Origin of the sequence: Kineococcus sp. NPDC059986, from assembly GCF_040702905.1 — a bacterium.
GTDB lineage: Bacteria > Actinomycetota > Actinomycetes > Actinomycetales > Kineococcaceae > Kineococcus.
In genome coordinates this window covers 1-41077 of the sequence record NZ_JBFBND010000040.1, presented here as the reverse complement: position 1 = coordinate 41077, position 41077 = coordinate 1, and the positions used below count along the sequence as shown (strand labels likewise).

43 protein-coding genes are annotated in these 41077 nt (G+C 74.7%); 31 read left to right on the top strand and 12 right to left on the bottom strand.

What is annotated here, in order from left to right:
• Nucleotides 1-135: 135 nt before the first annotated feature.
• On the bottom strand, nt 136-609 hold the full coding sequence (locus AB0637_RS21540) for an SRPBCC family protein (protein WP_366174740.1): 474 nt from the start codon (nt 607-609) through the stop codon (nt 136-138).
• 30 nt (nt 610-639) lie between these two features.
• On the opposite strand from AB0637_RS21540, the gene AB0637_RS21535 reads away from it, so the two are divergent.
• On the top strand, nt 640-2733 hold the full coding sequence (locus tag AB0637_RS21535) for a hypothetical protein (protein ID WP_366174739.1): 2094 nt from the start codon (nt 640-642) through the stop codon (nt 2731-2733).
• Between the two features lie 113 nt (nt 2734-2846).
• Here the strand turns inward: AB0637_RS21535 and AB0637_RS21530 are convergent, their stop codons facing one another.
• The gene (locus AB0637_RS21530) at nt 2847-3314 is read right to left on the bottom strand and encodes a GNAT family N-acetyltransferase (protein WP_366174738.1); all 468 of its coding nucleotides are present in this window, start codon (nt 3312-3314) and stop codon (nt 2847-2849) included.
• 78 nt (nt 3315-3392) lie between these two features.
• Nucleotides 3393-4181, bottom strand: coding sequence for a class I SAM-dependent methyltransferase (locus AB0637_RS21525; protein ID WP_366174737.1), 789 nt, complete (start codon nt 4179-4181; stop codon nt 3393-3395).
• Between the two features lie 68 nt (nt 4182-4249).
• Between AB0637_RS21525 and AB0637_RS21520 the strand changes: the two genes are divergently transcribed.
• The 8 genes from AB0637_RS21520 to AB0637_RS21485 all read left to right on the top strand — a co-directional run bounded on the left by AB0637_RS21520 (nt 4250) and on the right by AB0637_RS21485 (nt 13699).
• The gene (locus AB0637_RS21520; RefSeq protein ID WP_366174736.1) at nt 4250-5176 is read left to right on the top strand and encodes a glycosyltransferase family 2 protein; all 927 of its coding nucleotides are present in this window, start codon (nt 4250-4252) and stop codon (nt 5174-5176) included.
• On the top strand, nt 5173-7176 hold the full coding sequence (locus AB0637_RS21515; RefSeq protein WP_366174735.1) for a glycosyltransferase: 2004 nt from the start codon (nt 5173-5175) through the stop codon (nt 7174-7176). Before AB0637_RS21520 ends, AB0637_RS21515 begins: the two co-directional genes overlap by 4 nt.
• A gap of 3 nt (nt 7177-7179) precedes the next feature.
• Entirely contained in the window at nt 7180-8148 is a 969-nt protein-coding gene (locus AB0637_RS21510; RefSeq protein WP_366174734.1) for a lysylphosphatidylglycerol synthase domain-containing protein, read from the top strand.
• A gap of 134 nt (nt 8149-8282) precedes the next feature.
• Entirely contained in the window at nt 8283-9833 is a 1551-nt protein-coding gene (locus tag AB0637_RS21505; protein ID WP_366174733.1) for an ABC transporter substrate-binding protein, read from the top strand.
• Nucleotides 9830-10771, top strand: coding sequence for an ABC transporter permease (locus AB0637_RS21500; protein WP_366174732.1), 942 nt, complete (start codon nt 9830-9832; stop codon nt 10769-10771). Before AB0637_RS21505 ends, AB0637_RS21500 begins: the two co-directional genes overlap by 4 nt.
• Nucleotides 10772-10836: 65 nt before the next feature.
• Nucleotides 10837-11709, top strand: a complete 873-nt coding sequence (locus tag AB0637_RS21495; RefSeq protein ID WP_366174743.1) for an ABC transporter permease — start codon at nt 10837-10839, stop codon at nt 11707-11709.
• On the top strand, nt 11706-12683 hold the full coding sequence (locus AB0637_RS21490) for an ABC transporter ATP-binding protein (protein ID WP_366174731.1): 978 nt from the start codon (nt 11706-11708) through the stop codon (nt 12681-12683). Before AB0637_RS21495 ends, AB0637_RS21490 begins: the two co-directional genes overlap by 4 nt.
• A complete protein-coding gene (locus tag AB0637_RS21485) occupies nt 12680-13699 on the top strand; it encodes an ABC transporter ATP-binding protein (protein WP_366174730.1) in 1020 nt (339 codons plus the stop codon). The genes AB0637_RS21490 and AB0637_RS21485 overlap by 4 nt, the downstream gene beginning before the upstream one ends.
• 123 nt (nt 13700-13822) lie before the next feature.
• Here AB0637_RS21485 and AB0637_RS21480 read toward each other — a convergent pair whose 3' ends face one another.
• Nucleotides 13823-14335, bottom strand: a complete 513-nt coding sequence (locus tag AB0637_RS21480) for a hypothetical protein (RefSeq protein ID WP_366174729.1) — start codon at nt 14333-14335, stop codon at nt 13823-13825.
• 81 nt (nt 14336-14416) lie between these two features.
• Between AB0637_RS21480 and AB0637_RS21475 the strand changes: the two genes are divergently transcribed.
• Both AB0637_RS21475 and AB0637_RS21470 read left to right on the top strand, forming a co-directional pair.
• Nucleotides 14417-14989 (top strand): GNAT family protein, encoded by a 573-nt coding sequence (locus AB0637_RS21475; RefSeq protein WP_366174728.1) that lies wholly within the window; start codon nt 14417-14419, stop codon nt 14987-14989.
• Complete coding sequence (locus AB0637_RS21470) at nt 14989-15885, top strand: aminoglycoside phosphotransferase family protein (RefSeq protein ID WP_366174727.1); 897 nt, start codon at nt 14989-14991, stop codon at nt 15883-15885. Before AB0637_RS21475 ends, AB0637_RS21470 begins: the two co-directional genes overlap by 1 nt.
• Nucleotides 15886-15940: 55 nt before the next feature.
• Here AB0637_RS21470 and AB0637_RS21465 read toward each other — a convergent pair whose 3' ends face one another.
• Entirely contained in the window at nt 15941-16489 is a 549-nt protein-coding gene (locus tag AB0637_RS21465) for a TetR/AcrR family transcriptional regulator (protein WP_366174726.1), read from the bottom strand.
• A gap of 99 nt (nt 16490-16588) precedes the next feature.
• Between AB0637_RS21465 and AB0637_RS21460 the strand changes: the two genes are divergently transcribed.
• Entirely contained in the window at nt 16589-17014 is a 426-nt protein-coding gene (locus AB0637_RS21460; protein WP_366174725.1) for a nuclear transport factor 2 family protein, read from the top strand.
• Nucleotides 17015-17026: 12 nt separating this feature from the next.
• On the opposite strand, the gene AB0637_RS21455 is transcribed toward AB0637_RS21460, so the two are convergent.
• Nucleotides 17027-17968, bottom strand: a complete 942-nt coding sequence (locus AB0637_RS21455; RefSeq protein ID WP_366174724.1) for a LysR family transcriptional regulator — start codon at nt 17966-17968, stop codon at nt 17027-17029.
• Nucleotides 17969-18018: 50 nt separating this feature from the next.
• On the opposite strand from AB0637_RS21455, the gene AB0637_RS21450 reads away from it, so the two are divergent.
• Nucleotides 18019-18933, top strand: coding sequence for a DMT family transporter (locus AB0637_RS21450; RefSeq protein WP_366174723.1), 915 nt, complete (start codon nt 18019-18021; stop codon nt 18931-18933).
• Nucleotides 18930-19868, top strand: a complete 939-nt coding sequence (locus AB0637_RS21445) for a DNA-3-methyladenine glycosylase 2 family protein (RefSeq protein WP_366174722.1) — start codon at nt 18930-18932, stop codon at nt 19866-19868. Before AB0637_RS21450 ends, AB0637_RS21445 begins: the two co-directional genes overlap by 4 nt.
• Before the next feature lies 1 nt (nt 19869).
• Here AB0637_RS21445 and AB0637_RS21440 read toward each other — a convergent pair whose 3' ends face one another.
• From AB0637_RS21440 to cofD, 3 genes are read right to left on the bottom strand one after another with little or no spacing between them, the layout of a single operon-like run.
• The gene (locus AB0637_RS21440; RefSeq protein WP_366174721.1) at nt 19870-20499 is read right to left on the bottom strand and encodes a cyclase family protein; all 630 of its coding nucleotides are present in this window, start codon (nt 20497-20499) and stop codon (nt 19870-19872) included.
• A gap of 7 nt (nt 20500-20506) precedes the next feature.
• Entirely contained in the window at nt 20507-21547 is a 1041-nt protein-coding gene (cofE, locus tag AB0637_RS21435) for a coenzyme F420-0:L-glutamate ligase (protein WP_366174720.1), read from the bottom strand.
• Nucleotides 21544-22530 (bottom strand): 2-phospho-L-lactate transferase, encoded by a 987-nt coding sequence (gene cofD, locus AB0637_RS21430; RefSeq protein WP_366174742.1) that lies wholly within the window; start codon nt 22528-22530, stop codon nt 21544-21546. Before cofD ends, cofE begins: the two co-directional genes overlap by 4 nt.
• Before the next feature lie 395 nt (nt 22531-22925).
• Here cofD and AB0637_RS21425 point away from each other — a divergent pair, with 395 nt between their 5' ends.
• The 6 genes from AB0637_RS21425 to AB0637_RS21400 all read left to right on the top strand — a co-directional run bounded on the left by AB0637_RS21425 (nt 22926) and on the right by AB0637_RS21400 (nt 27503).
• Entirely contained in the window at nt 22926-23186 is a 261-nt protein-coding gene (locus AB0637_RS21425) for a WhiB family transcriptional regulator (RefSeq protein WP_328296267.1), read from the top strand.
• 122 nt (nt 23187-23308) lie between these two features.
• The gene (locus AB0637_RS21420) at nt 23309-23665 is read left to right on the top strand and encodes a hypothetical protein (RefSeq protein ID WP_366174719.1); all 357 of its coding nucleotides are present in this window, start codon (nt 23309-23311) and stop codon (nt 23663-23665) included.
• 167 nt (nt 23666-23832) lie between these two features.
• Nucleotides 23833-25992, top strand: coding sequence for an ATP-binding protein (locus AB0637_RS21415; protein ID WP_366174718.1), 2160 nt, complete (start codon nt 23833-23835; stop codon nt 25990-25992).
• Nucleotides 25993-25994: 2 nt separating this feature from the next.
• Nucleotides 25995-26423, top strand: a complete 429-nt coding sequence (locus AB0637_RS21410) for a roadblock/LC7 domain-containing protein (RefSeq protein WP_366174717.1) — start codon at nt 25995-25997, stop codon at nt 26421-26423.
• Nucleotides 26420-26911: a DUF742 domain-containing protein gene (locus tag AB0637_RS21405; RefSeq protein ID WP_366174716.1), complete on the top strand. Its 492-nt coding sequence runs from the start codon at nt 26420-26422 to the stop codon at nt 26909-26911. The genes AB0637_RS21410 and AB0637_RS21405 overlap by 4 nt, the downstream gene beginning before the upstream one ends.
• Nucleotides 26901-27503, top strand: a complete 603-nt coding sequence (locus tag AB0637_RS21400) for an ATP/GTP-binding protein (RefSeq protein WP_366174741.1) — start codon at nt 26901-26903, stop codon at nt 27501-27503. Before AB0637_RS21405 ends, AB0637_RS21400 begins: the two co-directional genes overlap by 11 nt.
• 20 nt (nt 27504-27523) lie before the next feature.
• Here the strand turns inward: AB0637_RS21400 and AB0637_RS21395 are convergent, their stop codons facing one another.
• On the bottom strand, nt 27524-27958 hold the full coding sequence (locus tag AB0637_RS21395; protein ID WP_366174715.1) for a metallopeptidase family protein: 435 nt from the start codon (nt 27956-27958) through the stop codon (nt 27524-27526).
• A gap of 88 nt (nt 27959-28046) precedes the next feature.
• Between AB0637_RS21395 and AB0637_RS21390 the strand changes: the two genes are divergently transcribed.
• From AB0637_RS21390 to AB0637_RS21345, 10 genes are all read left to right on the top strand, one after another.
• The gene (locus AB0637_RS21390) at nt 28047-28463 is read left to right on the top strand and encodes a DUF3499 domain-containing protein (protein ID WP_366174714.1); all 417 of its coding nucleotides are present in this window, start codon (nt 28047-28049) and stop codon (nt 28461-28463) included.
• 87 nt (nt 28464-28550) lie between these two features.
• Entirely contained in the window at nt 28551-28820 is a 270-nt protein-coding gene (locus tag AB0637_RS21385; protein ID WP_366174713.1) for a hypothetical protein, read from the top strand.
• A gap of 72 nt (nt 28821-28892) precedes the next feature.
• Complete coding sequence (locus tag AB0637_RS21380; protein WP_366174712.1) at nt 28893-30362, top strand: phosphomannomutase/phosphoglucomutase; 1470 nt, start codon at nt 28893-28895, stop codon at nt 30360-30362.
• Nucleotides 30359-30574 carry a hypothetical protein gene (locus tag AB0637_RS21375; protein WP_366174711.1) on the top strand — a complete coding sequence of 72 codons (216 nt, stop codon included), beginning with the start codon at nt 30359-30361 and terminating at the stop codon, nt 30572-30574. Before AB0637_RS21380 ends, AB0637_RS21375 begins: the two co-directional genes overlap by 4 nt.
• Nucleotides 30571-31728: an SIS domain-containing protein gene (locus AB0637_RS21370; RefSeq protein WP_366174710.1), complete on the top strand. Its 1158-nt coding sequence runs from the start codon at nt 30571-30573 to the stop codon at nt 31726-31728. Before AB0637_RS21375 ends, AB0637_RS21370 begins: the two co-directional genes overlap by 4 nt.
• 170 nt (nt 31729-31898) lie before the next feature.
• On the top strand, nt 31899-33374 hold the full coding sequence (ahcY, locus tag AB0637_RS21365) for an adenosylhomocysteinase (RefSeq protein ID WP_366174709.1): 1476 nt from the start codon (nt 31899-31901) through the stop codon (nt 33372-33374).
• Nucleotides 33375-33452: 78 nt separating this feature from the next.
• Nucleotides 33453-34064, top strand: a complete 612-nt coding sequence (locus tag AB0637_RS21360) for an SGNH/GDSL hydrolase family protein (protein ID WP_366174708.1) — start codon at nt 33453-33455, stop codon at nt 34062-34064.
• A 25-nt stretch (nt 34065-34089) separates the two neighbouring features.
• A complete protein-coding gene (locus tag AB0637_RS21355) occupies nt 34090-34332 on the top strand; it encodes a hypothetical protein (protein WP_366174707.1) in 243 nt (80 codons plus the stop codon).
• A gap of 43 nt (nt 34333-34375) precedes the next feature.
• Complete coding sequence (gene glgX / locus AB0637_RS21350) at nt 34376-36385, top strand: glycogen debranching protein GlgX (protein ID WP_366174706.1); 2010 nt, start codon at nt 34376-34378, stop codon at nt 36383-36385.
• Nucleotides 36386-36416: 31 nt separating this feature from the next.
• Nucleotides 36417-36905, top strand: coding sequence for a hypothetical protein (locus AB0637_RS21345; RefSeq protein WP_366174705.1), 489 nt, complete (start codon nt 36417-36419; stop codon nt 36903-36905).
• A gap of 27 nt (nt 36906-36932) precedes the next feature.
• Here the strand turns inward: AB0637_RS21345 and AB0637_RS21340 are convergent, their stop codons facing one another.
• Nucleotides 36933-37817, bottom strand: coding sequence for an RDD family protein (locus AB0637_RS21340; RefSeq protein WP_366174704.1), 885 nt, complete (start codon nt 37815-37817; stop codon nt 36933-36935).
• An 89-nt stretch (nt 37818-37906) separates the two neighbouring features.
• On the opposite strand from AB0637_RS21340, the gene AB0637_RS21335 reads away from it, so the two are divergent.
• The gene (locus AB0637_RS21335; protein WP_366174703.1) at nt 37907-39868 is read left to right on the top strand and encodes a prolyl oligopeptidase family serine peptidase; all 1962 of its coding nucleotides are present in this window, start codon (nt 37907-37909) and stop codon (nt 39866-39868) included.
• Here the strand turns inward: AB0637_RS21335 and gap are convergent.
• On the bottom strand, nt 39855-40865 hold the full coding sequence (gene gap / locus AB0637_RS21330) for a type I glyceraldehyde-3-phosphate dehydrogenase (RefSeq protein ID WP_366174702.1): 1011 nt from the start codon (nt 40863-40865) through the stop codon (nt 39855-39857). The genes AB0637_RS21335 and gap overlap by 14 nt on opposite strands.
• Nucleotides 40866-41077: the final 212 nt, after the last annotated feature.

The window sequence follows — 41077 nt, the reverse complement described above, 5'->3', positions numbered from 1 at the left end:
ACCTGGAACGGCCCGAGTACGGGACGGGATCGACCGGCCCGCTGGTCCTCGACTGGCTGGACCACGGGGTGCTCCTGCGTCGGGCTCCTGGGACGAGCCCGACGTGACGACGATCCCTCCCGCCGAAGGCCGGGGTCAGGGACGCGGCGGGGTGACCCGTTCGGCCACCGCGCGCAGGTGCGCGGCCCGCCGCCGCAGCAGCCGGCGCAGGTACGGCTCGGCCACCAGCCGCACGGCGAGGGCGCCCAGCGGCCCGCCCGGCAGCTCCACCTGCATCCGATCCGTCATCCGCGTCCCGCCCGGTCGGGCCGTGAACAGGTGCTCGTGGTGCAGGCGGCGGAACGGGCCGCGGACCTGCTCGTCGACGACGCGGTGCGGACGCTCGACCGCCGTGACGCGGCTCGTCATCGTCCACCGCACCCCGAGGTGCCACGCACGGAACGTCACCTCCTCGCCCTCGGCCAGCGTGCGGCGACCGGTGCTCGTCGTCGCCCGTTCCCGGCTGCCGCGCACGGAGTCCGCGTGCACGTCGACGTCGAGGACGAGGTCGTGCAGCACCTGCGGCGGGGCCGCCACGTCCGTCACGACGACGATCGGGGGGACGATCACGGGGTGAGTCTGCCGGTAGGTTCTCGCGGCGTGAGCAGCACCGGGTCGACCGCCGCAGGAACCCTTCTGACGCGGGTCCCCGTCGTCCTGGCGGCCGCTGTCGGGGCGCTCACGGTCGTCGCGGTCCCGCTGGTGCTGCTCGACCTGTGGACGCCGGCCGTCGCGGTCCCGGTCGGGCTCGTCGTGGCCGTCCTGGCCGGCCGGCTGGCGTGGGGCGTCCCCGCGGTCGCGGCCGGGTGGTGGTCCGCCGGCGGCAGCGCCGCGATCGCGCTCGCCGCGGGGGTGTGGGCCGCCCTCACCCACGCCGAGCACGTCGTGCTGCGCCGCGACGCGGGGTCGATGGCGCTGTACGCCCACCAGCTCGCGACCCACCACGGTCTCCCCGTCGACGCGTCCGTGGCCGCCCTCGGCGGGGCCGCGGCGCTCGCCGACCCGAACGTCTCGCTGGCCTCGCCGGCGTTCTACCAGGTGGGCGACCACGTGGTGCCGCAGTTCCTGCTGGGCGCCCCGGCGCTGTACTCGCTGGGGGAGTGGGCCGGGGGGTGGACGGGGATGTTCGTCGTCCCGGCCGTCCTCGGCGCGTTCGGGATCCTCGCGGTCGCCGGGTTCACGGCCCGCGTCGTCGGCCCGCGCTGGGCGCCGCTGGCCGCGGCGACCCTGGCGATCGCCCAGCCCGTCCTGCACGCCGACCGCTCCACGTACTCCGAACCGCCCGCCCTCCTCGTCCTCTTCGGCGCCGCGACGCTGCTCGTCGCGCTGCTGCCCGCGACGGGCCGCACGGCCGCACGTCTCGGCGGCGGGGCCGGGCTGCTGCTCGGCGCCTGCGGGTTCGTGCGCATCGACTTCCTGCGCGAGGTGGCGGTCCTGGTGCCCGTCCTCGCCGTCCTCGTCGTCGTGCGGCACCCCGGCGCCCGAGCGCTGCTGGCCGGGACGACGGTCGCGTCCCTGCTCGCCGTGGCCGCCGCGCTGCTGACGTCGCGGCCCTACCTGGGGACGATCTCGGGGTCGCTGCTGCCGCTGGTCGCGGGCCTCGTGCTGCTCACCGCCGTCAGCGTCGTCGTCGTCCGGCTGGCCCGGCGCGGGACCCTCGCCCGGCAGGCGTGGCTCACGAGCGAGCGGCTGCCGACGCTCCTGGCCGCCGCCCTCGGCGTCGTGCTGGTCGTCCTGGCGAGCCGACCGCTGTGGCTCGTCGTGCGCCAGGACCCGCAGGACTCCGGCAGCAAGCTCGTCGCGGCCCTGCAGCTGGCGCAGGGACTCCCGGTCGACGGCGGCCGGACGTACGCGGAGCACTCGATCAACTGGATCGCCTGGTACCTCGGCTGGCCCGCGGTCGCCCTCGCGGGGGCCGCGGCCGTCGTCGCGCTGCCGCGGGTCGTGCGCGCCGTCCAGGGGGCGGGCCGGGAGGGGGCCGGACTGCCGGCGTGGACCGCGCCGTACGTCGTGGCCCTCGGCTCGACGCTGCTGACGCTCTACCGCCCCGGCATCACCCCCGACCACCCGTGGGCCGACCGCCGGTTCGTCGTCGTCGTGCTGCCCGCCGTCGTCGTGCTCGCGGTGGCCGCCTGCCGGTGGGTCGTCGTGCGGTACGCGGGCCAGCGGTCGACGGGGGTGCGGGTCGCGATCGCCGTCGTCCTGCTCGTGGGCCCCGCCGTCTGGGGCACCCTGCCCGTCGCGACCCAGCGGACCGAGGTGGGCGAGCCCGCCGCCGTCGCCCGCGCCTGCGCGAGCTTCGCGCCCGGTGACGTGGCCCTGGCCGTCGACCCCCGCGCGCGCAACGAGTGGCCGCAGGTGCTGCGCGGGACGTGCGACGTCCCGACGGCCTCCCTCGTCGTGCCCACCAGCCAGGGGCGGGCCGGGACGACGGAGTACTGGGCGACGCTCAGCGCGGCCGTCCAGCGCGAGGCCGCGCGGATCCGCCAGGCCGGGGGCACCCCCGTCCTCGTCGCCGCCGGCGGGGACACCGACCCCGTCGAGGTGCTCCAGCGCCTCGGGGTGCAGGATCCCCGCGTCGTCGTGAGCCGCCGGACGACCGAGGACGAACGGGTCCTGACGCACCGCCCCGAGGGCGTGCAGCGGGTCGACATCCGCCTGGTCACGGGCACCGCCCCCGAACCCACCCCCTGACCCTCACCCTCCGTCACCGCCGGCGGTCGCCGTGGGGGGATCGTTGACGCATCGCGCCGAACCTATGAGCCTGTCGCGTCAACGAGTCCCCCCGGCGGCCGCCCCGCGGTGACTCAGGGTGAGGGCGGGGACGGCGGGTGGCGGTAGGTCGCGTCGGGCTCGCGCTCCTCGTTCCCGCTGCCGTCGCCGGTGGTGACGAGCTCGAAGCCGTGCCGCTCGTAGAACCGGCGGGCGCCGGTGTTGCGCTGGAACACGTGCAGGCGCAGCTCGCTCTCGCGTCCGGCCAGGACGTGCCCGAGCAGTGCGGTCCCGACGCCCCGGCTCCACGCGGTGGGCGCGACGTAGAGGTGCTCCAGCCAGTCCCCGTCGACGGCCGCGAACCCCAGCAGGGTGCCGTCGTCGGCGCGGGCCAGGTGCACGTCCTGGTGGGCGAGGACGACGTGGGCCACGAACGCGCGGGTCTCGGCGTCGGTGTGCAGGTCGGGCAGGTAGGTCATCGTCGCGCGGGCGGCGAGGAAGACGTCCGCGACGGCGGGGGCGTCGGCCGGGGTGGCGGGGACGATGCGGGACACGGGGCCCATCGTGGACGCGCGGCTCCCGGCGACCCACGGGTTTTCGCCGTGGGTGTCCCCCCGCGGTGTGCCCGATCGGGGTGCGGGTCAGGCGGGCAGCGTGGCCCGCGAGCAGCGGGTGACGTACTCCAGCTCCAGCCGGCCCACGCGCCGCAACCGCTCCTGCGCCTGCGCGCGCACGTCGGCGAGCACCTCCTCGCGGCGCTCGTCCTCCAGCGCGATGACCCAGCTGCGCGAGCGCGTCAGGTCCAGCAGCGACTCCACGCTCACGGGGTCGGACCAGCGGACGTCGTACCGCTCGACGGGCCCGAACGGCGGGCCGACGCGGGGGGCGAGGCTGCCGAGCTGCTCCTCGCCGGGGCCGGGCAGCAGCCGGTCCAGGCGCGCGATCCACTCCACGCCGGCGTCGCGCACGTTCCACAGCAGGCCCAGGCGGCCGCCGGGGCGCAGCACGCGGGCGACCTCGGGGGCGGCGGTGTCGGGGTCGACCCAGTGCCACGCCTGCGCCATGAGCACGGCGTCGACGCTGCCGTCGGGCAGCGGGATCGACTCGCCGGTGCCGTCGAGCACCTCCACGTCCGGCAGGACGCGGCGGAACGTCTCGCGCATGCCCGGGGTGGGTTCGACGGCGACGACGTCGAGGCCGCGCGCCCGCAGCGACCGCGTCAGCTTCCCCGTGCCGGCCCCGAGGTCGACCACCCGCAACGGTCGGTCCGCGGCACCGTCGAGGGGCGCGGCCGGCAGCAGCCAGTCGAGCGCCTCGTCGGGGTAGCTGGGGCGGGCGCGGTCGTAGACGTCGGCGACGGCGCCGAAGGACCGCGCGCGCTCGGCGGCGCGGTCCCGCGCGGGTTCTGCGGAGGACCCGTGGTGGCTCACGGGCACATCGTGCCGCCCCGCGTCGGCGTCCCGGGAACCGCCCCGTTCGTAGGTAAGCTCACCCCGCCATGCCTGTCGAAGATGAGGTCCAGCCCCTGAGCGGACCGGCGCCCGTCGCCACGATCGTGCTGCCCTGCTACAACGAGGAGGCACACGTCCTGCTGGAGGTCCAGCGCATCACCAAGGCGATGGACGACGACGGCATGCCGTACGAGTTGCTCGCGGTCGACGACTGCTCGACCGACGACACGCTGAAGGTCCTGCGCTCCGTCGAGCACGAGTACCCGCACCTGCGCGTCGTCGCCTTCCGCCGCAACGGCGGTTCGGGGACGGTCCGCCGCATCGGGACCCAGATGGCCCGCGGCGAGATCGTCGTGTGGACCGACGCCGACATGTCCTACGAGAACGAGCGCATCCCCGAGCTCATCAGGGTGCTGCTCGAGGACGACTCCTACGACCAGGTCGTCGGTGCGCGCACGACGGAGGAGGGCTCGCACAAGGCGCTGCGCGTGCCCGCCAAGTTCGTCATCCGCAAGGTCGCCGAAGTCCTCGCCCGCGAACGGATCCCGGACCTGAACTCGGGTCTGCGCGCGTTCCGCCGCGAGGTGTCCCTGCCCTACCTGCGGCTGCTGCCGGCCGGGTTCTCCTGCGTCACGACGATCACGCTGTCGTTCCTGTGCAACCAGCACGACATCAAGTTCGTGCCGACGAGCTACGCCAAGCGCGCGGGGAAGTCGAAGTTCCACTTCACCAAGGACGCCTACCGGTACATCCTCCAGGTGCTGCGGATGATCATGTACTTCGAGCCGCTGCGCGTGCTCATGCCGGTGGCGCTCTTCCTCTTCGGCCTCGGGTTCGTCAAGGGGATCACCGACATGTTCCGGCACGCCTTCTACTTCCCGGCCAACACCGTCCTGCTGCTCGTCTCCGGGCTCCTCATCGGCGCGGTCGCGCTGCTCGCCGACCTCGTCGTGCGCTCGCGGGACAGCGCGTGAGCCCCGACGCGACCGCCGCCGGTCCGCACCGGGTCGTCGTCCTCGGTCCCGCGCACCCGAGCAAGGGCGGCATCGCCGTCCACACGACCGAGCTGGCCCGGCACCTCGCCCGTGACGGGGACGACGTCAAGCTCGTCTCCTGGGCCCGGCTCTACCCCGAGCTGCTGTACCCGGGACAGGTCCGCCTGCCCGACGGTGCCCCCGAGGTCCCGGAGTTCAGCCCGACCCTGCGGCCGTTGTCCTGGTCCTCGCCGGCGTCGTGGTGGCGCACGGGACGGCGCATCGCGCAGGCCGACCTCGTCGTCATCGCCCACGTCGTGCCGCTGCAGGTCCCCGCGCTGCTGACGGTCCTCGCCGCGATGCGCGCGGCGCACTCCAGCGCCCGCACCGTCGTCGTCGCCCACAACGTCCTGCCGCACGAAACGAACCCGGGCGACGAGCTGCTCGTGTCCCGGTTGTTCGCCGCCGTCGACGGCGTGGTCGTGCACTCCGACGACCAGGCGGCGCTGGCCCACGCGCACGGCGCCCGCCGCGTCGTCACGGCCGACCTGCCCCCGCACCTGCCCGGCGGCGCGAAGCTGTCCGGCGAGGCCGGGTCCCGGGTGCCCCGCGACGGCGGTGTCCGGTTGCTGAGCCTCGGCGTGGTCCGCGAGTACAAGGGTCTGGACCTGCTGCTGGAGGCGCTGCGCGAGGTGCACCAGCGCGGCTTCGACGCGCGGCTCACGATCGCCGGTGAGCTGTGGGGCGCCGCGGGCCGGCGGGTCCGGGAGCTGGCGACGGGGCCCGGGATGCGCGGGCACGTCGAGCTGCGCGAGGGGTACGTCCCCGCGGCCGCCATCCCCGAGCTCATGGCCACCCACGACGCCGTCGTCCTGCCGTACCGCTCGGGGACGGCGTCGCAGAACGCGCTGCTGGCCTTCGCCCACGGCCTGCCCGTCCTCGCGACCCGCGTCGGGTCCTTCCCGGCCCAGGTGCGCGACGGCGTCGACGGGGTCCTCGTCGAGCCGGGCAGCGCCGCGGCCCTGGCCGAGGGCATGCTGCGCTTCGCCGACGGTGGGCTGAAGACGTTGCGGGACAACGTGCAGGACCCCGACCTCGAGGTCCCGTGGGACGCCTACCTCGGCGCCGTCGACGAAGCCGCCCAGGGGGGCGCGGCCGCGGCCCCGCCCGGCGGCAAGGCCCTGGCCGTCGCCAAGCGCGGCGCCGAGCACGCCCTGTGGACCCGGGTCGGCGTCCAGCGCCGCGTCGGCGAGCAGCTGGCCGCGCGCCGGCTCACCGCCGCCCCCGCCGCGCGTCCGGTGCCCTCGGGCGTCCCGCGCACGGGGGTCCTGCACGACGCCGCGGAGGTCGCCGACGCCGTCGCGCAGACCAAGCGGCTGCACCTGCCCGCGCACCCGGACTCCCCGAAGAACTGGGACGCCCTCGGCGCCGTCGCGGCCGTCCTGACGCTCGCCGACGACGGCTCCCGCACGGCCCGCGTCCTGGACGCCGGGTCGGCCCGGTACTCACCGGTCCTGCCGTGGCTGCGCCTGTACGGCCTGGGCAGCCGGCGCGGCGACCTCGCCGGCATCAACCTCGAGTTCGGCGCGACCGTCCACCGCGACGGGGTCGAGTTCCGCCGCGGCGACGTCACCGACACCGGCCTGCCCGACGGCTCGCTCGACGCCGTGACCTGCATGTCCGTCATCGAGCACGGCGTCCCCATCGCCGGGTTCCTCACCGAGACGGCCCGCATCCTGCGTCCCGGTGGCGTCCTGGCGCTGTCGACCGACTACGACCAGGACCCGCCGGACACCACGGGGGTCACGGCCTACGGCGCGCCCGTGAAGATCTTCTCCCCGGCGGACCTGCGCGACCTCGTCGCGCTCGCCGCGCGGGTCGGGCTCGACCTCGTCGGCGAGCTGACGGACGACGTGCTGGCCCACCCCGAGCGTCCCGTGCACTGGAAGCGGACCGGACTGGACTACACGTTCGTGCTGCTCACCTTCGTGCGGCGCTGAGGCGTGCTGACCAGACTCCTGGGCGTCCTGCGCTCACCCGTCCTGCGGGTCGGGTTCCTCGTCGTCGCGCTCGGCCTCGCCGTCGTCTACGTCGTGCGCGACCGGGCCGCGATCGCCGACGCGTGGTCGCGGCTCGACGCGTGGGCGGTGCTGCTCGCCTTCGTGCTGTCGCTGGCCAACGTCACCCTGTCGGGGGCGTCGTGGCGGGCCGTCCTGGCCGACCTCGGCTCGCCGCTGCCCGCGGGTGCGGCGGCACGGGTGTTCTTCGTCGGCCAGCTCGGCCGGTACATCCCGGGCACGGTCTTCCAGTTCGTGGCCCAGGCCGAGCTGGCCCGGGACCACGGGGTTCCCCGGCGCCGCACCGGGTCCGCCCTCGCCGTCGCGCTGCTGGTGTCGATGACGACGGCGTCCCTGCTGGTCACGGGCGTGCTGCCCCTCGCCCTGCGGGGCCGCGACATCGCCGGCTGGGAGTGGACCGGCTGGCTGCGGTGGGCGACGCCGCTGCTGCTCGTCCTCCTCGTCCCGCAGGTCATCAACCCGCTGCTGCGCGTCCTGCTGCGGGTGGCCCGCCAGGAACCGCTGGAGCACCGCATCACGCTGCGCGGGCTGCTCGCCTCCGCCGGCTGGGCGCTGGCCTCCTGGGTCGCGGTGGGGCTGCAGGTGTTCGTGCTGGCCCGCGCCGTCGGCGCCGACTGGTCGACGGGCTCGACGCTGGCGCTCGCCGTCGGGGGGTACGCGCTGGCCTGGATGGTGGGGTTCCTCGTCGTGCTCGCCCCCGCCGGCGCCGGGGCGCGCGAACTCGTGCTGGGCGCCGTCGTGGCCCTGGTGACGGGTTCGGGGGGTGCCGCCGTCGTCGTCCTGGGGTCCCGCGTGCTGCTCACCGCCTCCGACCTCGTGCTCGCGTTCGCGGCGCTCGCGGGGCACCGCGCGGAGCTGGTGGCCCGTGCGAAGGCCGCGCGCGAGGAGCGCTGACGGCACCCCGTCAGGTTCCGATCTGATCACGAAGACCCGCCGTGGGCGGTTCTGGATTGGTGTTCGGGGCCACTTCTCGGCAGGGTGTGGCGCCGGCACGCGTCCTGACCCCGAGCCCCCCTAGGTGATCGAACATGCGCCGCAGAGCCCTCCTGGCCGCCCTGGCCGCGTCCCCGCTCATCGCCACGACCGCCGGGTGCAGCGTCGGTGAACGCGTCGACACCGGGGACGGGAACGCCGCGGGACCGGCCGGTGGCGGGGCGTTCGTCGCCGCGATCAGCGCCGAGCCCGACCAGCTCGACCCGCACAAGACGACGGCCTACGCCAGCTTCCAGGTCCTCGAGAACGTCTACGACACCCTCGTCGTCCCGAACGGGAAGACGCTGGAGATGGAACCCTCGCTGGCCACGCAGTGGGAGACGAGCGCCGACGGGCTGACCTGGACCTTCCGCCTGGTGGACGGTGTGACGTTCCACGACGGGACGCCGTTCACCGCCGCCGACGTCGTCTTCTCCTACAAGCGCATCATCGACCAGAAGTTGGCGAACGCGGCGCGGTTCGCGACCGTCGCCGACGTCACGGCCCCCGACGACCGGACCGTCGTCATCACGCTGAAGCGCCCGACACCGAACCTGCTGTCGCGCATCGGCGGTTTCAAGGGCATGGCGATCCTGTCCAAGGACGTCGACGAGAAGACCCTGGCGACGAAGGCCAACGGCACCGGACCCTTCTCGCTGCAGGGGTCCTCGGCGAGCGAGATCTCGCTCAAGCGGTTCGACGACTACTGGTCGCGGGCGCCGAAGCTCGGCGGGGTGACGTTCCAGTTCCTGCCCGAACCGGCCGCGGCGCTGACGGCGCTCACGACGGACCAGGTGCAGTGGACGGACAACGTGCCGCCGCAACGGGTCGCCTCGTTCAAGGACGACGAGTCGGTCGACCTCGGCGAGGTCGCCAGCGTCGACTACTGGTACCTGGCGATGAACTGCGCCAAGGCGCCCTTCGACCGGGTGGAGGTCCGGCGGGCCATCGCGTTCGCGGTCGACCGCGAGGCCGTCACCGAGGCCGCGAAGTTCGGCACCGCGCGGGCCAACCAGACGGCCATCCCGCAGGGCAGCGAGTGGTACTACGACTACGCGCCCTTCCGCCGGGACCTCGACGAGGCCAAGCGGTTGCTGCAGCAGGCCGGGGTGAGCACCCCGGTGACGATGGGGCTGATGGTCACCTCCGACTACCCCGAGACCGTCACCGCGGCGCAGGTCATCGCGAGTCAGCTCGAACCCCTCGGCGTGAAGGTCGACATCCAGACCGAGGACTTCGCCACCTGGCTGGACCGGGAGGGCCGCGGGGACTTCGACGCGTTCATGCTCGGGTGGCTCGGGAACATCGACCCGGCCGACTTCTACGAGGATCAGCACCGCACGGGCGGGGCGAACAACTACCAGAAGTACTCCAACCCCGTGACGGACGGGTTGCTGGACCGTGCCGCCGTCGAACCCGACAAGGCCGCGCGCAAGACGCTCTACGAGCAGGCCGCGAAGCAGATCGTGGACGACGTGTCGTACCTGTTCCTCTACAACCCCGACGCCGTGCAGGTCTGGAAGAAGGGCATCACGGGGTACGAGGTGCGGGTCGACAAGGCGGTGGACTTCGGCACCCTGGCGTTGCCGACGCGGGGCGACTCGTGACGGGTCTGGCCGTCCGGCGCACGCTGCAGGCGCTCGTCGTCCTCGTCGGGGTCAGCATCGCGACGTTCGCGCTGGTCCACCTCGTCCCCGGCGACCCCGTCCGCCTCGCGCTGGGGACCCGGTTCGACCAGGGCACGTACGACGCGCTGCGCGCACGCGCCGGGCTCGACCAGCCGCTCGTGGCGCAGTACTTCTCGTGGTTCGGGCACGCCCTCACCGGCGACCTCGGGGTGAGCTTCCGCTCCGGTGACCCGGTGACGCTGCTCATCCTGGAACGCCTGCCCGCCACCGCGTCCCTGGCGGCGGCCTCGATCCTCGTCGCACTGCTCATCGCCGTCCCGCTGGGCACCGCCTCGGCCCTGCGCCCCCGGTCGGTGCTCGACGGGGCGGGGACGGTGCTGTCCCAGATCGGCATCTCGGTGCCGGAGTTCTGGATGGGCATCATGCTCATCCTCGTGTTCGCCGGAACCCTCGGCTGGTTCCCCGCCGGGGGGTACGTCCCGCTGACCGAGGACCCCGTCGGCTGGTTGCGGTCCCTCGTCCTGCCGGCCGTGACGACGGGCCTGGTCTCGGGCAGCGTCCTGACGCGGTTCACCCGGTCCAGCGTCCTGGAGGCCCTGTCGGCCGAGCACGTCCGCACGGCCCGGGCCAAGGGGCTCGGCGCCCGCGCCGTCCTCAACTGGCACGTGCTGCGCAACGCGTTGCTGCCGCTCGTGACCGTCACCGGGGTCCAGTTGGCGTACCTGCTGTCGGGAGTCGTCGTGGTGGAGATCGTGTTCGCGTGGCCGGGCCTCGGGCAGCTCGCGCTGCAGTCGGTGCAGGCCCGTGACTACCCCGTCCTGCAGGGGGCCGTGCTGCTCTTCGCCCTCGTGTTCCTCGTGCTGAACCTGGTGGTGGACCTGCTGTACTCCGTGCTCGACCCGAGGATCAGCGCGTGAGCGCCCCCACCGCCGACCGGGCTCCCGTGAGCGTGCGGCCCCGCGAACGGCGGTTCACCGACGGTCTGCGGTTGCTGCTGTCCTCCCCGCCGTCGCTGCTCGCCGCGCTGGTGCTCGTCGTCGTCGTGGTCGTGGCCGTGTTCGACCGGCAGATCGCGCCCTCGGGGGCCAACGAGGTGGACGTCACCCAGCGGTTGCAGGCCCCCAGCGGGGCGCACTGGTTCGGCACCGACGACCTCGGCCGGGACGTCCTGTCCCGGGTCGTGCTCGGGGCGCGGGTGTCCCTGCAGGTCGGGGCCGTCGCGGTCGGGTTCTCCCTCGTCGCCGGTGTCCTCGTGGGGTTGTTCGCGGGGTTCTACGGCCGGTGGGTCGACACCCTCCTCATGCGTCTCATGGACGTCCTGTTCGCGTTCCCGGCGATGCTGCTGGCCATCGCCGTCATCGCGGTCCTGGGGCCGGGGACGACGAACGCGATGATCGCCATCGGCATCACCTACACGCCCGTCTTCGCGCGGGTGACGCGCTCGGCCGTGCTGGGGGTGCGCGAGACGGTCTACGTCCGGGCGTCCCGGTCCGTCGGGGCCTCGGACCTGCGGTTGCTGTTCCGGCACGTGCTGCCCAACGCGGCGCCGCCGGTCATCGTGCAGACGTCGGTGAGCCTGGCGTTCGCCGTGCTCGCCGAGGCCGCCCTGTCGTTCGTCGGGCTGGGCACCCAGCCGCCGGACCCGAGCTGGGGCCGGATGCTGTCCGAGGGACGCGGGTACATCGACATCGCCTGGTGGATGGCCGTGTTCCCCGGGTTGGCGATCGTGCTGCTCGTCCTGGCGTTCAACCTGCTGGGCGACGGGTTGCGCGACGTCCTGGACCCGCAGCAGCGCAGTGCGTTGCAGGCCGGCCGGCGACACCTCGCCGGCCGTCGCAGGAGGGGAGTGCGATGAGCGTCCTGGAGGTCCGCGACCTGCGGGTCGAACTCGACACCCCGCACGGCGTCGCCCACGTCGTCAACGGGCTCGACTACACCGTCGACGCCGGGGAGACCGTCGCGATCGTGGGGGAGTCCGGCAGCGGCAAGAGCGTGTCCGTCATGGCCCTGCTGGGCCTGCTGCCCGGCCACGCCCGGGTCACCGGCTCGGCCCGGTTCGACGGGCGCGAACTCGTGGGCGCCTCGGAGTCCGCGCTGCGCGAGGTGCGCGGCAACGGGATCGGCATGGTGTTCCAGGACCCGATGACGTCCCTGAACCCCGTGCTGCCGATCGGGCGGCAGGTGGGGGAGGGGTTGCTCGCGCACCGGCTCGTGCCGTCGAAGAGGGCGGCGCGGGAACGGGCCGCCGAACTCCTCGCCGACGTCGGTCTGCCCGACCCGTGTGGGGTCCTCGACCGGTACCCGCACGAGTTGTCCGGCGGGATGCGCCAGCGCGTCGTCATCGCGATCGCGCTGGCCGGGAACCCGCGGCTGCTCGTCGCCGACGAGGCGACGACGGCCCTCGACGTCACCGTCCAGGCGCAGATCCTCGACCTCGTCGCACGGTTGCAGTCCGAGCACGGGACGGGCGTCGTGTGGATCTCCCACGACCTCGGGGTCGTGGCCGGGACCGCGGACCGGGTGCTCGTCATGTACGGCGGGCGCTGCGTCGAGGACGGCGGTGTGGACGAGGTGTTCGAGGCGCCGGCGCACCCCTACACGCGGGGGCTGCTGGGATCGCTGCCGTCGCTGACGGCCCCCGCCGAGGACCTCGTCGCGATCCCCGGGACACCACCACCGCCGACGGACCTGCCGCGCGGCTGCGTGTTCCACCCGCGCTGCCCCGTCCGCGGCGACGCGCGCTGCGCCACCGAGCAACCGCCGCTGGTGCCCGTCGGGGGTTCCGGCACGCACCGCGCGGCGACGTTCTACGGGTTGGAGGGTTCGTGAGCACGACGACGAACGACGACGTGCTGGTGCGGGCACGCGACCTGCAGGTGCACTTCCCGGTGCGCTCGAGCGGGTTGCGGCGCCGGAGGACGGGGGCGGTGCGCGCCGTCGACGGCGTCGACCTCGACGTGCGGCGCGGCGAGGTCCTCGGGTTGGTGGGGGAGTCCGGCTGCGGGAAGTCGACCCTCGGCAACGCCCTGCTGCGTCTCGTGGAACCCACGGGCGGGTCGGTGGAGTTCGACGGGACCGACGTGACCGGGTTGTCGAAGCGCGACCTGCGGGCGTTGCGGCGCCGGGCCGTCATGGTGTTCCAGGACCCGTACGCGAGCCTGGACCCCCGGATGACGGTCGGGCAGACGGTCGCCGAACCGCTGCAGGTCCACGGGTTGCACCCCGGGACCGCGGCCCGCACGGCCCGCGTCGCCGAACTCCTCGACCTCGTCGGCCTCGACCCCGCCGTGGCGTCCCGGTACCCGCACGAGTTCTCCGGTGGTCAGCGCCAGCGCGTCGGGATCGCCCGGGCCCTGGCCGGGGAACCCGACTTCGTCGTGTGCGACGAGGCGATCGCCTCCCTCGACGTGAGCGTGCAGGCGCAGGTGCTGAACCTGCTCCGCTCGTTGCAGCGGCGGCTGGGTCTGACGTTGCTGTTCGTCTCCCACGACCTCGCGGCCGTGCGGCACCTCGCCGACCGGATCGCCGTCATGTACCTCGGCCGGGTCGTCGAGGTCGCCTCCGCGGCGGAACTGTCGGACGACCCGCAGCACCCCTACACCCAGGCGCTGCTGTCCGCCGTGCCCGTCCCGTCGCCCGCGCTGGAACGTCGCCGCGAGCGGATCGTGCTGTCCGGCGACGTGCCGTCGGCCGCGCGGGTGCCGTCGGGGTGCCGGTTCCGGACGCGCTGCCCGCAGGCGTTCGACCCCTGCGCGACCGTCGACCCCGCGCTGCAGGGCGTGGGGGTGGGGGCGGGTCACGTCGCCGCCTGCCACCTGCACGGGCTCGTCCCCGCCCGCGGCTGAAGCCCGCGATCCCGCGGGGGCGGTTCCTGCGCGGCGGCGGCGGGGTGGCCTCGTCGGCCCACCGCGGCCGGTGATCGACCGCGGGGAGGCAACGAGGCAGAACCCCGGCCGGCGCCGGGACCGTCAGACGGGTCCGGCGGCCCGGGCTTCGCGCACCCCGGCGAGGGCGTCGCGCAGCTGCTCGATCCACTCCTGCTGGTGCTGCCCGACGAGCCGCACGCACCAGGCGAGCGCCTCGGACCGGGTCCGCGCCACCCCGGCGTCGACGAGGGTGTCGAGCACCTGTCGCTGCGGCTGGCGCAGACGGGTCATGACGGGGGTCGCGAGGTGGGTGAAGAGCTCCTCGGTGTCCCCGCACGCCGCGCCCCAGGCGACCTTGCGGCCGAAGAGGGTCTCGGCCTCGTCGGCGATGCGCATGCGGGCCCCGCGGGTCTCCTCGCGGAAGCGGGCGATGCGGCCGGCCTCGCCGCGGCGGGCGGCGGCGGCCCCGCCCTCGGCGGGCACGTCGGTGGGGCGGGCGAGTCGCCCGGTGACCACGATCTCCTCGCGGTCGACGGAGACCGCGGGGGCGGCCTCGAACCAGTCCTGCGGAAGCCGGCCCGTGAACCAGGCGGCGATGTCGTCGGTGTCGCTCATGCTGCAATTACCGGATTACACGCTTGCAGTGTCAAGACCGTGGGGCGCGTGTTCGCCGAGGGCGTGGTCGACCATGGAGCCGTGCCCGCCGACCAGCCCGCGCGACCCGACCTCCCGCCCGTCCCCGAGCGCCTGCCGGCCGGGCCGGTCGTGCTGCGCCCGTTCCGCGACGGCGACGTCGCGATGGCCGTCGAGCTCGCGCGCGACCCGTACGTCCCCCTCACCGGATCCCTCCCGGCCCACGCCGACGCGGAGCAGGCGCTGGCGTGGGTGCGGCGCCAGCGCGGACGGTGGGCGGAGGGGGTGGGGTACGCGTTCGCCGTCGCCGACCGGGACAGCGACGAGGCCCTGGGGCAGATCGGGTTGTGGGTCCGCGACCTGGACCAGGGGCGGCTCTCCGTCGGCTACGCCGTGGCGGCCTCGGCGCGCGGGCGGGGTGTCGCGGCGGCCGCCCTCACGGCGCTGACCTCCTTCGCCTGGACGGTTCCCGGGGCCCACCGCGTCGAGCTGCGGGTCGAACCGTGGAACGCGGCGTCGATCCGGACGGCCGAGCGGGCGGGTTACCGCCGCGAGGGGTTGCTGCGCAGCCACCAGGAGATCGGTGGACGGCGGCGTGACCTCCTGCTCTTCGCGACGGTGCGCGGGGACGGTTGATGGCTGACGGCGGAGGCGACCGGCCGCCGACCCAGGCCGCGCTGCGCTCGTGGGCGGACCAGCGGTGGCCCGGGCAGGGCTGGGCCACGAGCCGACTGACGCACGGGGCCTTCCACCCGGTGCTCCTCGGGGACGACCGGGTCCTGCGCGTCGCCGTCGGTCCCGGGCACGAGGAGCGGGCCCGGTGGGAACTGGTGTCCCACACCCTCGTCGCCGCCGTCGCCCTGCCGTGGCCGGTCCCGCGGCTCCTCGCCCCCACGGTCGTCGCGGGGCCGACCTGGTCGGCGCCCCTGCTCGAGCGGTTGCCCGGGGCCGTCGCCCCGGACCTGGCCTGGGGCTCCCGCACCGCCACGGTGTTCGGCCGGCTGCTGCGGTCACTGGCCCGGACGGACGAGGCGCTCGTCGCCGGCCTCCCACCGCACCGGGCGTGGTGCGGCGGGACGGGCTGGCGGGGCGTCGTCGAGGAGGACCTCGCGCCCCTGCTGCCGCGGTCGGCGGCGACCGCGGCGACCCGGGCCGCCGACGCGGCCCTCGCCCTCGAGGGTCGGGTCCAGCCGGTGCTCTGCCACGGTGACCTCGGGCCGCACAACGTGCTGTGGCGCGACGGGAGACCGGCCGGGGTCGTCGACCTCGACCACGCCTGCGTCGCGGATCCCGCCGTCGACGTCGCCGGACTGGTCGCGTTCTTCGATGCGGGCGCCGTCGCCGAGCTCGTGGACGCGGACGTCCTCGACCGGGCGATCACCCTCCGCGCGGTCCTGGGGCTCGAGGTCGCCGCGGCCGCCCACCTGCTCGGCGACGTCGCGTTGCGGGACCACGCTCTGGCGAACTTCGTGCGGCGCAGCGCGAACGGGGAGCTGAGGATCGCTCCGTCGCGACCCCGTCGCCCACGCTGAGCCGACCGCCCGACGGTGACTCCGGCACGAGACTCCGGTACGAGACTCCGGCACCTCACTCCGGCACGGCACGCAGTGCCAGCTCGGCGATCCGGGCGAGCTGGGCGCCGTCGGCGCCGTCGCGCGCGGAGGAGGAGAGCCCGATGAGCAGGGCGTGGGCGAAGGCGGCGAGGGTCGCGGGGTCGCGTCCGGGGTCCGGGTCGGCCGCGACGCCCGTCACCTGTGCCACGTGGGCTGCGGTGGCGGCCCGGTTGGCGGCCCGTCGGTCCGCGAGCTCGGGGGAGCTGTTGACCAGGCAGCCGCGCGGGTGGTCCTCGTCGACGTACTCGCGCACGGCGACGTCGAGCATCGCCCCGAGGACCTCGCGCGGCGTGCGGCCCGCGGTGCCGGCCGTCGTCACCGATCGCGGACTCGCCTCGTAGCGCGCGACCGCTTCGTCGAAGAGTGCCCGCTTGTCGCCGAAGGCCGCGTACAGGCTCGGCGCCGAGATGCCGAGCGCGCGGGTGAGGTCGGCGATGGACGTGGCGTCGTACCCCTGCTCCCAGAACAGCTGCAGGGCCTGGTCCAGAGCGGCGTCCCGGTCGAAGCGGCGAGGTCGTCCCACCTCCGCATTCTATAACGGTCGCTACAGAAGTGGTACCGTTCTGTATCGATCACTACAGAACTTGTCGCCGCGCAGACGGCGAGGATCCGGAGGAGTGCCATGACGACCGACGACACCGCCACCACCTGCACGGCCGCCGTCACGGGCGCGTTCCTGCAGTGCCTCGCGACGCAGGACGCGGACGGGCTGGGGGAGTTCTTCGCTGACGAGGTCGACTGGTTCGTGCCGGGAGATCCGCGCGCGACGCCCTGGGTGGGCGTGCGGTCGCGGGCCTCCGAGGTGCCCGCCTACTTCCGCCAACTGTGGTCGGCGCTCGTGCCGGGACGCAGCGTCGTCACCGTCGACGCCGTGCTCGCGGATGGTGTCGAGGCGGCCGTGTTCGCCACCTTCGAGCACGTCGCCGCGCCCACCGGGCGCCCCTTCCGCACCGGGGTCGCTCTGCGCCTGACGGTCACCGGAGGCCGGATCACCCGCCTGCACCTCCACGAGGACACGGCGACCGTCGCGGCCGCCTTCGCCGGTTGACCGGAGGGACCCTCACGTCACCCCGTCCGGCCGCTGCGCCGCCACCCGCCGGAACGCCTCGAGCACCGCGGCCGTCGGGGCGTCCGTCCCCCGCCCCGCGCGGGTGGCGGCGTAGATCGACCGGGCCGGCGGCCGGCCCGACAGCGGGACCACCCGCAGCCCGGCCGGTCGCAGGGGGTGCGCCAGGCGCGGGACGAGCGCGACCCCCGCACCGGCCGCGACGAGGGCCGCGAGCGCGTCGAACTCGTACGTGTGGTGCCGGACGTCGGGCGCGAAACCCGCTGCGGCGCAGGCCCCGGTCGTGATCTGCGCGCACGCGTCGTCGGTCGCGGCGGCGACCCACTCCTCGTGGGCCAGCTCGGCCAGGTCCACCTCGGCGCGGTCCGCGAGCGGGTGGTCGACGGGCAGGAGGGCGTCGAGGACGTCGGTGAGCAGGTCGACGCGGTCGTAGCGGGCGTCGTCGCGGCGCGGACCGGCCGGGTGGTCGACCGTCACGACGATGTCGAGGTCGCCGGCGTCGAGCCCCGCGACCGCGTCGACGGGTTCGCGTTCGCGCACCAGCACGCGGACGCCGGGACGCTCGGCGCGCAGGGTCCGCAGCGCCGGGCCCACGACGGCGTACACGGCGCTCGCCATGGTCCCCACCCGCACCTCCCCGACGAGGCCCGCGTCGAAGGCCAGCAGGTCGGCGCGGGCCCGTTCCAGCTGCGCCGCGACGGCGTCGGCGTGGCCGAGCAGGACGCGCGCCTGGCCCGTGAGCCGCACCCCGCGGCCCTGCCGCTCCAGCAGTGGGACGTCGAGGTCGCGCGCCAGGCCTGCGAGCTGCTGCGACACGGCCGACGGGGTGAGGTGCAGGGCGGCGGCGGTCGCGGCGACCGTGCCGCGGCGGTCGACCTCGCGCAGCAGGCGCAGCCGCCGCAGGTCGATCGTGAAGTCCTCGCTGTCGAGACCCATGACGAAACTCTAGCTGGACTGAACGGTCGACGGAGGGAGACGATCGGGAGGTGAACCGCCGCGCCGCCCTGCTCTTCGCCGCCCTCGGCCTCGCCTGGGGCATCCCCTACCTGCTCATCAAGATCGCCGGCGAGGAGCTCGCCCCGTCCACCCTCGTGCTGGCCCGCACGGCGCTCGCGGCCGTCGTGCTCGCGCCCTACGCCCTCGCCCGGCGGGAGGTGCGCGCGGCCCTGCCCGCCCTCGCCCGCCGGTGGAAGGCCGTCGCCGTCTACACGGGGTTCGAGATCGTCGGCCCGTGGCTGTTCCTGGCCCGGGCCGAGCACGACCTGCCCAGCTCGACGACGGCCGTCGTCATCTCGGCGGTCCCCGTCGTCGGCGTGCTCGTGGCCCTCGCCTCCCGCCGGGCCGAACGCCTCGGCGCCGCCGGCTGGACCGGGCTGGCCCTCGGGACCCTCGGCGTCGCGACGCTCGTCGGGTTCGACCTGCACCCCGGGCAGTTCGGGGCCGTCGCCGAACTCGCCGTCGTCGTCGTCGGGTACGCCGTCGGCCCCGCCGTCCTGGCCCGCCACCTCGGCGACCTGCCCGGGGCGGCCGTCGTGCTGGCGAGCCTCGTGCTGTCCGCCCTCGTCTACGTCCCCGTCGTCGCGCTGGGGCCGGGGCTCCCCGCCGCGGTGCCGTCGGCCGGCGTCCTCGCGTCCGTCGCGGCCCTCGCCGTCGTCTGCACGGCAGGTGCCTTCCTGCTGCTCTTCGCCCTCGTCGGCGAGATCGGTCCCGTGCGCGCGACGGCCATCGTCTACGTCAACCCGGTCGTCGCCGTCGTGGCCGGCGCGGTCGTCCTCGGAGAGCGGATCACCGCTACCACCATCGGAGGGTTCGCGCTCGTCCTCGCCGGGTCCTACCTGGCCACCCGGGCCCCCGCGCGCCGACCGGAGCAGCCGGCCCCGCCGCTTACCGTGGAGGCATGACGCCGGACGGGGAGCTGCGCTGGGTGCCCGGCCGGCCCGTCCCCGTGACCGCGATGCTGCGCCCCCTGCGCCGCGGCGGGGGAGACCCCACCTACCGGCAGGACGCCGACGGGTCCGTCTGGCGCGCCACCCGCACCCCGACCGGTCCCGTCGTCCTGCGCGTGCGGGCCCGCCCGGCCGACGCCAGCGTGCACGCCGAGGCCTGGGGCCCGGGGACGGAGTGGGCCCTGGCCGGTGTCCCCGACCTGCTCGGCGCGGCCGACGACACGTGGGAGGAGTTCGTGCCCCGGCCCGAGCACACCGTCCTCGTGGAGTCGTGGCGGGCGCACCCGCACTGGCGCGTCGGCCGGACCCGCGCGGTCTTCGAGGCGTTGTCGGCCTCGGCGCTCGAACAGGTCGTGACGGGCGTCGAGGCCTTCGCGGCCTGGCGCCGGCTCGTGCACCGCTTCGGCGAACCGGCCCCGGGACCCGCGGGGCTGCTGCTGCCGCCGAGCCCCGAGCAGTGGCTGCGGGTCCCGTCCTGGGAGTGGCTGCAGGCCGGGGTCGAACTGCGCCGCCGGCGGGTGACGATCCTCGCCGCCCCCCGCGCGGCCGGTCTCGAACGCACCCTCGCCATGACGCCCGACGAGGCCGACCGCGCGCTGCGCTCGCTGCCCGGGGTGGGGGTGTGGACGTCGGCGGAGGTCCGCCAGCGCGCCCACGGCCACGCCGACGCGTTCAGCTTCGGGGACTACCACGTCGCCAAGAACGTCTCGTGGGCGCTGACCGGTGAGGTCCTCGACGACGCCGGCTGCGCCGAGGTCGTCGAGTGCTACCGGGGCCACCGGTTCCGGGTGCAACGACTGCTGGAGTTCGCCGGAGCCTCCCGCCCGCGGCGCGGTCCGAAGATGACGCTGCCGACCCACACGCCGAACCGGGCCGTCCGCTCGCGCTGACCTACGCCAGCGCGCGGGCGACGGCGCGCACCGGCGACCCGTCCCCACGCGTCAGCGCCCACGCGAACGCCGCGAACTCCACCCGTCCCGGCAGTTCTCCCAGCCCGCGCAGGTTCTCCACGACGACACCCGGGTCGGCCCGGTCGCCGAGCAGGACCCGGTGCGCCGCCAGGGTTCCGGGGCCGTCGACGCTCGCCGCGTCGATCCCGACGGTCCGCACGCCGGACGACCGCAGGAACCGCGCCGCCGCGGGCGTCAGGTGGGGGTGCTCGAACTCCGCCGGGGTTCCCGCCTGCTCGTCCCACCCGGTGCGCAGCAGCACGATCCGGGCCCCGGCCGCCGCGCCCAGCAGGTCCGGGCCCACCGCCGGGAACCCCCGCACGTCCAGCACGACGGCCGGTCCGGCGAACAACTCCAGGGGGAGTTCGTCGACGGTCGGACCGTCCGGGACGACGTGGGCCGGGGCGTCGACGTGGGTGCCCGTGTGGGTCCCCAGCGACAGGGCCGTGACGCGGCAGGGACCACAACCCTCCACGGGGTGCGGGCGCGCCGAGAACTCCGGGTCGCCGGGGTAGACGGGCATCCCCGCCCGCACCGGACGGGACAAGTCGACCCACCCGGACGCCGTCACCGGAACCTCAGCGGGGCAGTTCGACGGTCCGGACCCGGACGCTGCCGGGTTCCCGGTCGACCAGCCCGACGAGGAACTCGGTCCACAACGCCGCCAGCACGCGCTGGGTCAGGGCCCCCAGGGAGAACTCGTCGGCGGCTTCGACCCGCAGGGCCGGGCCCTCCCGGCGCACGACCCCACCGGCGACGGGCCCCGCTGCGAGGGCGACCTCGGCCGCCCGGTCGAGGCGGTCGGTGAGGGTTCCGAGGTCCACGGGCGGCGGTTCGACGCCGCCGGCCCCGAGCGCCGCCCGCACGGCCTCGACGTGCCCGAGCCGGAACCAGTCGCCCGGCCCCGACCGGACGGTCGAGCGGGCGCCGGGTCCGGCGTCGTCCAGCGGCAGCACGAGGTCGGCGAGCCCGCGGAACAGGGCGGCGGGCACCCCCTCCGCCTTGCCCTTGACGAGGTCGGCGGCCGCCGCGAGCTCGTCGGCGACGGCGCGCGCCGTCACCGACAGTTCCCGGCCGGAGGTGTCGAGGCTGCCGCGCAGGTCGTCGAGCGGGTCGATCCCGGCGGTGCCGAGCGCGAAGTCGGTCTGCCCCGCCCGCCAGGGCCGTCCGGCGGTGTCGGTGACGACGACGCCGACGACCGCGCCGGTCAGTTCGTGCAGCCGGGTCCGCAGCGCCCGGGCCGTGGCGTCCGGGTCGTGCGGCAGCGTCAGGACGACCTCGCCCTCGACGTTCGAGGCGTCGACCCCGGCGGCGGCCATGACGGGGCCCGCGGCGGACTCGACGATCCGCGCGGTGCCCGTGGGCGTGCGCCGGGCGGCGACGAGGCGGCGGGACTCGCGCAGCACGACGTCGTCGCGGTCGACGGCCGCGGCGGCCAGGCCCGCCGCCTTCGAGACGACCTTGCTGGAGACGGCGATGACGTCGCCGTCGCTGAGGGAGGCGCGCTGGGCGTGCAGGGCGTCGACGACGAGCGCGGCGACGTCGTCACCGGCGTGGACCTCGCCGATGCCCGTGAGCCCGACGACCTGCAGGTGACCGGGGGAGTGGTGGGCGTTCACGCGGCGCGCTCCCGTCCGACGAGCTCCAGCGCCAGGTCCAGGGTCGCGCCGGCGAGGTCGGCCGTGGCGGCGGGGGAGCTCATGAGCAGCGGACGGCGGCGGACGACGAGCCCGGACCGGGCGGGCGCCTCGTCGCCCTCGGCGATGAGCCAGCCGTCGAGGAAGTCGTCGTAGAGCCCCGCGACGGCGGCGGCCGTCGTGGGGACGCCGATGGCGGCCAGGCAGGCGTCGGCCATGCCGCGCACGGGCGCGCCGGCGATGACGGGGGAGACGCCGACGACGGGTGCGACCGTCTCGACGAGGGCGCGCCGGACGCCGGGCACCTGCAGGACCGTGCCGATGGACACCACGGGGTTGCTCGGCGGCAGCACGACGACGTCGGCGTCGCGCAGCGCGTCGAGGACACCGGGGGCGGGGGTGGCCTGCGCGGCCCCGACGGCCTCGATGCGCACGGCCGGCACGGCGGCGTGCCACCGGACCCACCACTCCTGGAAGTGCACGCGCCGGACGCTCCCGTCCGGCCCGTCGGCGAGGTCGACGTGGGTCTCCACGACGTCGTCGGTCATGGGCAGCAACCGGACGCCGGGCCGCCACCGCTGGCACAGGTGGGCCGTGACCTCCGAGAGGGTCGCGCCCTCGGCCAGCATCCGCGTCCGCACGAGGTGGGTCGCGATGTCCTTGTCGCCCAGGGTGAACCAGGACGGCTCGGCACCGTAGGCGGCGAGTTCGGCGGCCACGCCGGAGCTCTCCTCCGCCCGGCCCCAGCCGCGGACCTCGTCGATGCCGCCGCCCAGGGTGTACATGACGGAGTCGAGGTCGGGGGAGATCCGCAGACCGTGGAAGGTGACGTCGTCGGCCGTGTTGCTGACCACGGTCACCTCGGCCGCGCGGCGCCCGGGGTCGGGGGAGGCCGCCAGGTGCGCCAGCAGTCCGCGCAGGAACCGGGCCCCGCCGACACCGCCGGCGAGGGCCGTGATCCGCAGGGGTCGGCCGGGTCCGTTCACGTCGCTCACGGTCGTCATCATCCCCTGTCGCCTCCTGGATCCCACCGGGTCACCCGTTCGGAGGCCCGGTCAGGAGGGTGCGCGGGTGGGGCGGGTGTGACGGATGGGGTCAGGGTCTTCGCAAGTGCAGCACGGGATACCACGGCGGGCTTGACTCTCCGGGACGACACGCGTGTAATTCCCCCAGTGGTGGTCGCAGGGTGACTGGCACATCACGGGGAGTGACAGGACCGAGGCTGTGGGGGCCACCAGTGAGTGACGACGTCGAGTACCTGGAACTCGAGACCGACGAGGACGTGTCGGAGGACCGGACGCAGGACCTCCTGGCGGGGGTGCCGACCGCGGACGGCCGGCCCGAGCTCTCGCTCGTCGAGATGACCGGCGGCCTGACGGGGCTGTCCGGCCTCACGCCGGAGGACCCGGGCTGGCAGGAGCTCGCCCTGTGCGCCCAGACCGACCCCGAGGCCTTCTTCCCCGAGAAGGGCGGGTCGACCCGCGAGGCCAAGCGCGTCTGCCAGTCCTGCGAGGTCCGCCAGGAGTGCCTGGAGTACGCGCTCGGCAACGACGAGCGCTTCGGCATCTGGGGCGGCCTCAGCGAGCGCGAACGCCGCCGCCTCAAGCGCCGCATCAGCTGATCGGGCGACCTCCCCGCGCGACCGGGCGACCGGCGCGCGACGGTGCTCCAGTCCGGCCCCCGACCTGCCGAGAAGACAGGTCGGGGAGGACCGCCGGTCCGCCGAGCACGGGGGAGGAAGCGATGAACCAGTCGATCTGGGAGCGCCGTCAAGCTGTCGCGTCCCGCCTCGAGGGCCACGTCCGGCAGGAGCGCATCGTGCGCGACGAGTTCGAGACGGCTCTGGCCGCCGCGTCCCTCGACGCCCGCGACGTCGACCCGGACGGCCACCTGGGGCGCGCGGTGATGGCCGTCGCCCACCTCGCCCCCGACACCCCGGGTTTCGACGTCGTCCTCGGGCTGTCCTCCGGTGGTCACGGTGTGCGCGTGCACGCCGGCCCCGACGGGCACGCCCAGGTCGAGGTCGTCGAGATCACCGCCCAGGAGTCGGCGCCGGCGGCCGTGGCCTCCGAGCTGGCGGCCCTGCTGTGGCAGCGCTGACCCGCTCCACCTTCTAGAAACGATTCAGGATCACCCGATCGGCCGCTGCAGGCCCCTAGAAGACGCGACGATCACTCATCCAGCGCCGGTCCCCCGGCGAGCACGTCACCGATGACTGTCCGGTGCGCCTCGTCCCGCGAGGTCGCTCCGCTGGAAGAGGAGCAAGGATGACCTTCTTGTTGCGTCGCGTCCGGGTGGGCGCACGCTTCGCCATCGCGTTCGGGGTGATCCTGGCGCTGACCCTGCTCACCGGCGTGGTCGCCTACGTCGGGAACCAGGCCCAGACCGATGCCGTGCAGCAGACCCGGGACACCGCCCGCGTCGTCCAGTTCGCGAGCCAGCAGAAGTTCTGGGGGGCCGACGTCACCGGGTGGCAGACCGGCCTGGCCCTGGACACCTACCGCTACGGCACGCAGGCCGCCCTGGACCCGAACTCCCCGAGCCTCGTGGGGCTGGAGAAGGACAAGGCCGGCCTCCGCCTGGACCTGCTGACCGCTCCGCTGTCGATCATGACGCCGTCCGAGCAGGCCATGAACAAGCAGCTCATCACGCTGTGGGACAACTGGATCGACTCCAACAACCGTGCGCAGATCGCCTACCGCGACAGCCGCGTCTCCGACGCCGAGGGCTACCTGCAGCAGGGGCTGAACACGTTCGGCGACATCGTGAAGGTCACCGACCAGCTCAAGGCCTCCGTCGAGGCCCGTGACGCCACCGCCCAGGCCGCCGCCGCGCACACCGCGCGCCTGGCCCAGGGCTTCATCGTCGGCTTCGCCGTCCTGGCCGTCGTCCTCGTGGCCCTCATGCTCCTCGCCCTCATCCGCACCGTCGTCCTCCCGCTGCGCGCCCTCACCGCCCGCGCCGACGAGGTCGCCTCTTCGCGTCTGCCCGAGGCCATCAGCGCCGTCCGCGCCATGCCGGCCGACGCCACGCCGCCCACGCTGCCCGCGTTCTCCGTGACCACCAAGGACGAGCTGGCCGACCTGGCCGTCGCGTTCAACCACGTCCAGGACAGCGCCCTCGACCTCGCCGTCGAGCAGCACCGCGCCGACCGCGCCTCCGCCGAGATGCTCGTCAACCTCGGTCGCCGCAACCAGAACCTGCTCAGCCGCACGCTGGCCTTCCTGGCCGACCTCGAGCGCAACGAGCGGGACCCGCTGGTGCTCGACAAGCTCTTCAAGCTCGACCACCTCTCCACCCGCGTCCGCCGCAACGCCGAGTCGATGCTCGTCCTGGCCGGCGCCGAGCAGACCCGCGCCAAGACCCGTCCCGTGAAGGCCGCCAGCGTCGTCCGCGCCGCCCTGGCCGAGATCGAGGACTACTCCCGCGTCGACCTGTCCGCCCTCGACGACGTCACGCTGCACGGCAGCGCCGCCGCCGACACCACCCACCTCCTCGCCGAGCTGCTGGAGAACGCCACCGCGTTCTCGGCCGGCAGCACCCGCGTCGTCGTCAACGGCACCGCCACCCTCGAGGGCGGCTACCGCATCGCGATCGCCGACGCCGGCATCGGCATGAGCGCCGAGGAGCTCGACGAGGCCAACAGCCGCATCGCCTACGCGGCCCTGACCCGCCCCGACTCCCGCCTGCTGGGCCACCACGTCGTCGGTCTGCTGGCCGACCGCTGGTCCATGACGGTCACCCTAACCGCGGGCGCGAGCGCCGGCATCGTCGCGACGGTCGAGCTCCCGGCGTCGCTGCTCGTCGAGGCCCCCTCCGGTGCCCCCTCCGGTGCCCCCTCCGGTGTCCTCGCCGGTGCCCCGGTCGAGGCGTCCGCCGAGGCCCGCGCCGAGGCGGCCGTGGCCCCCGTGACCGCGCCGGTCGTCCCCGTCGCCGAGCCCGCGCTCGTCGCCGCCGTGCAGGCCGTCGCGTCCGCCCCCGAGGTCGTCGCCCCCGCGCCGGTGGCCCACGCCGCCCCGGTCGCACCGGTCGTCCCCGCCCCGGCCCCGCTCCCGGCCGCCGCGCCGGCCGCACCCGCGGCACCGTCCGTGCCCTCCGCCCGCGTCCGCGGCGCCCAGCTCGGTGAGCTCGGCCGCGACCTCGGCCGCACGGCCGACACCGGTTCGGGCCCCGTCGTGGCCTCGCTGCCGGCCCCGGTCGTCGAGGAGGTCGCCGTCCAGGCGCCCGTCGTGCCCACCCGGGTCCGCGGCGCGCAGCTGCCCGACACGGGCGAGGAGGCCGCCGCGACGGCGACCACGCCCCGGTCCGCCGACCAGGTCCGCCGCGGCCTGTCCGGCCTGCAGAGCGGTGTCTCCCGCGCCCGTCGCGACAGCGCCGAGCTGCAGGGCACCGAAGAGTCCACCGAAGCGTCCACCGAGAGCGAGTGATCATGAGCGTCAGCACCGTCAGCCAGAACGCGCAGGACGTCAACTTCCTGCTCGAGCGCTTCGTCGCCCAGACCCCCGGCGTGGAACAGGCCATCGGGGTCTCCTCCGACGGCCTGCTCATGACCATGCGCGCGGACCTCGTCCGCGCCGACGCGGACAAGCTCGCCGCCACGGTGTCGGGCCTGACGACGCTGGCCGTCTCGGCGTCCCGCCTGCTGTCCAAGGGCCCGCTGAGCCAGGTCATCACCGAGTTCGGGTCCGGCTACCTGCTGGTGTCCTCGATCGCCGGCCGCGCCTGCCTCGGGGTCGTCACCTCCGCCGACTGCGACCTCGGTCTCGTCGGCTACGAGACGACCATGCTCGTCGAGCGGGTCGGTTCGCTGCTGACGCCCGAACTCGTCACCGAGCTGAAGACGTCCCTGCAGCTGTGAACCCCGACGCGTTCGAGGAGTTCGAGGAGTTCGACGAGTTCGACCGCCCGTTCCTCGGGGCGGGGGCTCCCGCCCCCGCCCCCGCCCACGCCGCCCCCGCCCACTCCACCGCTCCCGCGGTGGCGCAGGGCGAGGACGGCGAGGAGGAGCGCGAGGAGGTGCGGGCCTACCTGCTCACGGGTGGGCGCACCGGCGGCGGGACGGCCGGGATCGCCATGGAGACCACCGCCGTGCTCACCCCCCAGGGTGAGCAGGCGGTGGCCTCCGGGTCCCTGTCCTTCGAACCGGGTCTGGTCCTCGAGGTGTGCGCGCAGGCGCGGTCGGTCGCCGAGGTGGCCGCTCTCGTCGGCATCCCCCTGGGCGTGGCCCAGGTCCTGGTCGGCGACCTCGTCGGCCGTGAACTGCTCATCACGACGTCCACCGCGAAGTCCCTCGCGTTCGACGTCTCGTTCATCGAGAGGTTGATCAACGGTGTCGCTGCCCTCTGACGTCCGGCCGTCCGTCCCCGTCGACAGGGCCGCCGTGAAACGACCGCCCATCCCGGTCAAGATCCTCGTCTCCGGCGGGTTCGGGGTCGGCAAGACCACGACCGTGGGTGCGCTCTCGGAGATCGAGCCGTTGAGCACCGAGGCGGCGATGACCTCGGCCTCGGTGGGGGTGGACTACGCCGGGGAGGGCAGTCAGAAGACGACGACGACGGTGGCCATGGACTTCGGCCGGGTCACCATCGACGACAGCATCATCCTGTACATGTTCGGCACCCCGGGGCAGGACCGGTTCGGGTTCATGTGGAACGACCTGGCCGACGGCGCCCTGGGCGGCATCGTCCTGGTCGACCCCAGCCGGATCGACGACTGCTTCGTGGCGCTGGACTACTTCGAGAAGATCGGCCTGCCGTTCGTGCTGGCGGTCAACTCCTTCGCCGGGCGCAGCCAGCTGACGCTGGAGCAGGTGCGTTCGGCGGCCAACGTCGACCCGGCGGTGCCGGTGGTGGCGTTGGACGCGCGCAGCCGCGAGGACGTCAAGCGGGCGGTCCTGACGCTGCTGCAGCTCATCCTGTCGCGGGCCAAGGCGGCCTGAGCCGCCCGGACCGCACAGGCTCAGTCGCCGTACCGGGGGTCGACGTCCTCGGGCGGCAGCTCGAGCAGGTGCGCCACCTGCTCGACCACGACGTCGGCGACGAGGTCGTCGAGGTCGTCGCCGTCGGCCCGCGTCTCCAGGGGCCGGCGGTACAGCACTACCCTCGCGGGACGCTGCCCCTGGGCCGGGAACAACCGGCCCAGGGGCACGACGTCGTCCTCCCACGGGGCCGGGTCCGACGGCGGCACGTCCTCCACGGCGAACTCGACGCCCGCCAGCTGCTCGGCCCAGCGCCGCTCCAGCAGTTCGACGGCGTCCAGGACGAGGTCGTCGAAGCGTTCGGCCCGGGTCCGTGCGGCCGGCAGCGACGCCGGCAGCAGCGGTCCGCGCAGGCCGCGACCGTGGCGGTCCCGGCGTCGGCGGGGGCGGGTCTGAGCCCGGCGTCGGAGGACCACCGGGCGAGAGTACCCGCGGTGCGCCACCACGACTCGCCCTGCCGACGGTGCACGGCGACGGCCCACGGCGGGGGGTAGCGTGCCGCGCGTGACCTCCCGCACCCCAGGAACGAACGCCTCCCGCCCGGGAGCCGGCCGATCCACCGCACCCAGCGCCCGGCGCTGCTCGCGGACCGCGTGCGGGGGGACCGCGGTGGCGACGCTCACCTACGTCTACTCCGACTCCACCGCCGTGCTGGGCCCGCTCGCGACGTTCGCCGAACCCCACACCTACGACCTGTGCGCCCCCCACGCCGAGCGCCTCACGGCCCCCCGCGGCTGGGAGGTCGTCCGGCTGGCCCCCGAGCTGCTCGAGGCCGCCAAGCACCACGACGACCTCGACGCGCTGGTCGACGCCGTCCGCGACCGACCGCTGGCGGGCCGGGGCACCCGGACCGTGGACCCCGACGCCCCCGCCGTCCGCCGCGGGCACCTGCGCGTCATCGGCGACCGCGACCAGCGCTGAGGCACGCGCCCGCGCCGTCACCCGTTCGCGCGCCACCTCACCCGGTGGGACGTCTCAAGCGGGGCGGTCCGCTGCCGATGGAGTCCCGTGCCAGCCGCCAACGCGCCCCGCGCCTCCCGCCGACCTCGCGCCGCCCGGACCGCCCCGCCCCTGGGGTCCCTGACCCAGGCCGCCCACCGGGAGACGGCCGTGTGCGCGCACTGCGGCAGCGAGCGCGTCACCCAGCTGGCGATGTCCCTCACCGACGGCACCCCCGTGCAGTTCACCTCCTGCCACGTCTGCGAGGAGCGCAGCTGGACGTCGGCCGCCGGTCCGATCACCGTCGACGGCGTGCTGGAACGCTCCCGCAAGCGCTGAGGCGACCCGCTCGCAGCAGCGCGGGCCCGCGCAGCACCGTCGCTGCGGGGTGTCGCTTGTAGGCTCCCGAGCGTGACCGCCCCGACCGTGAACCTGTCGTCCGTCATCAAGGCCTACGACGTCCGGGGGATCGTCCCCGACCAGCTCGACGCCGGTGTCGTGCGCGCCATCGGCGCCGCCTTCGCCGAGGTCGTCGTCCTGCCCGAGACGCCCGCCGGCCAGGGCCCCAAGGCCGTCGTCGGGTACGACATGCGCCCCTCGTCCCCGGAGCTGTCCGCGGCGTTCGCCGACGGGGTCGCCTCCCGCGGTGTCGACGTCACCGTCATCGGCCTGTGCTCGACCGACGGCCTCTACTTCGCGAGCGGCTTCCTCGGCGTCCCCGGTGCCATGTTCACGGCCAGCCACAACCCCGCGCAGTACAACGGCATCAAGCTGTGCCGCGCAGGCGCCAAGCCCGTCGGCCAGGACACCGGGCTGTCCGCCGTCCGCGACCTCGCCCAGAGCTGGCTCGACTCCGGTGAGGTCCCCGCGGGCGGGGGGAACGTCGGCGCCGTCGACGAGCAGGACCTGCTGAAGGCCTACGCCACGCACCTGCGCTCCCTCGTCGACCTCAGCGGCGGCCGCCGCCTCAAGGTCGTCGTCGACGCGGGCAACGGCATGGGCGGGTTCACGGCCCCCGCGGTCCTCGGCGACGACGCCGGTCTGCCGGCCCTGCCGCTGGACGTCGTCCCGCTCTTCTTCGAGCTCGACGGCACGTTCCCCAACCACGAGGCGAACCCGCTCGACCCGAAGAACCTCGTCGACCTGCAGCGGGCCGTCCCGGCCGAGGGCGCCGACATCGGCCTGGCCTTCGACGGTGACGCGGACCGCTGCTTCGTCATCGACGAGAACGGCGACCCCGTCAGCCCCAGCGCCGTCACGGCCATGGTGGCGCGCCGCGAGATCGCCAAGGAGCTGCGCGCCGGACGGCAGCCGGTCGTCATCCACAACCTCATCACCTCCCGGGCCGTGCCGGAACTCGTCGCCGCCGACGGCGGGACGCCCGTCCGCACCCGCGTCGGGCACTCCTTCATCAAGCAGCGCATGGCCGAGGAGGGCGCCGTCTTCGGCGGTGAGCACTCCGCGCACTACTACTTCCGCGAGTTCTGGTCGGCCGACACCGGGATGCTCGCCGCGATGCACGTCCTCGCCGCGCTCGCCGAGCAGGACCGGCCGCTGTCCGAACTCGCCGCCGAGTACGAGCTCTACGCCGCCAGCGGCGAGATCAACTCCACCGTCGACGACGCGGCGGCCGTCACCGAGGCGGTCGTGCAGGCGGTCACGGACACCGCTGCGGCGCAGGGGGAGACGCTCGAGGTCGACCGGCTCGACGGGGTCACGGTGTTCCACCCGGCCTCGCCGGCGCAGCCGATGTGGTGGTTCAACCTGCGCGCCTCGAACACCGAACCGTTGCTGCGGCTGAACGCCGAAGGTGCCGACGAGCCGACCATGGCCGCCGTCCGCGACCGCGTGCTCGCGATCGTCCGCGGGGAGTCCGCGTGAGCGGCCCCGGGAACTCCGCGCAGGGTTCGCCCGCGACCGACTGGGTCCTGGAGCTCCTGCGCTGCCCGCTGACCGGCCAGCCGCTGCACGCGGTCACGGTCGAGGGGGCACCGTTCCTCGCGACGCCGGACGGCATCCGCTACCCCGTCGTCGACGGGGTCCCGGTGCTGCTGGTCGACGCCGCGCTGGACGTGCCCGGGGGCGCCGCGTGACCGCCCTCGACGAGACTCTCCTGGCCGACGGCGACGCCCTCGCCGCGGCCGACGTCGGCGGGGTGCTGCGCGCCCTGGCCAGCGCCGGGGCCCAGGTCCGCGAGGCGGTCGACCTGTCCGCCGAGGCCGGTGTCGCGCGGCTGGCCGACGACGAGCGCCCCCGCGCCGTCGTCGTCGCCGCCCTCGCCGGCAGCTCCGCCGTCGCCGACGTGCTCGTCGCCCTCGCCGGTCGCAACTGCCCCGTCCCGGTCGTCGTCCGGCACGGCGGCCCGCTGCCGAGCTGGGTCGGACCGCTCGACCTCGTCGTCGCGGTGTCCCTGTCCGGGCGGGCGCCCGGTCCGCTGGCCCTGGCGGCCGAGGCCTCCCGGCGCGGCGCCCGCGTGGTGACGGTCGCGGGCGAGGGCTCCCCGCTGGCCGAGGTGGGGTCCCGCAACGGCAACGTGCAGGTCCGCCCGGCCCGCGGGGTGCGGGCCGACGGCGGTGACCCGCGGTCCTCGCGCGTCGCCCTGTGGTCGCTCGTGACCCCCGTCCTGCTGGCGTGCGACGCGCTGACGCTGCTGAGCGCCGGACCCGCCGACCTCGCGGGGGTGGCCGACCGCCTCGACGCCGAGGCCGAGGCGTCCCGGCCGTGGACGGAGACGTTCGTCAACCCCGCCAAGACCCTGGCCCTGGAGCTCGCGGGGGCCGTCCCGGTCGTGCTGGCCGACGGTGACCTCACGGCCGCCGCCGCCCGCCGCACCGCGTCGATGCTGTCCCGCACGGCGCGCGTGCCCGCGGTCAGCGGCGCGCTGCCCGACGACGCCAGCGAGGTCGTCGCCACCTTCGGCGGGCCCTTCGCGGCCGGTGTCGACGACGTCTTCGCCGACCCCTTCCTCGACGGTCCCGGGGGTCCGCGGATGCGGCTGCTCGTCCTGCGCGACGCCCCCGCCGCCGTCCGGGACGAGGACCGCCGCCTCGCCGACGCCGTCGCCCAGACGGCGTCGGACGCGGGCGTGCGGACGTCGGAGCTCGTGGCCGAGAACGGGTCTCCGGCCCAGCGCCTGGCCCAGCTCATCGCCCGCACCGACTTCGCCGCCACCTACCTCGCGCTGGCCTCGGGGACGGACCCGGCCCTGTCGCCGCAGGTCGCCGACCTCAAGGACCGCCTGGGCTGACGGGCCGGCCGGCCGGGACGGCCCCGGGGGCCCGGGCGGCTCGGGCTGACGAGCCCGGGGGAGGCGACGGCGCGTAGTCTGGAGGTTCGCTCCGGCGCGCGGTGATGCCGCACGAGGGCCCAGAGGGGCCGTGCCGGGGGAACGTCACGAACCGTCACGAGAGGACGAGAATGTCTTTCGAGTACAAGGTCCGGGACCTCTCCCTGGCCGAGGCCGGACGCCACGAGCTGCGTCTGGCCGAGCACGAGATGCCCGGACTCATGGCGCTGCGCGCCGAGTTCGGCGAGTCCCAGCCGCTGGCGGGCGCCCGTATCGCCGGCTCCCTGCACATGACGGTGCAGACCGCCGTCCTCATCGAGACCCTCGTCGCCCTGGGCGCGCAGGTCCGCTGGGCCAGCTGCAACATCTTCTCCACCCAGGACCAGGCCGCCGCGGCCGTCGTCGTGGGCACCGGCACCCCCGAGGCGCCCGCGGGCGTCCCCGTCTTCGCCTGGAAGGGCGAGACGCTGCAGGAGTACTGGGCCCTCGCGGACCGCATCTTCGACTGGGGCACCGACGCCGAGGGCCACCGCATCGGCCCGAACATGATCCTCGACGACGGTGGCGACGCCACGATGCTCGTCCTGGAGGGCAAGCGCTTCGAGGCCGCCGGTGCGGTCCCGGCGACGACCCCGGACGACTCCGAGGAGTACGCGGTCGTCCTGGAGCTGCTGCGCGCGAGCCTCGCCGAGGACCCGGAGCGCTGGACGCGCATCGCCGCCGGCATCCGCGGCGTCACCGAGGAGACGACGACGGGTGTGCACCGCCTCGCGGAGTACCACCGCAACGGCGCACTGCCGTTCCCGGCGATCAACGTCAACGACTCGGTGACGAAGTCGAAGTTCGACAACAAGTACGGCACCCGGCACTCCCTCATCGACGGGATCAACCGCGGCACCGACATCCTCATCGGCGGCAAGACGGCCGTCGTGTTCGGGTACGGGGACGTCGGCAAGGGCTGCGCGGAGTCCCTGCGCGGCCAGGGTGCGCGCGTCGTCGTCACCGAGGTCGACCCCATCAACGCCCTGCAGGCCGCGATGGACGGGTACCAGGTCGTCCGCCTCGAGGACGTCGTCCGCACCGCGGACATCTTCATCACCGCGACGGGCAACAAGGACGTCATCATGGCGGCCGACATCGCCAAGATGAAGCACCAGGCGCTCGTGGGGAACATCGGCCACTTCGACAACGAGATCGACATGCTCGGCCTGTCCCGGATCCCGGGCGTCGAGAAGGTCGAGATCAAGCCGCAGGTCCACGAGTGGCGGATCCCCGCCTCCGGTTCCGGCGACGACGCCGTCGAGGCGCACAACGTCATCGTGCTCTCCGAGGGCCGGTTGCTGAACCTGGGCAACGCGACGGGGCACCCGAGCTTCGTCATGTCGAACTCGTTCGCCAACCAGGTCGTTGCACAGATCGAGGTGTTCACCAAGCCGGACGAGTACCCGGTCGGCGTGCACCGCCTCGCCAAGAAGCTCGACGAGAAGGTGGCGCGCCTGCACCTCGACGCGCTCGGCGTGCGGCTCACCGAGCTCACGAAGTCGCAGGCCGAGTACATCGGCATCGACGTCGAGGGCCCGTACAAGCCGGAGCACTACCGCTACTGAGCGGTCCCGCCCCTCGCACCCGACGCCCGGCACCCCCCTCGGGGTGCCGGGCTTCGGCGTCCCTGGTCGACTGGTCTCGTGTCGTCCGAACCCCTCCGGTTGGCCCTGTTCGGGGACTCCCTCGCCGCCGGCGTGGGGTCGAGTTCCACGGCGGACACCCTGGGGCCCCTGCTGATCGCCGACCTCGCCGTCGCTGGCGTCGCGGCCGCGCACCGGGTCTTCGCGGTCTCCGGCGCGCGCAGCGCGGCGCTGGCGGGACAGGTCGCGGCGGCGGGGGCGTGGCCCCAGGTGGCCGCCGTGGTCGTCGGTGCCAACGACCTCACCCACGCCGTCCCGGCGGACCAGGCGGTGGCGGAACTCACCGCCGCCCTCGGGACCCTGCGCGGTGCCGGGGTGGAGGTCGTCCTCGTGCCGGCCCCGGACCTCGGCATCGTCGCCCACGTCCCACCGGCGCTGCGGGAGTTCGTCCGCGCCGTCAGCGCGGACTTCCGTGCAGCGCAGAGCCGTGCGGCCGTCGCGCTGGGCGTGACGGTGGCCGACACCTCGGGTGCCTCGGCGGCCTTCGTCCGCGACCCGTCGATGTTCTCGGCCGACCGCTTCCACCCCTCCTCCGCCGGGTACCGGCGCATCGCGGTCGACGTGGCGCCGCTGGTGAGGGCCGCTGCGCGCGCGTTCCGGGAACCGCGCTGAGGACCCGGTCTGGGACCATGGCCGGATGAGCTTGGAGGACGCCGCGTCGTGGGCCACCATCGCGGGTGGCGTCGCGGTGGTCGCCGCGTTCCTGCGTGGCTGCGCCCTCGTCGCCCTGAAGTACCACCACCGCGAGCAGCGCCGGTGGGAGCGGACCGAGCAGGGTCTCGACTCCGGCCGGCTGCGGTGGTTCACCTGGGTGCGCGCCCGCTGGCGCCTCCTGTGGGCCACCGGGCGGTGGCGCACCCGCCGCGAGGAACGCGGCTGAGTTCCGGCGCGCGGAGGAGGCCGTGGACCAGCAGTATCGGGAGGTGACCGACAGCACCCCCTACCCCCTCGGCGTGACCCTGCGCGAGAACGGGTTGAACGTGGCCGTGTACTCCGAGACGGCCGAGGCCGTGGACGTGGCGGTCTTCGTCGACGACGGCGGCGAGACCCGCCACCGCCTGGACCAGCGGACGGGTCACGTGTTCCACGGCCTCGTCCCCGGCGGTGTGGGCACCCGCTACGGGTTCCGCGTGGAGGGCGAGTGGGAACCCGGGGAGGGGTTGCGCCACAACGCCGCCAAGCTCCTGCTGGACCCGTGGGCCCGCGCCGTCGAAGGGGCCTGGGGGGCGGGCGAGGAGGTCTTCGGCCACACGTTCGACGACCCCGAGGAGCGCAACGACGCCGATTCCGCGGCCTCGGTGGCCAAGGCCGTCGTCGTCGACCCGGAGTTCGACTGGGGCAACGACGCCCCGCCGCGCGTCCCGCTGGCCGACACGGTCGTCTACGAGGTCCACGTCAAGGGTTTCACCCGGCAGCATCCCGACGTGCCGGAGGAGATCCGCGGCACGTACGCAGGCCTGGCCCACCCGGCCGCGATCCAGCACCTCGTCGACCTCGGCGTGACGACCGTCGAACTCCTCCCCGTCCACCAGTTCGTCCAGGACTCCCACCTGGAGGAGAAGGGGCTGCGGAACTACTGGGGCTACAACTCCATCGGCTTCTTCGCCCCGCACAACGAGTACAGCTCGGTCGGGGACGGCGGCGGCCAGGTCGCCGAGTTCAAGGAGCTCGTCAAGGCCCTGCACGCCGCGGGGCTCGAGGTCGTCCTGGACGTCGTCTACAACCACACCGCCGAGGGCAACCACATGGGCCCGACGCTGTCCCTCAAGGGCATCGACAACGGCTCGTACTACCGCCTCGTCGAGGAGGAGCCGGAGAGCTACTTCGACACCACCGGGACGGGGAACTCCCTCAACGTCTCCCACCCCGCGGCGCTGCAGCTGGTCCTGGACTCGCTGCGCTACTGGGTGAGCGAGATGCACGTCGACGGGTTCCGGTTCGACCTCGCGACGACCCTCACCCGGCAGGGCGGCGACGCGGACGTCCACTCCGCGTTCCTGTCGATCGTCCACCAGGACCCGGTCCTGGCGGGCGTGAAGCTCATCGCCGAACCCTGGGACACCGCGGGCTACCAGGTCGGCGGTTTCCCGGCGCGCTGGTCGGAGTGGAACGGCAAGTACCGCGACGACGTCCGCGACTTCTGGCGGGGCCAGGGCTCGCTCGGGGAACTGACCCAGCGCCTCACGGGCAGCCCGGACGTGTACGAGGCCGACCGCCGCTCCCCGCTGTGCAGCGTGAACTTCCTCACCGCCCACGACGGGTTCACCCTCGCCGACCTCACGGCGTACGACGAGAAGCACAACGACGCCAACGGCGAGGGGGGTGCCGACGGCGAGAGCGACAACCGGTCGTGGAACTGCGGGGCCGAGGGGCCCACGGACGACGAGGCCGTCAACGCCCTGCGCGCCCGGCAGCGCCGGAACCTGCTCACGACGCTGCTGCTGAGCTCGGGGGTGCCGATGCTGCTCGGCGGTGACGAGTTCGGCCGCACGCAGGAGGGCAACAACAACGCCTACTGCCACGACGACGAGTTGTCCTGGTTCGACTGGTCCGCGGTCGACACCGACCTGCTCACCTTCACGCGCGACCTCCTCACGCTGCGCCGTGAGACGCCCGCGCTGCGCCCGCAGTGGTACGCCGGGACCGCCGGCCCGAACACCGTCTCGCTGCGCGCGGACGGGGAACCCATGGGCCAGGAGGAGTGGGACGACGCGAACGCCCGCGCCTACGCCGTGCAGTTCCAGGCCGAGGGGTCCCCGACGGTGCTGCTGCTCGTCAACGGGGCCACGAACCCCGTCGAGTTCACCGTGCCGCCGGCGCCGGGTGGTCCCTGGAAGCTCGTCGTGTCGTCGGACCCCCAGCAGGAGGTGGGCCGCGAGGTCGCCGAGCTGCTCGTGGGGGAGTGGTCGACGACGGTCCTGCGGTCCGCCTGATCCGTCCCGTGCCGGCTGGCACCATCGGGGGGTGCTGACACCCCACCGCTGGCCGCCCGCCGTCGAACCCGAGGACCTCGGGGCCGTCGTCCACGGCCCCGTGGTCCTCGCTCGCGCTCCCGGCATCGTCGCCGCCCTGCGGTGCGTCTTCGCCCACTCCGACGGGTTGTCCCTGCCGTTCGTCCTGCGGGCCGAGGGGGTGCAGGCCGAGGCCGCGCTGCGCCAGAGCCAGTGGGGCGGCGTCGACGAGGACGGCCCCCAGGGCTGGTCCGAACCCGTCCTCGCCGTCCGCGTCGGCGACCAGGAGGGGTTCGCCGACCCCTCGCAGTCGACGGGGTCCGGTGGGGAGGACGCCTACGACCTCGACGCGAACTTCTGGATCGACGTGCTCCCCGACCAGTCCGCCGGAGACTGCCGCCTGGAGCTCACGGTGTCCTGGCCGCAGGCCGGGCTCCCGGAGACGACGACCGTGCTGACGCTGCGGCCGTGGACCCCCGAGGAGGTCCTGCGGCTGCTCTGACCCCCTCCAGGACGCGGCGGAGGGGCCTCAGGGCCGGCCGATCGTCCGTTCCAGCTCGCGGGTCCGGTTCTCGCGGCGCTCCATCCGGGCGTACTCCCGGTCCCGCCGCTCCACGAGCACGGCCACGAGGAAGCGCTCGGGGTCCGTGCCCGGGGGCGGGGCGGGGGAGACGTGCGGCAGCAGCGCCTCGGCGAGCTGCACGCGCAGGGCCTCGCGCGAGGCCGGGTTCAGCGTCGCGGTGCGGGCCAGGAACTGCCGCGCGGCCGTCGTGGTGGCCAGCGGCAGCCGCCCGATGTCGGAAGTGCGCGCCCAGCCCGCCAGTTCCGCCGGCATGGGCGGCAGCGGACGGTGGCGTGCGGCGGTCCGCTCCCGGACGACGTACGTCCCCGCGAGCAGGTCCCCGAAGCGCTTGCCGCGGGAGTTGACGAGCGAGCAGAGGATGGCGGGGCTGCCCGCGAGGGCCCAGAGCTCGAAGAACCCCGTGACGGCGCGGACGAGGCAGTGCCGGAAGCGCACGGGCCCGCCGTCGTCGCGCACGGCCCGGACCCCCAGGACGAGCTTGCCGATCGACCGGCCGCGGGTGGCCGTCTCGACGGCCGTCGGGATCCCCACGAGGCACAGCACCGTGACGGTGAGCCCGATGGCCGTCACCGTCGCCTCGCTGCTGTCGCTCAGCAGCGAGGTCGCCCCGATGAACGCGGCGACGAGCACGATCCCGATCGCCACGGCGTCGAGGGCCGCGGCGAGGATGCGGGAGGCGAAGGAGGCCGCGCGCAGGCCCAGGACGACGGCCTCACCCGTGACGATCTCCCCGACCGGTTCGACCACCACGTCCCCGACGGGCTGGGGGGCCGGCCCGGCGAGGGGCGGCACCGGGGGTTGCCTGGGCGCGGGGTCGGCAGGCGTGCTCACGACGCCACGGTACCGACGCGCGGGGTGGTCCCGCCGGGGCCGGCCGGCACGGCCGCGTCGGGCGCGGAACCCGGGGCTACGGTGGGCCGGTGACCCCCCACGGAGCGTGGACCTCCCCGGTGCAGGCCGCCGACGTCGCCGCTGCCGGCCTGCGCTTCTCGGGCGTCGAGGTCGAGGCCGACGGCACCCTCTGGTGGGCCGAGGGCCGCCCCGCGCAGGGGGGACGCGTCGCCGTGCTGCGCCGGTCCCCGGACGCCGAGGTGGTCGAGTGCGCGCCCGGCCTGGACGCCCGCACGCGCGTCCACGAGTACGGCGGCGGCTCCTGGGCGCCCGTGCCGGGCGGCGGTCTCGTCCTCGCCTCGGCGGCCGACCAGCGCTGGTTCCACGTCACCTCGCCCGGCGCGGAACCGCGCGCCCTCGTGCCGGCCGACGGGGTCCGGTACGCCGACCCGGCGGCCTGGGGGGACGGCGTGCTGCTCGTCGCCGAGGACCACCGGGCCACCGGCCGGGGTGGGGCGTTGCGACGCAGCCTCGTCCACGTCCCGCTCGACGGCTCCGGGCCCGTCGAGCTGTTCACCGGTCCCGGGTTCCTGGCCGCCCCGCGCGTCTCCCCGGACGGCGCGCGGCTGGTCTGGGTGAGCTGGGACCACCCCGACATGCCGTGGCAGCGGACGCAGCTGTGGACGGCGGACCTGGCGGCCGGACCGGACGGCCCGCGGCTGACGGGCGCCCGCGTGCTGGCGGGTGGTGTGGGGCGCGAGTCCCTCGTCCACCCGGGTTTCGCCCCCGACGGCACCGTCCTCGTCGTGAGCGACCGCAGCGGGTTCTGGAACCTCTGCGAGGTCGGGGACGGGGGAGACGACGGCGAGGGGGACCTGCGGGCCCTGCTGCCCGAGGACGCCGAGCAGGGCTTCCCGCCGTGGACGTTCGGGACCACGTCCTGGGCCGCGCTCGGGGACGGACCCGACGACGACCGCGTCGCCCTGCTGCACGCCGCCTCCGACGGCCGTGTCGGCCACCGGCTCGACGTCGTGCACCGCCGCAGCGGACGCCTGGACCGGCTGGACCTGCCGTACACGGCCTACCTGCCCGCGGTCTCGGCGGCGGGCGACTGGATCGGTGCGGTCGCCGCGTCCCCGGACCTGGCGGCCCGGGTCGTCCGCGTCGACGTGTCGGGCGCGGGGTCGGAGTCCCTGACCGCGCGGACCTCCGGCGCCTCGCCGGACCCGGCGTTCCTGCCGGTGCCGGAGTTCCTCACCGTCCCCAGCCAGGACGGGCGGTCGGTGCACGCCTACCGGTACCCGCCCACGCACCCCGACCACCCGGACGGGGGCCCGGCGCCGCACGTGCTGTTCGTCCACGGCGGGCCGACGGCGCAGTCGCTCGCGGCGTACTCCCCGGAGGTGGCGTTCTTCACGTCCCGCGGGATCGGGGTCGTCGACGTCCAGTACGGCGGGTCCACCGGGTACGGCAGGGCCTACCGGGAGGCCCTGGACGGGAACTGGGGCATCGTCGACGTCGAGGACTGCGCGGCGGTCGCGCGGCACCTCGTGGAACGAGGTCTGGCCGCGGGCGGGAAGGTCGGCATCCGCGGCGGCAGCGCCGGGGGTTTCACCGTCCTGGCCGCGCTCACCGGGACCGACGCGTTCTCGGCGGGGACGTCCTACTACGGCGTCGCGGACCTGCGGGCGCTCGCGGAGGACACCCACGACTTCGAGTCGCGGTACCTGGACTCCCTCGTCGGGCCGTTGCCGGCGGCCGCCGACGTGTACGCGCAGCGGGCTCCGCTGCACCACGTCGACGGCCTGACGTGCCCCGTGCTGCTGCTGCAGGGCGCCGACGACCCCGTCGTCCCGCGAGCACAGGCCGAGGTGTTCGCCGACGCCCTGCACCGCAAGGGGTTGCCACACGCCCTCGTCGTCTTCCCGGGGGAGCAGCACGGGTTCCGGCGGGCCGAGAACGTCATCGCCAGCCTGGAGGCGGAACTGTCGTTCTACGGTCAGGTCTGGGGTTTCGACCCGCCGGGGGTGCCGCGGCTCAGCCTGCGCTGAGCAGGCGCAGCGAGTCCACGACGCGGTTCGAGAAACCCCACTCGTTGTCGTACCAGGCGACGACCTTGACGTGCCGGCCGTCGACGCGGGTGAGGGCGGAGTCGAAGACCGCCGAGTGCGGGTTGCCCGTGATGTCGCTGGACACCAGGGGTTCGGCGGAGAACTCTAGGACCCCGGCCAGCGCCCCGGCGGCTGCGGTGCGGTAGGCGTCGAGGACCTCCTCGCGGGTGACCTCGCGGGCCACGGTCGTGTTGAGCTCGACGATGGAACCGACGGGCACGGGCACCCGGATCGAGTCGCCCGACAGCTTGCCGTCCAGCTGCGGCAGCACCAGGCCGATGGCCTTCGCGGCCCCGGTGCTCGTGGGGACGATGTTGACGCCCGCGGCGCGCGCCCGGCGCAGGTCGCGGTGCGGCCCGTCCTGGAGGTTCTGCTCCTGCGTGTACGCGTGGACCGTCGTCATGAACCCGTGCTCGATGCCGGCGAGGTCGTCGAGCACCTTGGCGAGCGGGGCGAGGGCGTTCGTCGTGCAGGAGGCGTTCGAGACGACGACGTGCTGCGCCGGGTCGTAGGCGTCGGTGTTCACGCCGTAGGCGAGCGTGACGTCGGCGCCGTCGGCGGGGGCCGAGACGAGGACCTTGCGCGCCCCCGCGGCGACGTGTGCCTTCGCGGCGTCCGCCGACGTGAACCGGCCGGTGGACTCCAGGACGAGGTCGACCTCGAGCTCGGCCCAGGGCAGGTTCGCGGGTTCGCGCTCGGCGAGGACGCGGATGCGGTGCCCGTCGACGACGAGGTCGCTGCCGTCCACCTCCACGGTGCCGTCGAAGCGGCCGAGGGCGGAGTCGTAGCGCAGCAGGTGGGCCAGGGCCTCGGGGGCGGTGAGGTCGTTGACGGCGACGACCTCCAGTCCCGTCGGGGCGACGGCGTCGCGGGCGAGCAGGGCGCGGAGCGTGTTGCGGCCGATGCGGCCGAAGCCGTTGATGGCGATCCGGGTCATGGGTCCACTGTCGGCGGTGGGGAGAGCCGCCGACCAGTGGCGAGAGAGCCGTTGTCCGCAAGGATCCCGCCACCCTCCCGCATGGCTTGGGGGGAGGGCTCGTTGACGCATCCGGCTCATCGGGTGAGCCGGCCCCGCGAAGCGGACCTGCTGGCCCGCAACCGTTCCCGGCGGCAGAGCCACCGACGTCACCACGAGGTCGGGGGCCGGCG

Coding starts and splice junctions, on each gene's coding strand:
- AB0637_RS21530 (WP_366174738.1), bottom strand. CDS start 3,314: ATGGGCCCCGTGTCCCGCATCGTCCCCGCCACCCCGGCCGACGCCCCC.
- AB0637_RS21520 (WP_366174736.1), top strand. CDS start 4,250: ATGCCTGTCGAAGATGAGGTCCAGCCCCTGAGCGGACCGGCGCCCGTC.
- AB0637_RS21505 (WP_366174733.1), top strand. CDS start 8,283: ATGCGCCGCAGAGCCCTCCTGGCCGCCCTGGCCGCGTCCCCGCTCATC.
- AB0637_RS21490 (WP_366174731.1), top strand. CDS start 11,706: ATGAGCGTCCTGGAGGTCCGCGACCTGCGGGTCGAACTCGACACCCCG.
- AB0637_RS21480 (WP_366174729.1), bottom strand. CDS start 14,335: ATGAGCGACACCGACGACATCGCCGCCTGGTTCACGGGCCGGCTTCCG.
- AB0637_RS21470 (WP_366174727.1), top strand. CDS start 14,989: ATGGCTGACGGCGGAGGCGACCGGCCGCCGACCCAGGCCGCGCTGCGC.
- AB0637_RS21460 (WP_366174725.1), top strand. CDS start 16,589: ATGACGACCGACGACACCGCCACCACCTGCACGGCCGCCGTCACGGGC.
- AB0637_RS21455 (WP_366174724.1), bottom strand. CDS start 17,968: ATGGGTCTCGACAGCGAGGACTTCACGATCGACCTGCGGCGGCTGCGC.
- AB0637_RS21445 (WP_366174722.1), top strand. CDS start 18,930: ATGACGCCGGACGGGGAGCTGCGCTGGGTGCCCGGCCGGCCCGTCCCC.
- AB0637_RS21425 (WP_328296267.1), top strand. CDS start 22,926: ATGACCGGCGGCCTGACGGGGCTGTCCGGCCTCACGCCGGAGGACCCG.
- AB0637_RS21420 (WP_366174719.1), top strand. CDS start 23,309: ATGAACCAGTCGATCTGGGAGCGCCGTCAAGCTGTCGCGTCCCGCCTC.
- AB0637_RS21415 (WP_366174718.1), top strand. CDS start 23,833: ATGACCTTCTTGTTGCGTCGCGTCCGGGTGGGCGCACGCTTCGCCATC.
- AB0637_RS21410 (WP_366174717.1), top strand. CDS start 25,995: ATGAGCGTCAGCACCGTCAGCCAGAACGCGCAGGACGTCAACTTCCTG.
- ahcY (WP_366174709.1), top strand. CDS start 31,899: ATGTCTTTCGAGTACAAGGTCCGGGACCTCTCCCTGGCCGAGGCCGGA.
- AB0637_RS21355 (WP_366174707.1), top strand. CDS start 34,090: ATGAGCTTGGAGGACGCCGCGTCGTGGGCCACCATCGCGGGTGGCGTC.
- gap (WP_366174702.1), bottom strand. CDS start 40,865: ATGACCCGGATCGCCATCAACGGCTTCGGCCGCATCGGCCGCAACACG.